Origin of the sequence: Streptomyces sp. NPDC021562 (genome assembly GCF_040640875.1) — a bacterium.
Classification (GTDB): Bacteria; Actinomycetota; Actinomycetes; order Streptomycetales; family Streptomycetaceae; genus Streptomyces.
The window spans coordinates 57,672-111,595 of the sequence record NZ_JBFACN010000019.1; the positions used below are offsets into that span (position 1 = coordinate 57,672).

58 protein-coding genes (2 of these 58 cut by a window edge) are annotated in these 53,924 nt (G+C 72.7%); 28 read left to right on the forward strand and 30 right to left on the reverse strand.

From position 1 onward, the window contains the following. Positions 1–516, forward strand: the 3' portion of a protein-coding gene (locus tag AB0G52_RS27550) for a TetR/AcrR family transcriptional regulator (RefSeq protein WP_361339648.1). The gene continues 174 nt to the left of window position 1, outside the view; 516 of the gene's 690 nt are visible here — the last part of the coding sequence; its start codon lies beyond the left edge, outside the window; its stop codon occupies positions 514–516. Positions 517–611: 95 nt separating this feature from the next. Here AB0G52_RS27550 and AB0G52_RS27555 read toward each other — a convergent pair whose 3' ends face one another. Together AB0G52_RS27555 and AB0G52_RS27560 are read right to left on the reverse strand one after the other, a co-directional pair. Then, positions 612–890 carry a GlsB/YeaQ/YmgE family stress response membrane protein gene (locus AB0G52_RS27555; protein WP_132891020.1) on the reverse strand — a complete coding sequence of 93 codons (279 nt, stop codon included), beginning with the start codon at positions 888–890 and terminating at the stop codon, positions 612–614. Positions 891–1,075: 185 nt separating this feature from the next. Continuing rightward, positions 1,076–1,507 carry an SsgA family sporulation/cell division regulator gene (locus tag AB0G52_RS27560; RefSeq protein WP_165939456.1) on the reverse strand — a complete coding sequence of 144 codons (432 nt, stop codon included), beginning with the start codon at positions 1,505–1,507 and terminating at the stop codon, positions 1,076–1,078. A 243-nt stretch (positions 1,508–1,750) separates the two neighbouring features. Between AB0G52_RS27560 and AB0G52_RS27565 the strand changes: the two genes are divergently transcribed. Further along, on the forward strand, positions 1,751–2,326 hold the full coding sequence (locus tag AB0G52_RS27565) for a DUF4383 domain-containing protein (protein WP_132891022.1): 576 nt from the start codon (positions 1,751–1,753) through the stop codon (positions 2,324–2,326). Positions 2,327–2,400: 74 nt separating this feature from the next. Here the strand turns inward: AB0G52_RS27565 and AB0G52_RS27570 are convergent, their stop codons facing one another. From AB0G52_RS27570 to AB0G52_RS27580, 3 genes are all read right to left on the reverse strand, one after another. Then, a complete protein-coding gene (locus AB0G52_RS27570) occupies positions 2,401–3,978 on the reverse strand; it encodes an FAD-dependent oxidoreductase (RefSeq protein ID WP_361339651.1) in 1,578 nt (525 codons plus the stop codon). Next, positions 3,975–4,709: a methyltransferase domain-containing protein gene (locus tag AB0G52_RS27575; protein WP_132891024.1), complete on the reverse strand. Its 735-nt coding sequence runs from the start codon at positions 4,707–4,709 to the stop codon at positions 3,975–3,977. Before AB0G52_RS27575 ends, AB0G52_RS27570 begins: the two co-directional genes overlap by 4 nt. 69 nt (positions 4,710–4,778) lie before the next feature. Beyond that, positions 4,779–6,008: a lycopene cyclase family protein gene (locus tag AB0G52_RS27580; RefSeq protein ID WP_361339655.1), complete on the reverse strand. Its 1,230-nt coding sequence runs from the start codon at positions 6,006–6,008 to the stop codon at positions 4,779–4,781. A 276-nt stretch (positions 6,009–6,284) separates the two neighbouring features. Here AB0G52_RS27580 and AB0G52_RS27585 point away from each other — a divergent pair, with 276 nt between their 5' ends. The 6 genes from AB0G52_RS27585 to AB0G52_RS27610 all read left to right on the forward strand — a co-directional run bounded on the left by AB0G52_RS27585 (position 6,285) and on the right by AB0G52_RS27610 (position 12,888). After that, a complete protein-coding gene (locus tag AB0G52_RS27585) occupies positions 6,285–7,556 on the forward strand; it encodes a polyprenyl synthetase family protein (protein ID WP_132891026.1) in 1,272 nt (423 codons plus the stop codon). Next, on the forward strand, positions 7,553–9,094 hold the full coding sequence (gene crtI / locus AB0G52_RS27590; RefSeq protein ID WP_132891027.1) for a phytoene desaturase family protein: 1,542 nt from the start codon (positions 7,553–7,555) through the stop codon (positions 9,092–9,094). Before AB0G52_RS27585 ends, crtI begins: the two co-directional genes overlap by 4 nt. Beyond that, the gene (locus tag AB0G52_RS27595; protein ID WP_361339659.1) at positions 9,091–10,101 is read left to right on the forward strand and encodes a phytoene/squalene synthase family protein; all 1,011 of its coding nucleotides are present in this window, start codon (positions 9,091–9,093) and stop codon (positions 10,099–10,101) included. Before crtI ends, AB0G52_RS27595 begins: the two co-directional genes overlap by 4 nt. Then, positions 10,098–11,111: a Rieske (2Fe-2S) protein gene (locus tag AB0G52_RS27600; protein WP_132891029.1), complete on the forward strand. Its 1,014-nt coding sequence runs from the start codon at positions 10,098–10,100 to the stop codon at positions 11,109–11,111. Before AB0G52_RS27595 ends, AB0G52_RS27600 begins: the two co-directional genes overlap by 4 nt. 92 nt (positions 11,112–11,203) lie before the next feature. Then, positions 11,204–11,872: a HEAT repeat domain-containing protein gene (locus AB0G52_RS27605; RefSeq protein WP_132891030.1), complete on the forward strand. Its 669-nt coding sequence runs from the start codon at positions 11,204–11,206 to the stop codon at positions 11,870–11,872. 8 nt (positions 11,873–11,880) lie between these two features. Then, positions 11,881–12,888 (forward strand): MerR family transcriptional regulator, encoded by a 1,008-nt coding sequence (locus AB0G52_RS27610; RefSeq protein ID WP_132891031.1) that lies wholly within the window; start codon positions 11,881–11,883, stop codon positions 12,886–12,888. 14 nt (positions 12,889–12,902) lie between these two features. Here the strand turns inward: AB0G52_RS27610 and AB0G52_RS27615 are convergent, their stop codons facing one another. After that, positions 12,903–15,839 (reverse strand): BTAD domain-containing putative transcriptional regulator, encoded by a 2,937-nt coding sequence (locus AB0G52_RS27615; RefSeq protein WP_361339663.1) that lies wholly within the window; start codon positions 15,837–15,839, stop codon positions 12,903–12,905. Positions 15,840–15,987: 148 nt separating this feature from the next. On the opposite strand from AB0G52_RS27615, the gene AB0G52_RS27620 reads away from it, so the two are divergent. Then, positions 15,988–16,389 carry a hypothetical protein gene (locus AB0G52_RS27620; protein ID WP_132891033.1) on the forward strand — a complete coding sequence of 134 codons (402 nt, stop codon included), beginning with the start codon at positions 15,988–15,990 and terminating at the stop codon, positions 16,387–16,389. Positions 16,390–16,482: 93 nt separating this feature from the next. Then, positions 16,483–17,325 (forward strand): hypothetical protein, encoded by an 843-nt coding sequence (locus tag AB0G52_RS27625; RefSeq protein WP_132891034.1) that lies wholly within the window; start codon positions 16,483–16,485, stop codon positions 17,323–17,325. Positions 17,326–17,334: 9 nt separating this feature from the next. Here the strand turns inward: AB0G52_RS27625 and AB0G52_RS27630 are convergent, their stop codons facing one another. Together AB0G52_RS27630 and AB0G52_RS27635 are read right to left on the reverse strand one after the other, a co-directional pair. Then, positions 17,335–18,000, reverse strand: a complete 666-nt coding sequence (locus AB0G52_RS27630) for a response regulator transcription factor (protein WP_132891035.1) — start codon at positions 17,998–18,000, stop codon at positions 17,335–17,337. Further along, positions 17,997–18,950: a HAMP domain-containing sensor histidine kinase gene (locus AB0G52_RS27635; RefSeq protein WP_132891036.1), complete on the reverse strand. Its 954-nt coding sequence runs from the start codon at positions 18,948–18,950 to the stop codon at positions 17,997–17,999. The genes AB0G52_RS27630 and AB0G52_RS27635 overlap by 4 nt, the downstream gene beginning before the upstream one ends. Positions 18,951–19,172: 222 nt before the next feature. Between AB0G52_RS27635 and AB0G52_RS27640 the strand changes: the two genes are divergently transcribed. Genes AB0G52_RS27640 through AB0G52_RS27650 form a run of 3 tightly spaced genes read left to right on the forward strand, consistent with a single transcriptional unit; the run spans position 19,173 to position 20,723 of the window. Then, positions 19,173–19,499, forward strand: a complete 327-nt coding sequence (locus tag AB0G52_RS27640) for a TraR/DksA C4-type zinc finger protein (protein WP_361339668.1) — start codon at positions 19,173–19,175, stop codon at positions 19,497–19,499. A gap of 52 nt (positions 19,500–19,551) precedes the next feature. After that, a complete protein-coding gene (locus AB0G52_RS27645) occupies positions 19,552–19,926 on the forward strand; it encodes a TraR/DksA C4-type zinc finger protein (protein WP_361339848.1) in 375 nt (124 codons plus the stop codon). Continuing rightward, on the forward strand, positions 19,923–20,723 hold the full coding sequence (locus AB0G52_RS27650; RefSeq protein ID WP_361339671.1) for a rod shape-determining protein: 801 nt from the start codon (positions 19,923–19,925) through the stop codon (positions 20,721–20,723). Before AB0G52_RS27645 ends, AB0G52_RS27650 begins: the two co-directional genes overlap by 4 nt. A 95-nt stretch (positions 20,724–20,818) precedes the next feature. Here the strand turns inward: AB0G52_RS27650 and AB0G52_RS27655 are convergent, their stop codons facing one another. Both AB0G52_RS27655 and AB0G52_RS27660 read right to left on the reverse strand, forming a co-directional pair. Next, complete coding sequence (locus AB0G52_RS27655) at positions 20,819–21,355, reverse strand: TerD family protein (RefSeq protein ID WP_361339674.1); 537 nt, start codon at positions 21,353–21,355, stop codon at positions 20,819–20,821. A gap of 125 nt (positions 21,356–21,480) precedes the next feature. After that, on the reverse strand, positions 21,481–22,704 hold the full coding sequence (locus AB0G52_RS27660; RefSeq protein ID WP_361339677.1) for a PP2C family protein-serine/threonine phosphatase: 1,224 nt from the start codon (positions 22,702–22,704) through the stop codon (positions 21,481–21,483). Positions 22,705–22,993: 289 nt separating this feature from the next. Between AB0G52_RS27660 and AB0G52_RS27665 the strand changes: the two genes are divergently transcribed. The 4 genes from AB0G52_RS27665 to AB0G52_RS27680 all read left to right on the forward strand — a co-directional run bounded on the left by AB0G52_RS27665 (position 22,994) and on the right by AB0G52_RS27680 (position 25,546). Further along, positions 22,994–23,239 (forward strand): DUF5133 domain-containing protein, encoded by a 246-nt coding sequence (locus AB0G52_RS27665; protein WP_132891041.1) that lies wholly within the window; start codon positions 22,994–22,996, stop codon positions 23,237–23,239. A 271-nt stretch (positions 23,240–23,510) separates the two neighbouring features. Further along, positions 23,511–24,407, forward strand: coding sequence for an NAD-dependent protein deacetylase (locus tag AB0G52_RS27670; protein WP_132891042.1), 897 nt, complete (start codon positions 23,511–23,513; stop codon positions 24,405–24,407). Between the two features lie 50 nt (positions 24,408–24,457). Beyond that, a complete protein-coding gene (locus AB0G52_RS27675) occupies positions 24,458–24,715 on the forward strand; it encodes a hypothetical protein (RefSeq protein ID WP_361339680.1) in 258 nt (85 codons plus the stop codon). 42 nt (positions 24,716–24,757) lie between these two features. Then, on the forward strand, positions 24,758–25,546 hold the full coding sequence (locus AB0G52_RS27680; protein WP_361339683.1) for an OBAP family protein: 789 nt from the start codon (positions 24,758–24,760) through the stop codon (positions 25,544–25,546). A gap of 8 nt (positions 25,547–25,554) precedes the next feature. Here AB0G52_RS27680 and AB0G52_RS27685 read toward each other — a convergent pair whose 3' ends face one another. The 3 genes from AB0G52_RS27685 to AB0G52_RS27695 all read right to left on the reverse strand — a co-directional run bounded on the left by AB0G52_RS27685 (position 25,555) and on the right by AB0G52_RS27695 (position 29,531). Beyond that, on the reverse strand, positions 25,555–25,923 hold the full coding sequence (locus AB0G52_RS27685) for an ANTAR domain-containing protein (RefSeq protein WP_132891045.1): 369 nt from the start codon (positions 25,921–25,923) through the stop codon (positions 25,555–25,557). A gap of 129 nt (positions 25,924–26,052) precedes the next feature. After that, positions 26,053–29,010 (reverse strand): aminotransferase, encoded by a 2,958-nt coding sequence (locus tag AB0G52_RS27690; RefSeq protein WP_361339686.1) that lies wholly within the window; start codon positions 29,008–29,010, stop codon positions 26,053–26,055. An 80-nt stretch (positions 29,011–29,090) separates the two neighbouring features. After that, positions 29,091–29,531: an Lrp/AsnC family transcriptional regulator gene (locus AB0G52_RS27695; protein WP_361339688.1), complete on the reverse strand. Its 441-nt coding sequence runs from the start codon at positions 29,529–29,531 to the stop codon at positions 29,091–29,093. A 229-nt stretch (positions 29,532–29,760) separates the two neighbouring features. On the opposite strand from AB0G52_RS27695, the gene AB0G52_RS27700 reads away from it, so the two are divergent. The 8 genes from AB0G52_RS27700 to AB0G52_RS27735 all read left to right on the forward strand — a co-directional run bounded on the left by AB0G52_RS27700 (position 29,761) and on the right by AB0G52_RS27735 (position 38,209). Beyond that, positions 29,761–30,738, forward strand: a complete 978-nt coding sequence (locus tag AB0G52_RS27700; protein WP_361339691.1) for a DUF4129 domain-containing protein — start codon at positions 29,761–29,763, stop codon at positions 30,736–30,738. Further along, the gene (locus tag AB0G52_RS27705) at positions 30,735–31,271 is read left to right on the forward strand and encodes a hypothetical protein (protein WP_132891049.1); all 537 of its coding nucleotides are present in this window, start codon (positions 30,735–30,737) and stop codon (positions 31,269–31,271) included. The genes AB0G52_RS27700 and AB0G52_RS27705 overlap by 4 nt, the downstream gene beginning before the upstream one ends. A 64-nt stretch (positions 31,272–31,335) precedes the next feature. Then, a complete protein-coding gene (locus AB0G52_RS27710) occupies positions 31,336–32,343 on the forward strand; it encodes a MoxR family ATPase (RefSeq protein WP_361339694.1) in 1,008 nt (335 codons plus the stop codon). Next, a complete protein-coding gene (locus AB0G52_RS27715) occupies positions 32,340–33,686 on the forward strand; it encodes a DUF58 domain-containing protein (protein WP_132891050.1) in 1,347 nt (448 codons plus the stop codon). Before AB0G52_RS27710 ends, AB0G52_RS27715 begins: the two co-directional genes overlap by 4 nt. Further along, positions 33,683–34,285: a hypothetical protein gene (locus AB0G52_RS27720; RefSeq protein ID WP_361339697.1), complete on the forward strand. Its 603-nt coding sequence runs from the start codon at positions 33,683–33,685 to the stop codon at positions 34,283–34,285. Before AB0G52_RS27715 ends, AB0G52_RS27720 begins: the two co-directional genes overlap by 4 nt. A 209-nt stretch (positions 34,286–34,494) precedes the next feature. Beyond that, positions 34,495–35,187, forward strand: a complete 693-nt coding sequence (locus AB0G52_RS27725; RefSeq protein ID WP_361339700.1) for a type III effector protein — start codon at positions 34,495–34,497, stop codon at positions 35,185–35,187. A 72-nt stretch (positions 35,188–35,259) separates the two neighbouring features. Next, positions 35,260–37,179, forward strand: coding sequence for a molecular chaperone HtpG (htpG, locus tag AB0G52_RS27730; RefSeq protein ID WP_132891053.1), 1,920 nt, complete (start codon positions 35,260–35,262; stop codon positions 37,177–37,179). 304 nt (positions 37,180–37,483) lie between these two features. After that, positions 37,484–38,209: a DUF4142 domain-containing protein gene (locus AB0G52_RS27735; protein WP_132891054.1), complete on the forward strand. Its 726-nt coding sequence runs from the start codon at positions 37,484–37,486 to the stop codon at positions 38,207–38,209. 44 nt (positions 38,210–38,253) lie between these two features. Here the strand turns inward: AB0G52_RS27735 and AB0G52_RS27740 are convergent, their stop codons facing one another. The 5 genes from AB0G52_RS27740 to AB0G52_RS27760 form a co-directional block, all read right to left on the reverse strand. Next, positions 38,254–38,619, reverse strand: a complete 366-nt coding sequence (locus AB0G52_RS27740) for a metalloregulator ArsR/SmtB family transcription factor (RefSeq protein WP_132891055.1) — start codon at positions 38,617–38,619, stop codon at positions 38,254–38,256. 206 nt (positions 38,620–38,825) lie between these two features. Next, the gene (locus AB0G52_RS27745; RefSeq protein WP_132891056.1) at positions 38,826–39,200 is read right to left on the reverse strand and encodes a hypothetical protein; all 375 of its coding nucleotides are present in this window, start codon (positions 39,198–39,200) and stop codon (positions 38,826–38,828) included. Between the two features lie 185 nt (positions 39,201–39,385). After that, complete coding sequence (locus AB0G52_RS27750; RefSeq protein WP_361339705.1) at positions 39,386–39,865, reverse strand: DinB family protein; 480 nt, start codon at positions 39,863–39,865, stop codon at positions 39,386–39,388. Between the two features lie 69 nt (positions 39,866–39,934). Beyond that, positions 39,935–40,855, reverse strand: a complete 921-nt coding sequence (locus AB0G52_RS27755) for a hypothetical protein (protein ID WP_132891058.1) — start codon at positions 40,853–40,855, stop codon at positions 39,935–39,937. Positions 40,856–40,859: 4 nt separating this feature from the next. After that, on the reverse strand, positions 40,860–41,954 hold the full coding sequence (locus AB0G52_RS27760; protein WP_132891059.1) for a C40 family peptidase: 1,095 nt from the start codon (positions 41,952–41,954) through the stop codon (positions 40,860–40,862). 113 nt (positions 41,955–42,067) lie between these two features. Here AB0G52_RS27760 and AB0G52_RS27765 point away from each other — a divergent pair, with 113 nt between their 5' ends. Then, positions 42,068–42,688: a hypothetical protein gene (locus AB0G52_RS27765; protein WP_361339709.1), complete on the forward strand. Its 621-nt coding sequence runs from the start codon at positions 42,068–42,070 to the stop codon at positions 42,686–42,688. Between the two features lie 59 nt (positions 42,689–42,747). Here AB0G52_RS27765 and AB0G52_RS27770 read toward each other — a convergent pair whose 3' ends face one another. From AB0G52_RS27770 to AB0G52_RS27785, 4 genes are all read right to left on the reverse strand, one after another. Further along, positions 42,748–42,903, reverse strand: a complete 156-nt coding sequence (locus AB0G52_RS27770) for a DUF6131 family protein (protein ID WP_165939457.1) — start codon at positions 42,901–42,903, stop codon at positions 42,748–42,750. 100 nt (positions 42,904–43,003) lie between these two features. Next, a complete protein-coding gene (locus AB0G52_RS27775; protein ID WP_361339712.1) occupies positions 43,004–43,561 on the reverse strand; it encodes a hypothetical protein in 558 nt (185 codons plus the stop codon). A 210-nt stretch (positions 43,562–43,771) separates the two neighbouring features. Further along, positions 43,772–44,167 (reverse strand): DUF2267 domain-containing protein, encoded by a 396-nt coding sequence (locus AB0G52_RS27780; protein WP_358981998.1) that lies wholly within the window; start codon positions 44,165–44,167, stop codon positions 43,772–43,774. A 130-nt stretch (positions 44,168–44,297) separates the two neighbouring features. Beyond that, the gene (locus AB0G52_RS27785; protein WP_132891062.1) at positions 44,298–44,735 is read right to left on the reverse strand and encodes an Hsp20/alpha crystallin family protein; all 438 of its coding nucleotides are present in this window, start codon (positions 44,733–44,735) and stop codon (positions 44,298–44,300) included. A 126-nt stretch (positions 44,736–44,861) separates the two neighbouring features. Between AB0G52_RS27785 and AB0G52_RS27790 the strand changes: the two genes are divergently transcribed. After that, complete coding sequence (locus AB0G52_RS27790; protein WP_132891063.1) at positions 44,862–45,560, forward strand: type III effector protein; 699 nt, start codon at positions 44,862–44,864, stop codon at positions 45,558–45,560. Positions 45,561–45,620: 60 nt separating this feature from the next. On the opposite strand, the gene AB0G52_RS27795 is transcribed toward AB0G52_RS27790, so the two are convergent. The 5 genes from AB0G52_RS27795 to AB0G52_RS27815 all read right to left on the reverse strand — a co-directional run bounded on the left by AB0G52_RS27795 (position 45,621) and on the right by AB0G52_RS27815 (position 51,044). Next, positions 45,621–47,243 (reverse strand): alpha/beta fold hydrolase, encoded by a 1,623-nt coding sequence (locus tag AB0G52_RS27795; RefSeq protein ID WP_361339716.1) that lies wholly within the window; start codon positions 47,241–47,243, stop codon positions 45,621–45,623. 26 nt (positions 47,244–47,269) lie between these two features. After that, a complete protein-coding gene (locus AB0G52_RS27800) occupies positions 47,270–48,163 on the reverse strand; it encodes an aminoglycoside phosphotransferase family protein (RefSeq protein ID WP_132891065.1) in 894 nt (297 codons plus the stop codon). Between the two features lie 36 nt (positions 48,164–48,199). Beyond that, entirely contained in the window at positions 48,200–49,129 is a 930-nt protein-coding gene (locus AB0G52_RS27805; protein WP_361339719.1) for a hypothetical protein, read from the reverse strand. A gap of 171 nt (positions 49,130–49,300) precedes the next feature. Then, positions 49,301–49,867: a dihydrofolate reductase family protein gene (locus AB0G52_RS27810; protein WP_132891067.1), complete on the reverse strand. Its 567-nt coding sequence runs from the start codon at positions 49,865–49,867 to the stop codon at positions 49,301–49,303. A 148-nt stretch (positions 49,868–50,015) separates the two neighbouring features. Continuing rightward, on the reverse strand, positions 50,016–51,044 hold the full coding sequence (locus AB0G52_RS27815) for a DUF5937 family protein (protein ID WP_361339722.1): 1,029 nt from the start codon (positions 51,042–51,044) through the stop codon (positions 50,016–50,018). A gap of 72 nt (positions 51,045–51,116) precedes the next feature. Here AB0G52_RS27815 and AB0G52_RS27820 point away from each other — a divergent pair, with 72 nt between their 5' ends. Continuing rightward, positions 51,117–51,953 (forward strand): alpha/beta hydrolase, encoded by an 837-nt coding sequence (locus AB0G52_RS27820; RefSeq protein ID WP_361339725.1) that lies wholly within the window; start codon positions 51,117–51,119, stop codon positions 51,951–51,953. Between the two features lie 22 nt (positions 51,954–51,975). Here AB0G52_RS27820 and AB0G52_RS27825 read toward each other — a convergent pair whose 3' ends face one another. The 3 genes from AB0G52_RS27825 to AB0G52_RS27835 form a co-directional block, all read right to left on the reverse strand. Continuing rightward, positions 51,976–52,887 (reverse strand): ADP-ribosylglycohydrolase family protein, encoded by a 912-nt coding sequence (locus tag AB0G52_RS27825; RefSeq protein WP_132891070.1) that lies wholly within the window; start codon positions 52,885–52,887, stop codon positions 51,976–51,978. A gap of 178 nt (positions 52,888–53,065) precedes the next feature. Then, positions 53,066–53,461: a hypothetical protein gene (locus tag AB0G52_RS27830; RefSeq protein ID WP_361339728.1), complete on the reverse strand. Its 396-nt coding sequence runs from the start codon at positions 53,459–53,461 to the stop codon at positions 53,066–53,068. 32 nt (positions 53,462–53,493) lie between these two features. Then, positions 53,494–53,924 carry the 3' portion of a DUF4291 domain-containing protein gene (locus tag AB0G52_RS27835; RefSeq protein WP_132891072.1) on the reverse strand. Its footprint extends 163 nt past the window's final position, so 431 of the gene's 594 nt are visible here — the last part of the coding sequence; its start codon lies off the right edge, out of view; the stop codon is at positions 53,494–53,496.

Below are 53,924 nucleotides of genomic sequence, written 5' to 3' on the forward strand. Positions count from 1 at the left end.
AGCAAAGAGGACCTTGCGGTCGCCTACATCGCAAGCGTCGACCACGCGGTCCGCGCCCAGATCGGTTCCTTGTCGGCCGCGGACCTGCCCGCCGAAGGCATCCTGCGGGGCATCGGTGCGTCACTGGTCGAGCAGATCGGCTCGCCGGGGTATCGCGGATGCGCCTTCCTCCACGCGGCGGCGGAATTCCCCGATCCCGGCCACCCGGTCCACCGTGCGGTCGTGGCGCACCGGGAGTGGTTCCTTCGGACGATCACCGGACTGTTCGCCGAGATCACGGTCGCTCAGGCCGAGCACGCCGGGCGGCACTTCGTCATGCTCCGTGACGGCGCGATGAGCGCCGGCTACCTCGGCGATCCCGTCCTCGCCGGTGAGACCCTGCTGCGCGGCATCGAAGGGCTGCTGCGGATCCACACCGCCCGCGGGCTCGACGAGGACGCCGCCTCCGGCTCCCACCGGGCGCCCGCGCCGGCCGCGACGGTCTCCGGCATCGAATGCTCCCCGTCCGGTTCCTAGCCGCGGGCCGGCTGCCGCCGTACACGCTGACAGCTCCCGCCCCGTGAACCAGGGAGGGAGCTGTTCAGGTCGCGTCGGCGTATGCCCTCGACGGGCTACGCGTGGCGGTGCGAGTGCCGGTTACCGGTGATGAGGCGGTAAAGGGCCAGCAGGATGAGGGAGCCGACGATGGCCGCTATCCAGGTGGACAGGTGGAAGAACCCGTCGATGGAGTCGACACCGAAGATCACCTTGCCGAGCCAGCCGCCGAGAAGGCCGCCGACGATGCCGATGAGCATGGTGACGATGATGCCGCCCGGGTCCTTGCCCGGCATCAAGGCCTTGGCGATGGCGCCGGCGAGCAGGCCGATGATGATCCACGCGATGATGCCCATGTTGCGTCTCGCTTCCTCGAATAAGGGCTGTGTCAGCTCATCGTGTGCACCGATTACGCCCGAACAAACGTCTCATCCGGATCACGGCCGTCCGTCGCCGGTGCCGCGTGGTGCGAAGACGTGACGCCGGGTCAATCCGGTGTCCTCTCCGGAGGGTTCACGACTCGCCCGCCCGGCCTCACCGGTCACCCGCGGCGCAGCAGTTCCGCCACGACGGCGTCCCAGTCCAGGTACGCGCCTTCCGTTCCCGCCGGTACCGCCCGGAACGTCTCGGCCAGCCAGTCTTCGAACGGGCCGGCCGGTATGTACAGCACGGCGGCCGTGCCCATGCCGCGCAGCAGGACGCGCACCGTGGTCGGTCCGTGGCAGGGGCACGGCGGCCAGACCCGCACGCTGCCCTCGCCGACCGGCGCGCCCAGGCCCGTGTACAGCAGGTCCCGGGAGAACAGCCAGGGCGCGGCGGCCCCGGGACCGCCGGGCAGGTCCAGGCGTACGGCGAACGGGTCCGCCGTGTCGTAGCTGAACCTGACGTCGAGCCGCACTGCTTCCGCGTCGCTGATGACCAGCTCGATGGTCAGGTCGGTGTGCAGACGCCTGCTCCGGCCGGTGGAGTGCATGGCGCCTCCCGGTTGGGGTGGGTCGTGGGCTTCGCCCTGCGTGAAGCCCCGCATACCCACTTCCGCGCGGGGGCGGCCGATGGATGCGGTCGGCCGGCGCGTGTCGCGGGCGCGGGAGAGGCCGCGGACCGGTGGGGTGCATCCGACGCGGGGGCGCCGCCGGAAGTGACGGTGAGACGGCCGGCGGGCGACTCGTGCCCGCGCGGCCCTGGGGGGCCTGGCACGCATCGGAAGGGATGTGTCATGAGGCTTCGCGACGAATGGCCGGTGGATCACAGGCTGGCCACGGTCTACCGGTACGGCGCCGGGCTGTGCGGCGCCGTTCTGCTGGTGTTCGGCTGTCTCGGCTTCGCCGACGAACTCAGCCCCTTCGGCACGGACGGCGCCCGTATCGCCGGCATGTCGACGAACGGGCTGCTCAGTCTGATCTCCGTCCTCTTCGGGCTGCTGCTGGTGGGCGGCGCCGTGGTGGGCGGGAACTTCGCGTCCACGTTGAACATGGCCGTCGGGACACTGTTCCTGCTGAGCGGCTTCGGCCACCTCCTCGTCCTGGACCGGAGCGCCAACATCCTCGACTTCGGCATGACCAACGTCCTCTTCACGTTCGTCATGGGGCTGCTCATCCTCACCTTCGGGATGTACGGCCGGGTCACGGGCGGGCTCACGCACGACAACCCGTACTGGCGCCGCCGCCACCCGCGGCAGGCGGCGCGGGAGTCCCTGGCCGCCCGGCGCCGGGAACGGGCCCGGGCGGCCCTGACCCCGGTGCGGGACGCTGCCGGCGGTCTCCCGGCCGGTGCTCCCCGGCCGGGCGGCTGAACCCGGGAGCCCGGCCGCGGAACCGTCGGGAAGATCCGCCGGAGCATTCCGGCGCATCTTCCCGCAACGGCGTCCTACGCCAGGGCCGCTGCCCGGCGCAGGACCCCGAGGCGGCCCCGGCCGGGGACGGTCCACAGCTCGTGGCCGCGCAGGCCCCAACGGCCCAGCAGTGCGTTGGCCGCGAGGAAGCCGCTCGTGGCGGCCCGTTCCATCAGGGCCACCGGCAGGCCGGTGCGGACCGTGTCGCCCGCGACGACCAGGCCGGGGGTGGGGGTGGTGACCGTGGGCCGGTCGGCGTGGCCGCCCACCGCGAACAGGGGGCAGTCGGCCCGCCACTCGTGACGGGCGTCCACCACCCGCGAACGGGCCGTCTCGGGGTAGATCCGGTGCAGCTGGCCGAGCAGCTCCTTCTGAGTGGCCTCCCGGCCGGGACCGACGTCCTCGGGCACGGCGTAGGCGTGCAGCTCGACGACCGAGCCGCCGGTGCGGGCCGCCCACCGGGCCGCCTCGCCCTCCCAGGCACTGAGCACGCTGACGTTGTCCAGCGCCCCGTAGCCGCTGGTGCCGAGGAAGCCCGGCCGGTCCGCGCGCACGGGCCGGTCCAGCCACAGGCGGGACACCAGGAAGGGCGGAGCGGTACGCAGCCGCGCCACGCGCTCGCGCCACTCGGCGTCCCCGAGGTCGCCGCACCGGCCCACCAGGGCCCGCAGCCCCGCCGGGTCGAGGGCGAGCACGACCCCGTCGTACGACTCCTCGCCGCTCGCGGTGGTCACGCCGTAGCCGCCGGACGGCAGGACGCTGACACCCTCCACCGGCGTGTTCGTGCGCACGCGCGCGCGGAGCCGTTCCAGACGTGCGGCGATCGGGTCCCACAGCGCCTGCGGGAACGGTTCCCTGGGCACGTCGAACAGCAGGCCCTCCGCCGAGCCCAGGAAGTAGATGTGGAACATGAGCGCCATCTCCGCCGCCGACAGCGTCCGGGGATCGGCGAAGAAGCTGCGGGAGAACACCTCGAAGGCCAGGTGCCGGGCTGCCGCCGGGAAGCGGATCTCCTCCAGGAAGTCGTAGGCGCTGACGTGGTCGAGCCGCTCGTACACCTCCGGCACCCGCACGTCGAGCAGCGGCAGCGCCGCACGCGGGTGCATCCGGACCAGGTCCCGCATGCCGAACGACTCGCTCAGCGCCACGAATCCGAGCGCGCTCAGCGGAGGGGTGCGCGGCACGTGCCGGAAGCTGTCCTGCCGGCCGCTGCCGTGCCGCAGCGGGTAGTCGGGCAGCCGGGTGAGGCGGTCCAGGACCGGATCGGTGCGGCGCAGCAGGGCCCGCAGGTTGTAGTACTGCCGGAAGAACGCGTGGAAGCCCCGGCTCATCGTCACCGTCGTGCCGTCGGCCAGCCGCGTGGACCATCCGGCCAGCCTGCCGCCGAGTTGCGCGTCGCGCTCCAGGACGGTGACCCGCACCCCGCGCTCGGCGAGCGCGGTGGCCGCCGTCAGCCCGGCGATGCCACCGCCGACGACCGCCACGCGTGGCGCGGTTGACTCCTGTGCGCGGGCGGCGCCGGGCGGTGCGGGGAGCAGCCGGGCCAGCCGGTCCCGGCCGGGGCGGGGGCCGTGGGCGGCGGCCGGGGAGGAGGGACGGCGCGGTCCGGTCATCGTGCCGCCTCCCCGTCGGCGGTGAACGGGCGGCGGGCGACGACGGTGTGGGTGATGCCGGCCTGCCAGCCGGGCAGCGGCAGCACCCGTACCCGTTCGAAGCCCGCCCGCTCCACCCGCCGGGCGAGCTGTCCGGCCGTGTCGAAGGAGAGGACGCTGTGCCGCAGGTGCCGGTAGAGCGTTCCGTCGCCGAGGAGCGTGGCGACCGGCAGGACGAACCCGCCGCACACCGCGTTCCACACCGCCCGGTGCGCCGCCCGCCCGCTCAGCGCGTACTCGTGCACCGCCAGCCGGCCGCCCGGCGCCAGCAGCCGGTGGGCCTGGGCGAGCACCGCGTCCGGATCGGCGGTGTTGCGCAGCAGGTAGGCGGCGAAGACCGCGTCGAACGGTCCGCGTACGCCGGCCGCGGCCAGCCGCTCCACCGGCGACTGCACGAAGCGCACCGGCGTCGTCCAGGGCCGCCGGGCCGCGCGTCGCAGCATGCCTGCCGACGCGTCGACGGCGGTGATGTCGGCGCCGGGCAGGACGGCGGCCAGGGCCGCCGTCGAGGCGCCGGTGCCGCAGCCGAGGTCGAGCACCCTGGGGGCCGGGCCGCGGCCGGCCAGGCCGAGGCGCCGCGCGGAGCGGCGCAGGTGGGCGTGGTAACCGGGATTCGCCGCCACGAGGGTGTCGTAGCTCCGGGCGGCGTGGTCGAACGCGGTCGCCAGCTCGGCGTCGCGCAACACGGGCATGCCATCTCCGTAAGAGGTCGTCGGGCAGGGAAGCGGGGGGAAACAGGGGAAGGGGGGAAGGGGGCGGGGTCAGGCCGTGGAGGGCGCGGGGGTGGCGGGAGCGCTGCGGCGCGAGGTGAACGGCAGGGCCAGCGCCGAGCCGAGCATCGCGGGGACCGGTACGTGCAGCCCGATGGACAGGTCCTCCGCCAGACCGGTGCGCCCGTCCAGGAAGCGCAGCAGGCGGGGTGTGGGCACACGGGTGAACAGCCGTGTGAAGAAGGCCGGGCCGTCCACCCGGCCGTGGTCGAGGGCGTGCAGCAGCACCGCGTCCATGTACCGCGAGCGGACCGAGTGGACGCGCGGCGGGACGGGGCGGCGGCCCGCGTGCAACGCGGCGGCCACCGCGCCGGTCTGTCGCTGCACGGCGCTGAAGGTGTAGCCGGTCGCCGGGCGGGTGGCCCCGGCCGCGGCCCCGATCCGGAACACCGACGCGGCGGTCCGCCGTGGGAAGACCGCGTCCGTCATCGGGATCACACCCTGTTCGCACTCCAGTACCTCGTGCTCGCCCGCGCCCAGGACCCCGCGCAGGTAGTGCCGCAGCGCGCGGTCGTAGGCGTCCCGGCCGAGCGGTCGGCGGGAGAACTCGGTGTACTCCACCAGTGCCTCGCGCGGGCCCGTGGGCAGGACGTAGCCGAAGGACAGCCCGTGCGCGGGCTGCGGGGTGCGGAAGTCCATCAGTTCCACGGCGCCGGGATCGAACACCGGGTGGCGGGTGCGTACGAACCAGCCGCGGAAGTGCTGCAGCAGCGTCGTGCGTGCCGGGGGCAACCGCTCGGGCGGCCGCGAGTCGAACACCCAGCGGGCGCGTACGGTCACCCGCCCGCCGTCGGCCCGGCGGGCGTGCACCACCGCCCCGCCGGGCGCGGACTCCACGCGTTCGGCGACGGCCTCCACGGTCGTCACCCACGGGCTGGCCGCGAGCACCTGGCCGGCCAGATCCTCCAGCGCGTCGGAGCGCAGCATCTTGTAGCGCAGCGGTTCGATCCCGGCGTCCACCGTCCGTCCGTCGCCGGAACGCACCCGCAGCCGCTGCCAGGAGGCCGTCAGGGCACTGTCGTACGGTCCCGCGTCCGCTTCCCAGAAGCACCAGGTGCGGCGTGGTGCGCGCAGCGGCCCCGGCGGAGCCGCCAGCAGCACCGCCGTCACCCTGCGCCCGGCCGCGGGCGGGCGGGCCAGCCGGAGCGCGAGCGACAGGCCTGCGGCCCCGGCGCCCACCACGGCGACGTCCGACTCCACCTGCACGGCGGCTCCTTCCACGACGGCTCCCTTGCCTGACCGACGGCACATGCGTCTCCCGGGGCGACGGCGATTCCCTCTCCCGGACCGGCGGCGGCACGAACAGTCTTCGTGCGCGGCGGCCGTGGCGGATGCACCGGGGAGCGTGTCGTGCGGGTGGGTACCCAGGGCGTCGGCATGTCCACCGAATGGTGCATCCGGCGGAGCGGTCCGTGCGGAATGTGTCTCAACGAACAGCGCGACCACTCCGGCCAGCCCACAGGCGGTCCGGATCACCGACCGGCGAGAGGATCCGCGATGCGTTCCACCCAGGCGATCGGCCGTCTCACGGCAGGTCCGCCGCGCAGGCCGCCCGCCGTGCCCGGCTCCCACGGCGCCGGGGAACCGGCCGCCTCCGGCGGCGTCTGCGCCGTGGACGAGGACGTGCCGGGCGCCGTCGGCCGGGAACTGCGCGACCTCCTCGCCGACCGCCTCGCCGACTGCCACGGCCTGGACCCGGTGTTCGCCCGGGACGTGGCCGAGCGGACCGCCGGCTTCACCCGGCGCGGCGGCCGCCGCATCCGGCCCCGGCTGCTGTGGTGGTCGCTGCGGGCCTGCGGCGGCGGGGACCCGGCCCAGGTGCGCGTGGCACTGCGGACGGCGGCGGCGCTGGAACTGCTCCAGACCTGCGCCCTCGTCCACGACGACCTGATGGACCAGGCGGCCACCCGCCGCGGCGCGCCGGCGCTGCACGCCGACGTGACCGAGCAGTACGCCGGCACCGCCCCCGGCCCCGCCGCGCGACGGCTCGGCGCGTCCACCGCGGTGCTCGCCGGCGACCTCGCCCTGGCCTGGGCGGACGACACCCTGGCCGGACTGCTGCTGGAGCCCGGGCTGTCACGCGACACCGCGTACCGGCTGCACGAGGTGTGGCGGGCGATGCGCACCGAGATGGTGGCGGGCCAGTATCTCGACGTGCGCGGCCAGGCCGTGTCCTCCGGCACCCCGGGCCGGTCGATCCGGGCCGCGTGCCTGAAGAGTGCCCTGTACACGGTGGAACGGCCCCTGCACCTGGGCGCGGTGCTCGCGGGGGCCGACGACGCCACCACCGGGACGCTGCGCCGCGCGGGACGCTGCGCGGGCCTCGCCTTCCAGCTCAGGGACGACCTCGACGACCTGTTCGCCGACCCTCGGGCCACCGGCAAGCCGTCCGGCGGCGATGTACGCGAGGGCACCCCGACCTATCCGCTGGTGGTGGCCCGGGCCTTCGCCACCGCCGCGGGCGACCACCACGCGCTCGGCGTGCTCGACCACGCGGTGGGCCGGTCCGACCTCACCGACGGCGAACTGGCCGACGTGCGGGAGGTGGTCGCCGGCACCGGGGCCCGCGACCACGTGGAGGCGCGGATCGCGCGGCTCGACCGGCGCTGCCTGCGCCACCTCGGCGAAGCCGCACTGGAGCCGGAGGCGGCCGGACGGCTGCGCGCCCTGCTGGCCGAGATCACCGGCACGGCCGGTCAGGTGCCCGAACCGGCCGCGGCTCCGCGGGCCGCCGCTCTCGCCGCCGCGGGATCGGAGGCGGGCCGGTGACCCGGACCATCGCGGGACCCACCGACCACGTGGTCGTGGTCGGCGCAGGACTGGCCGGTCTGTCCGCCGCCCTGCACCTGCTCGGCGCCGGCCGCCGTGTCACGGTCGTCGAACGGGACGCCCTGCCCGGCGGGCGGGCCGGGCGCATGGAGCTCGGCGGCTACCGGATCGACACCGGTCCCACCGTGCTCACCATGCCGGAGATCGCCGACGAGGCGTTCGCCGCGGTCGGCACCTCGCTGCGCGAACGCGTCGAGCTGATCGAGCTGCACCCCGCCTACCGGGCGCTCTTCGCCGACGGCAGCACCCTCGACGTGCACACCGACGGCGAGGCCATGGAGGCGGAGATCGAACGGTTCGCCGGGGGCGCCGAAGCGGCCGGCTACCGCAGGCTGCGGCACTGGCTCGGGCAGCTCTACCAGGCCGAGCGCGGCCGCTTCCTGGACGCCGACTTCGACTCGCCGCTGCAACTGCTCGGCCCGGACCTGGTCCGGCTCGCCGCGCTCGGCGGCTTCGGCCGCTGGGAGGCGCGGGTCGCCCGGCACCTGCGCGACGAGCGGCTGCGGCGCGTCTTCTCCTTCCAGGCCCTGTACGCCGGGGTGCCGCCCGAGCGGGCGATGGCCGCCTACGCGGTGATCGCCTACATGGACACCGTCGCCGGGGTGTACTTCCCGCGCGGCGGCATGCACGCCGTGCCTCGGGCCATGGCCGACGCCGCGGCCGAGGCGGGGGCGGTGTTCCACTACGGGCAGCGGGTGACCCGTCTGGAACGCGCCGGTGACCGCGTCACCGCGGTGGTGACCGACGACCTGCGCATCCCCTGCGACGCGGTCGTCCTGACCCCCGACCTGCCGGTCGCCTACGGGCTGCTGGGCCGGACCCCGCGCCGCCCGGCGCGGCTCAGGCACGCCCCGTCGGCGGTGGTCCTGCACGCCGGCTGCGACCGTACCTGGCCCGAACTGGCCCACCACACGCTGTCCTTCGGCGGGGCCTGGCGGCGCACCTTCCGTGAACTCACGCACACCGGCGAGCTGATGAGCGACCCCTCGCTGCTGATCACCCGGCCCACCGCCACCGACCCCGGCCTGGCCCCGCCGGGCCGCCACCTGCACTACGTCCTGGCCCCGTGCCCCAACACCGACATCGGGCCGGGCAGCGCCGACTGGACCGGGCTCGGCACCCGTTACCGCGACGGCCTGCTGCGCGAACTCGACCGCCGCGGTCTCGCGGGCATCGCGGCCGCCATCGAGGAGGAGTGCCTGGTGACCCCCGCCGACTGGAGCGCGCAGGGACATGCCGCGGGCACGCCCTTCTCCGCCGCGCACACCTTCGCCCAGACCGGTCCGTTCCGCCCGCGCAACCTGGTGCGCGGCACCGCCAACGCCGTCCTGGCCGGCTGTGGCACCACCCCCGGGGTGGGTGTACCGCCCGTCCTGCTGTCGGGGAAGCTGGCCGCGGCCCGCGTCACCGGCGGCACCCGCGCCCGCGCCACCGCCCGCCGGACAGCCCGGCCGACCGCCGAAGGAGTACGACCGTGACCGCTCGCGAGCTGGACGCCGCTCGCATCACCGACCCGACACTGCGCGCCGCCTACGCCCACTGCCGGGAGCTGAACGCCCGGCACGGCCGCACGTACTTCCTCGCCACCCGGTTGCTGCCCCCCGAACGGCGCCCCGCGGTGCACGCCCTGTACGGCTTCGCCCGCTGGGCCGACGACATCGTCGACTCGCTGGAGGACCGCCCCGGCGCCCCCACCGGCGAGGAGACGGCACGGCGGGCCGCAGCCCTCGACCGCCTGACCGACGACCTCACCCGGGGTCTGGCGGGCGGCCGGACGGGCGTACGGGATGCCGCGCCGGTGGTCACCGCGCTGGCCGACACCAGCAGCCGCTACGCGATCGAGCGGAGCCACTTCACCGATTTCCTCGCCTCCATGCGCAGCGACCTGACGGTCACCGAGTACGCCGACTACGCGGCGCTGCGCGGGTACATGCACGGCTCGGCGGCGGTGATCGGCCTGCAGATGCTGCCCGTCCTCGGCACGGTGGTGCCGCGCGAGGAGGCCGCCCCCTACGCGGCCGAACTGGGCGTCGCCTTCCAGCTCACGAACTTCCTGCGGGACGTCGGCGAGGACCTCGACCGCGGCCGTGTCTACCTTCCGCAGGACCTGCTCGCCGCGCACGGGGCCGACACCGCACTGCTGCGCCGCTGCCGGCAGGAGGGCCGCACCGACCGCAGGGTCACGGAGTCGCTGCGCGCCTTCGCCGAGCTCACCCGCGCCGCCTACCGGCGCGCCGCGCCCGGCGTGCCGATGCTCGACCCCGTCGCCCGGCCCTGCATCCGCACGGCGTTCGTGCTCTACGGCGGCATCCTGGACGCCGTCGCCGCCGACGGCTGGGCGGTGCTGACCCGCCGCGCCGTGGTCCCCCGCAGACGCCGCGCGCTGGTCGCCGCCGACGGCCTGCTCCGGGTCGCCGCGGCCCGGCTGGCCGCCGCCCGCCGCGCACCCGCCGCCGCGCCCACCCCCTGCGAGGAGGCCGCATGACGTCCGACCGTACGCCCCGGCGAGCCCGACTCCCCCTGCGGCTGCGCCGGGACCCGGTCGCCTGGGAACGCCAGCGCCCGACCTGGCGCGAGGCCCGGCCCGCGCTCATCGCCGACGCCCTCAAGCGGGCGCAGCAGCGGCCCGGCGGCAACTGGTACGTCGTCGGGGCCGCCCGCGACCTGCCCGGGGACCGCCCGCTGGCCCGCACCGTCGCGGGCCAGGAGGTGGTGCTGTGGCGCGACGCCGAAGGCCGTCTCGTCGCCGGACCCGGTGTCTGCCCGCACCTGGGGGCGCCGCTCCGGGACAGCCCGGTGCGGTGCGGCACACTCGTCTGCCACTGGCACGGACTCGCCCTGGACGGCGGACCGTTCGCCGGCTGGGAGCCCTGGCCCGCGTACGACGACGGGGTGCTGCTGTGGGTCCGGCTGGACGGCGCCGGGGGCGAGGAGCCCACGCCTCGGCCGCCGGTGCCCGAACGGCCCGCCGCGGCGGGCGCGTTGACCGCGGTGTACACCGGGCAGGGCGTGTGCGAACCGGCGGACGTGGTCGCGAACCGCCTCGACCCCTGGCACGGGGCCTGGTTCCACCCGTACTCCTTTGTCGACCTCACCGTCGTGGACGCTCCTGGACGGGACGACGGCGAGGACGCGTTCACGGTCGACGTCTCCTTCAAGCTCGCCGGCCGGCTCGTCGTCCCGGTCCGCGCCGTGTTCACCGCTCCGGGCCCGCGCACGGTCGTCATGAGGATCACCGAGGGCGAGGGCGAGGGCTCCGTCGTGGAGACCCACGCCAGCCCGCTGGGCCCGGACAGCCTGGGCAGGCCGCGTACCGCGGTGGTGGAGGCGGTGATCGCCACGTCCGAGCGCCGGGGCTTCGCCGTGGCCCGCCGGACCGCCCCGCTGCTGCGTCCCGTCATGCGCTACGCGGCGGGCCGGCTGTGGCGCGACGACCTGGCCTACGCCGAACGGCGCTGGGAGCTGCGTTCCACGGGGCGCTTCCCCGGTGAGTGAGGTGAGTGCGCCAGGTGGCTCCCCCGTTCGGCCCCCTGTTTGACCCTGACACGGTGACAAGGTCTTCACTGCCTCCCCAGGAGGTGGTCCCGATGGCCATGACGAGACAGGACACGGATGCGATACGAGTGCTCCGGGCACTGGAGGACGGTCGCTCGTCCGTGCGGTTGCAGGCCGCTCTGGCGGTCGGTTCGGCGCCCGATCCGTGCTTCGTCCGCCCGCTGGTCGAGCGCTGCGCGATCGAGTCCGACTTCTTCGTCCGTGACATGCTGACCTGGGCGCTGACTCGTCACCCGGTGTCCCTGACGCTCCCCGAGCTGCTCCGCGAGGTCCGCTCGGAGCATGCCCAGGCACGCAGCCAGGCGTTGCACACGCTGTCCAAGATCGGGGACCGTCAGGTGTGGCCGGCGATCACGCGGGCGTTGTTGTCGGACGCCGACGACGAGGTGGCGAGGAGCGCCTGGCGGGCGGCCGTCGTCCTCGTGCCGGACGGCGAGGAACCCGGCCTGGCCACGGTGCTGGCGGCGCAGCTCGGGCGCGGCGGGCCGGAGACGCAGCTGAGTCTCAGTCAGGCGCTGGTCGCCCTGGGCGACGTGATCGCGCCGGCTCTGCGGGACGCGACGGCGAGCTCCGACCCGCGTGTGCGGGCGCACGCCCTCGCCACGCAACGGCTGCTGCGTGACCCGGACACCGGCTTCGCGGCGGCGATCGAGGAGGCCAAGCGGATCGTGGCTCTCACCGGGGCGCCCCAGGGCGGATGATGTCACCTGTGTTGATCGGTGAGGTGTCGCGACGGTCCGGGGTCAGCGCCCGGATGCTCCGGCACTACGAATCGCTGGGTCTGGTGCGGCCGTCGGGCCGTACGGGCTCCGGTTACCGGGAGTACTCCGGCGACGACATCCGGCGGATCTTCCACATCGAGAGTCTGCGGTCGCTGGGCATGTCACTGCGCGAGATCGGGCGGGCGCTCGACGATCCCGGGTTCACGCCTTCGGCGCTCGTCGCGGACCTCATCCGGCAGGCGCGCGACCGCATCGCGGCCGAGACCGAGCTGCTCACGCGACTCCGCCGCATCGACGCCGCGGAGCCCGCGGGCTGGGAGGACGTCCTCCAGACCGTGGCGCTCCTCCAGGCGCTCGGGGCGCAGAGCGCGGGGGCGCGCCAGCGCGCGGCACTGTCCTGCGCCGACGAGGTCCCGGCGCCGGTGGAGGCCCTGGTCGAGGCGGTGCTCAGTGAGACGGAGCCCAACGTCGCCGGCGCCCTTCGCTGGGCGCTGGCGCGATCCGGCGAGGCCGCCGGCCCGGCACTGCTCGCGAGGGGCCTCGGCTCACCGGTGAGCGCGGTACGGGAACGCGCGGTACGGTCGCTCGCCGAGATCCCCGGTGCCGAGGCGACCGCGCGGCTGCGCGACGCGCTGGCGGACCCCGACGTGACGGTCCGCGGACAAGCGGCTCTGGCGCTCGGGTCACGCGGCGTGATCGACGCGGTCCCCACGCTCATCGACATGATCGTGGCGGGGCGCAACGACACGGACGCGGCCGACGCGCTGGGCATGCTGGCGATCGACGCGGCGACAACGGACCGGATCGCGGCCGGCCTGGTGGACCGCCTCGCCCACGGAACCACCGACGCGCCCGCGCGCGGCCGGCTGACCCAGGCGCTGGCGGACATCCCCGGGAGCACGGCGACGGGTGCCTTGGTGGAGCTGTCGCGGGACGAGGACCGTGCCGTGGCGCTGACCGCGGCGTACCTGCTGCGGCTTCGCGACGTGCGATGAGCGGGCGGCTCCCCTCACGGCGACGACGGTCGTGCCGGCGTCTTCGTCCGGTTGAGGTCGCCGATCGTGTTCCACAGCCGCTGCGCCCGCTCCTGGTGCTGGTGCGCGAGGTGGTGTGCGCCCGCGGCGGCGTCGAGGTCGCCGATCAGCTGCCAGCAGGTGGCCTCGTCCTGGCGGTCGCCGTGCCGGTGGAACAGGGCCGCCGCGCGCTCCAGTGCCGGGCTCGCCCGGTCCCGGTCGTGTCGCCCCGCGTACACACGGCCGACTTCCAGCAGCGTGTACGCGGCACACCGCTCGTCGGCCAGTTCCTCGAAGGTGGCCAGCGCCTGCCCCAGGCAGCGCAGCGCCTCGTCGGGATCATCACGCCGGTCGTGCAGTCGGCTGTACCGCCGCAGCACCACGGCCACGCGGTGGTCGTCGCCCAGCGCCCGAGCCTGGCTCAGGGCCCCGTCGAACCATGACTGCGCCTCGTCGAGTTTGCCCTGCATGAGCTTCATGACGCCCATGGAGCAGGACAGTTGCGCTTCGACGACCCGGTCGCCCGCACCGATCGCGATGGCCAGCGCGTGCTCGACGCGTTCGAGGGCTTCGTCGTCCCGGCCCTGCACCCGGCTGACCGTGGCGAGCATGGCGACCGACAGCGCCTCGCCGCGTTTGTCCCCACCGTCCTGGCACAGCCCGAGGGACGACTCCAGGGCCCGGGTGGCCCGATCGAACTCGTCCTGGTAGATGGACAACTGGCCGAGACCGCGCAGCAGCACCGACGCGCCGTGCCCGTTGCCCGCGGCCTCGACCGCTTCGAGCGCGAGCCGGTGCCCGTGCTGCCAGTCCTGGTACAGACACCGGTGGTCGTAGTAGGTCGCCGCGCCGGCCGCCAGCTCCCAGGCCAGCTCGTCCTGGCCCCAGTCCACGGCCAGTCTCACCGCGCCGAGGAGGTTGTCGCGTTCCGCGTCGAACCAGCCGAGCGGGTCGGCCGTGAACCGGCCGGCGACCGCGTCGGGCAGCGACCGGCGCGGTGCCCTACCGGGCGCGGCCGCCAGCAGGCCGGCCGGCGGCAGCCGGTCGGTGACGCGCCCGACCAACCCGAGCCAGACGGACAGCACCCGGATGACGGCGTCCCGCTTGTCCTCCGCGGGCAGCGAGGCGGCGATCTCGACGGCACAGGTCCTGATCAGGTCGTGCAGCCGGTAGCGCGGCTCACCGAGGGCATCGGTGGCGGTCAGCCGCACCAGGCTGGCGTCGACGAGCGTGTCCAGCACCTCGTCGCCGTCCGGGCGGTCCAACAGCGGGCCGACCACCCAGCCGGGCAGGGTGTAGGGGCCGAGGAGACCGAGGAGGCTCAGCGCGCGCACCGCGTCGGCCGGCAGCAGCCGTAGGCTCAGCTCGACGCTGGCGCGTACGCTGAGGTCCCCGATCCTCAGTTCGGCCAGCCGGCGTGACTCGTCCTCGATGCGTTCCCGCAGGACCCGCAGCGACCAGGCGGGGCGGCCGGTGAGCTTGCCGCTGGCGATCCGGATGGCCAGCGGCAGGTTGCCGCAGCAGTCGAGGATCGCGTCGGCCTCCTCCGGTTCCCGCTCGACCCGCCGCCGGCCGACGATTCCGGTGAACAACTCCCGTGCCTCCGCCCGGCTCAGCACGTCCAGGTCGATGTGGCGGGCACCGGGAAGCTGGGTCAGCAGGGTGCGGCTGGTGATCAGCACGGCGCAGCCCTCGGCGCCGGGCAGCAACGGCAGCACCTGATCGGCGTGCCCGGCGTCGTCCAGCACCACCAGCATGCGGCGGTCCACCAGCAGCGACCGGTAGAGCGCGGCTCGCTCGGCGAGTCCGTTCGGGATCGCGCTGCCGGTGACCGAGAGCGCGCGCAGTGCTTCGGCCAGCATCAGGCCCGGGTCCCGCGGCTGGTCCGATGTGGCCGCGAGGTCGAGGTAGAGCTGGCCGTCCGGGAAGCCGGCGCCGGCCAGCCGCGCGGCATGCGTCACCAGGCAGGACTTGCCGACACCGGGACCGCCCACGACGACGACCACCGGGGCGCGGTTCGGCGCCGGTCCGCCGAGCAGCCCGGCGATCTCCGCCAGCGCTTCCGTACGGCCCACGAAGTCTGGTACGTCGTGGGGCAGTTGCCGCACCGGCAGCGCCATCGTCGGCTCGGTGACCGTCGGGGCGGGACTGTGCGGTGCGGTGGGCGACGGGGCCTTCGCCGGGCTCGTGGCCGTCAGGTCGGGATCGGCGGTCAGGATGCGCTGGTGCAGCTCCCGCAGCGGGGCGGCCGGGTCGACGCCGAGCTCGTCGGCCAGGGTACGGCGCAGCCGCTCGTACACCTGCAGTGCCTCGCCCTGTCGTCGGCAGCGGTAGAGGGCGACCATCAGGTGTTCGGCGGCCTGCTCGTCGTAGGGGTGCTCCCGCAGCAGAGCGGCCAGTTCGTCGATGACCTCCCGGTGACGCCCCAGGTCGAGTTCGATGGCCAGGCACTGGCGTTGCGTGGCGGCGCGTCTCTCGTTCAGCCGTGCCGCGTCGATCTCCAGGGCTTGGCTCGGCGTGTCGACCAGGGCGTTCCCGCGCCAGCAGGCGAGCGCCCGCCGCAGCGCGGCTGCCTTCTCGACCGGGGCCGTGTGCTGTTCGCAGACGTGACGTTCGTGCTCGAACTCCAGCAGGTCCAGCTGGTCCTGGTCCAGGTGGATCTCGTAGCCGCCGCGCCGGGTGCTGATCAGGGTGGCGGGCGCGCCGCAGGCCCCGAGGTTGCGGCGCAGTCCGGAGACGGCGTCCTGGACCTGACGGACGGCGGTGGCGGGCGCGTTCCTGTCCCACATCACGGCGACGAGCCGTTCCATGGGCACGGTGTCGTTGGCGTCGATCAGGAGTGCTGCCAGCATCTTGGCCTGACGCGGCCCGTTCAGCGGGACCGCGCGTCCGGCGATCTGGGCGTGCAACGGCCCCAGTAAGCCGAATTTCATGCTCCCCCTGCTACGTGACGATGAGCGCCGCTCCCCCTGGCTGACCTCGCACTAGGACGAATCTAGGACGGCCGACGCATCGGTGTCCATAGCGTCTGTGCCGCACGGCTCGATACGCGCAAGACGACAGAAGGGGCACTCATCCACCATGCTTCGCAACTGGAAGACCTTCGGCGCACTGGCGGTCGCAGGTTGCTGCGCCACGATCGGCCTCGCCGCGGGCAGCGCTGAGGCGCAGACGACGATCAAGACGGGCAACGTGACGCAGACGGGCCCGTACAACGACTCCGGCAGGACCGGCAACTACCAGTTCGTGGCGAACAACTGGGACAGCCGTTACCAGCGCTACCAGCAGTCGCTCGTCTGGGTGTCCGGCGCGGACGGCGGCAAGGACATGGCGCACTGCCTGCGGGGCAACGGCGGAGCGAACTGGTACGAGTCCTCGATCGTCGCGCGCAACGGCACGAACTCCTCGCACTACGACTGCACCAACAACGGCACCTACAACCAGGGGTTCGACCAGGTCGGCGTCGACCTGAGCAACTGGTGACGGGTGATGGGTGACTGAGCGGACGACAAGGACCCCGGTGCGTCCCGTTCGGGGCGCACCGGGGCCGGCCGGTGGGAGGAGGAGGCCCGGACGATGCTGAGCAGACACAAGCACCTTGCGGTCGCGCTGGCCGTGTTGATCGCCGCCGTGGTCGCGGCGGGATTCGTGTACTTCCCGTCCGACGACGGCCCGACGGCCCGGGCGGCGGCCAACACCCGCCGTTTCGTGCTGATCCTGGCCGGCGCTTCCGGGCAGTCGGAGTCGGCGGCGTTCGATCTGGAGGTCGCCGCCCGCACGGAGGCCCTGACCTCCACCTGCATGAGGTCGCACGGCTCCCGGTACCTGCCGAGGAACCCGCGCAGCGTGGTGGACGTCGAAGACGCGTCGGACTTCTCGAGTCTCGGGTACGCGCGCGAGCACGGGTTCGGAATCTCGGTGTTCCCGCACTTCGCTCCCGATTCCACGGCGGCCAGGAGCTACCAGAGGAACCTTTCCGCTGCTTCCCGCAGGGCCTATGACGCGGCCCTTCCGGGGTGCGTCGACAGCTCCCAGCGCACGGCCGAGAAGGAGTACGGCATCCCGGAGGCCAACGCCGAGTGGGCTCGGGTGGACGGTGAGGTGCAACGCGACGGACGCTACCGGTCGGCACTTGAGGCGTGGAGGTCCTGTGCGGCGGCGGCCGGCCATCCGGCGCGTTCCCGTCTCGCGCTCATCACGGCCCTGCGCAAGCGGTACACGTCCGTGATGGCCGGCATTCAGGGCGGCGGCCGGGAGCTGCCCCAGGACCGGTTGGCGGCGCTGGCCGCCCGGAATCCGGTGTGGCGGAAGTTCCATCAGTCGGAACTCGCCGCCGCGGTGGCGACGTTCCCCTGCTCACGCGCCACTGACCGGATCTATGTGTCGGTGTTCCTCCAGTACCTGGACCGGAACGGTTGAGGGCCGGCATCAGGGCTCGACGAGGCCGGCACGGATCGCGTAGCGGGTGAGTTGCAGCCGGTCGCGCAGGCCGAGCTTGCGCAGCACGTTCTCCCGGTGCCGGTGGACGGTCTTGATGCTGATGAAGAGCATCTCCGCGATCTCCTTGGAGGTGTGGCCCTCGGCGACGAGTTTGAGGACCTCCTCCTCGCGCGCGGTCAGCACCTGCTCGGGCGGCTCCTCGCCGTTGCGGACCCGGTCCAGGTAGGTGCGGACGAGCGCCGTGACCGCGCCCGGGTACAGGAAGGGCTCGTCGCGCATGGCGGCCCGGCACGCGGCCACCAGATCGAGATCCGCGACGGACTTGAGCACGTAACCGCCGGCGCCGGCCTTGAGCGCCTGGAAGAAGTACTGCTCGTTGTCGTGCATCGTCAGCATCAGCACGCGCAGGCCGGGCTTGAGCGCGAGGAGTTCCCGGGTGGCCTGCAGACCGGTCATCCGGGGCATGGCGATGTCCAGCACGGCCAGGTCGACCTCATGGGTACGGGCCAGTTCGACGGCCTCCGCGCCGTCCCCGGCCTCGGCGACGACCTCGAGGTCCGGCTCCCGGTCCAGAATGAGCCGCACCCCTCGGCGTACGAGAGCGTGGTCGTCGGCGAGGAGGATGCGGATCACGGGAGTGCGGGGCGCGGTCATGGCTGCTTCCTGAGGTGGGGCACGGTCAGTCGGACCGTCGTACCGGCCTGCGGCCGGCTGGTGACATCCAGCGTGGCCCCGATCAGCAGGGCCCGCTCGCGCATGCCGCGGATCCCTGCCCCTTCGCGGGTGACGCCCATTCCTCGGCCGTCGTCGGTGACGGCCAGCACCACCGCTTCTCCGGTGTGCCGCAGGCCGACTTCGACCCGGTCGGCTTCGGCGTGGCGGGCGGCGTTGGTCAGGGCCTCCTGGGCGACGCGGTAGAGCACGAGTTCCGTCTGCTGGTCGAACAGGGGCAGGCCGGTGTCGAAGCGGCGCACGATGCGCAGTCCGGTGTGCGTCGCGAACTCGCTGGTCAGCGAGGTCAGGGCGCTGACCAGACCGAGGTCCTCCAGCGCGCCCGGCCGTAGTCGACGTACCAGACGGCGCACCTCGTCCAGGCTTCCCCTGGTGATCTCCTGGGCCTGCCGGAGTTCACCCCGCAGCGGCTCGTCCGCCTCGCCCGCGGCCCGCCCGAGCGCCAGCAGGATCGCGGTCATGCTCTGGCCGACCTCGTCGTGCAGTTCCTGGGCGATGCGGCGCCGCTCGGCTTCCTGGGCCAGCAGGGCGCGGGCACTGCTGGTGGCCCGTTCGTGCTCGAGACGCTCGAGCATGGCGTTGAAGGTGCGGATCAGCTCGGCCATCTCGCCGCGGCCCCCTTCCGGCAGCCGCTGACCGGGGCGCAGCAGGTCCACGGTGCCCATCAGCCGGGTGAGCCGGTCGAGCGGGGTCAGGCCGATCCGCAGCAGGGCCGCGTTGGCGACCAGCATGACGACGAGACCGCCCACGAGGACGACCGCCTCGGTCAGCACCACCGGTACGGAGACGGTCACCGGCGCCCACAGCAGCAGCGCTGTGGCGCTTCCCAGTACCAGCGCGTTGAGCGCGAAGATCCGCCAGAACAGGGACACCGGGATGACGCCTCTCCTCGGGTGACACGGTTTCGTCTCCACTGTCGGTCACCGCACACCCCGAGCGTGAACCGCGGCGCCTCATTCTTGACCGGCCCGGTGTCCAGACTGCCCGCTGCCTGCCCGGCCGTCGATGGGCTCCGATGCCCATTTCCGGGGGCGGCCCGCAGATGGGTATCGCGCCCGATGGTTTTCACGGGGCGCCGCGGCCACGGTGGGGGCATGACACCTGATGCACCCCGGGCCGGTACCCGCCGGGAACGGCTGACGCCCGACGTCGCCCTGGAGCGCCTCGCACACGAACGCGCCTCCCGCCTCACCCAGCTGCAGGCCCTCCACGAAGCCGGGCCCGGTCCGGCGGAACCGGTGCTGTCCACGCAGCGGGACACTCTCCGGCGAGTCCTCACCGAGGTCGAGGCCGCTTGCGCCCGCGTCCAGGACGGTACCTACGGCGTCTGCCTGAAGTGCGCCAGGCCCATCCCCGTCGAACGGCTGGAGATCCTGCCCCACACCCCGTTCTGTGTCCCCTGCCAGCGCGGCAGCGCCTGATCCGCCCCGCGTCCGCCCTCTCCCCCGCTCCCCGCCGTGTTCAGGAGGTGGCCTGGTGGACCGCCAGATCATCGACGTCCGCACCACGACCCTGTCGGTCGAGGACCTCGCCGCACTGCGTGCGAACCTGCGCGAGCAGCGCCTGTTCCGCCAGGAGCAGCTGCAGCAGCTGTCGTCCGCCGCCCCGACCCGCGCCGACGCGTTCCTCGACCGGCGGGCCGCCGCCCAGACCGAGGTCCGCGTCAAACTCGCCGCCTCCGCCCGCATGGTCCTGGCCGATGTCGAAGCCGCCCTCACGCGCATGGACCAGGGTTGCTACGGGAACTGCGACCTGTGCCGGAAGCCCATCACCCGTGAGCGCCTGATGATCGTGCCGCAGGCCCGCTACTGCACCCGCTGCCAGCAGGTCAGGGAGGCCGGCCGATGACCACCACGTCCGGCTCCCGTCCCGCGGGCGCCGGCCACCGTTCGTGGCCCTGGTGCCGGCAGTGCACCGGCATCGCCCTCGATCTGGGCAGCGCCCGCACCCGGGCCTGGACGTCCGGACGGCGCTCGATCCTCGACGTGCCCACGGCCACCGCCCCGGGTGGCCGCGCCACCCACCCCGTCCAGCGCGGCACCATCGTGGACACCCCCGCCACCGCCCGGATGCTCGACCGGCTGCTCGGCCACCGCCTGCCCCGTCACGGCCGCCCGCTGATCATCCTGACCACGCCCGTGCTGGGCGGCATCGCCTACCGTTCCGAAGCCCGCACCGCGGTCGAGATCCTGCGCCCGCGCACCGTGCTGACCGTCCCCGCCGCGCGCGCCGTGGCTCTGGGCGCGGACGCCGACCTGAGCCGTCCCCTGCTCGTCGTGGACATCGGTGCCCATCTGACCGAGGTCACGCTCCTCACCGACGGCGCGGTGACCGACGCCCGCCACACCGCACTGGGCACCGGCGACCTGGGCGGGCACACCCGGCCCGCCCGGATCACCGAAGCGGTCGTCGCCATGGTGAGCGCCATGCTCGACCTCGACCGGACCTCCATGGCCCGTCAGGCCCTCGGGCGGGGCGCCCTTCTCGCCGGCGGGGGCGCACTGCGGGCCGACATCACCGGCCCCCTCGCCGAGCGGCTCCACGCTCCCGTGCGGACCGTCCCCAGCCCGCACACCGCCGCGGTCCGCGGCGCCGCGAAACTCCTCCAGGCCGCCCACACCCACCCCTCCACCACCGCGGGGTGACGCTCCCCAGCGGCGCTGCCGAGGCGCAGACCCTCACCACCGGCGCCGAGGCCAATCCGCGGAAACCGGCCGAACCGCGCGGCCCCGGGCCCGGGTCAGGGCTGCGGCGCAGCGCCCATCTCCTCGGTGAAGGTCACCGGGTCGCTGTCGAACCCCCGGATCATGCGGTGGAACTCCCACGCTCCCGAAGCGTCCCTGACGAACTCCGCGACGGTGCCGGCCGTGGACCCGGCGAGCTGCGCGAAGTCGTCCTTCAGCAGTTCCACGTACCCGTGCACGACCAGGACTCCGGTGTTCGTCAGGTCACCGAAGGTCTTGGGGCCGCTGTCCTGGTGAATCACGACTCCCACGACGACCCGTGCGAACGAGGGCGCGAGACGGTCGAGTTCGAGGGTCATCGCCTCGACGTAGCCGAGGCCCAGGCCGGTTCGGCTGTGCCGGCTCATGTTGATGGTCCCGTCCGGGGAGCGGCTGTCGTAGTGGACGACGTACACGGGACGCCCGTGGGGCGCGTCCGCCGAGTACGTCGTGGCGACGATGTCGAGGTGGTGAGGGGGCTGACCCAAGGGACTCGGGTCCCACTTGAGCCGCACCTCGACCTTCTTGATCCCATCGCTGCTGCCGCCGCTCACCGAAAGCTCCCTCTCCCGCCGACGCGTACCGTCACGGGATGGTCCCCGCAGGTCAAGTATGGCTCGACAAGATCGTGTTGAAGCCTGCGCCCGACGCGTACCGGCTGTCCGGCCGCGACCGCGTGTCAACGCGACACCGCTTTGCCGCCCTGCGGGCGCCATTCGAAGAGCAGGATCGTCGCGTCGTCCCGGAACTGGTTGCGCTGGTAGTCGAGGATGGCGTGGATGAGCAGCCGCAGCACCTCGGCCGGACGCTGACCGGCGGCGTTGGAGCGGATGATGAAGTCGGTGAACCGGTCGAGGCCGAACTCGGCGCCGTCGGCGTCCCGTGCCTCCACGACACCGTCGGTGTAGAGCAGGACGCAGTCGCCCGGTTCCAGTTTCGTCTCGTGGACCCGCCGGGCCGCCGGGGCGAGTGGGCCGGCGAGGCCGATCGGCGGCTGCGGGGAGCTGTCCAGCGCTCCGCTGAGCACGCGCTCGTCACGGATCAGCAGCGGTGGGGGGTGGCCGCAGTTCACCCAGTGCAGCAACCCCGTCTTCGTGTCGAGCCGGCACAGCACACCCGTGCAGAAATGGTCGGGCAGCCACTGGGCGACCGCCTGGTCGACGGAGCCGACGACGTCGGCCAGGCCTCCTCCGCCGCGGCGCGTGTTGCGGGCCGCGGCCATGGCGACCGACGTGGTGAGGCCGGCGGTCAGATCGTGGCCCATGCCGTCGAGGATCATCGTGTGCAGCACGTGCTTGACCACCGAGTGGTCGAAGGCGTCGCCCGCGATGTCGTACGCCGGTTCGAGGACCGCGGTCGAGACGCACCTCGTGGTCCCGATGGTGCGCGGCGGCAGGAAGGCCCGCAGCATCTCGGTGGGCAACCGCATGGGTGCGGTACGGGTGCGGGCGGCGAGCCAGTCGCTGTAGGCACGCTTGGAGGTGATCAGCATGGCCAGCAGGTGGGCCAGCATCCGGCCGCGACGCATCAGCAGTCCGTCCAGCGAGGCGGTGCGCACTCCCAGCACGCCCAGCCGCTCCGCGCCGTCGACCAGGGGTATCCAGACGACCAGGCCGTCACCCGCGTCGGCCACCCGTGTGGAGATCGTCCGGTACGCCCAGCCGGCGGTGGAGCCCTCCACCGGGAGCGACACCAGGGCCTCGTCGAGTGGGATGAGGAGTCGTTGTTGCAGGTCGGCGAGGTAGATGAGTGCGCTGCCCAGGCCGAGAGCCGCCGCGCACCTGTCGGCCAGGGCGGGCAGTTCGACCGGCAGGGCCGTCTGGGCCTCGGTGATCAGCCGTTCCAGCCGGCTCTCGTCCGGGGCGGGGTCGGGATCGGCCCCGGCGTGCGATGGGTCGGGCACGGAGATCACCCCTTCCCTGCCAGTCTCACACCGACCGTCCTCTTCCACATCTGAGAAGCGGGTACGACCACCGGCGCCCGCGGCGCTGAACTGGTCCCGGAGGAACGGCGCGTCGGCGGGGCACCGCGGCCGGTCGGCGGGGGCCTGTGTAGATCCCGTGGGGCGGGGCACTTGATCACTTGCTCCACGTCCTCCGGTGCCGCGGGCAGCGGAAGGCCGTCGATCGAACCCGTTCCTCGCGGTGGCACCCCGGTGCCTTGCGAGCTGTGCCTGTGTGAAAGGAACCACCATGATCCTTCCGGCGGAGAAGGAACTGCGCGCCGTACTGGCCAAGTTCGCCCAGGCCCGTATCGAGCACGATGTCCGTCCGACCGGCCGCACCAGCAGGGCACTCGAGGACGTCACCCACACCTTGTGCGCGCTGACCGGAGCCCGCACCGTCGAACAGGCGCTGCCCGCCGCGGACGCGCTCCTGCAGCGCTACCGCGCGGACCGCGAGGCCACCAGGCGGAAGACCTCGACCCTGGCGGCATGAGACGGCCGCCGGGAAAGGCCACGAGCGTCGGGTGTCCCGTGCTACGCGGCCGGCGCCGCCAGGCGGAAGCCCACGCCGATCGCCAGGCGCGTGGGCGTGCCGACGGGCGCAGATCTGCGCGGCTCGCAGGGACCGACCGCATGGTCACCCCCGTGGACCGGGAGCGCGTGGGCCGGCGGGCCGGGGGCAACGGCGGCCTCGGGGACGAGACGGTTCCGCGGCGGTCGGGCGGGCCCGCCGCGGAGTGCCGCCGATTCCTTACCCTGGCGGCATGCGCATGCGCCCCACCCTGAGCTGGACCCCCGCCGCGGACCTGCCGCCGGGCACCACCGATCTGCGGCCCGTCGTGGACGCGCTGAGCGCCGGCGGGGTGCTGGTGCTGAGCGGGGCGGGCATCTCCACGGAGTCGGGGATCCCCGACTACCGGGGCGAGGGCGGGAGCCTGAGCCGGCACACCCCGATGACCTACCAGGACTTCACCGGGAGCGCCCAGGCGCGCCGCCGGTACTGGGCGCGCAGCCACCTGGGGTGGCGCACCTTCGGGCGGGCCCGCCCGAACGCGGGGCACCTGGCGGTGGCCGCCTTCGCCCGGGACGCCCGTCTCTCGGGCGTGATCACCCAGAACGTCGACGGTCTGCACCAGGCCGCCGGCAGCGAGGACGTCGTGGAGCTGCACGGCAGCCTGGACCGGGTCGTCTGCCTCTCCTGCCGTACCTTCAGCCCGCGCCGCGAGCTCGCCCGGCGGCTGGAGACCGAGAACCCGGGCTTCGACCCGGTGGCCGCGGGGGTCAACCCGGACGGTGACGCCGACCTCACCGACGCTCAGGTCGGGGACTTCCGCGTCGTGCCGTGCGCCGACTGCGGAGGCGTCCTCAAACCGGACGTGGTGTTCTTCGGGGAGGCGGTGCCGGCGCAGCGCGTCGAGCGCTGCCGGCGCCTGGTCCGTGAGGCGACCTCACTGCTGGTCCTCGGCTCGTCGCTGACGGTGATGTCGGGGCTGCGGTTCGTCCGGCAGGCGGCGCAGGAGGGCAAGCCGGTGCTGATCGTCAACCGGGACCCCACCCGGGGCGACCCGCACGCCCTCACCCGGGTCGCCCTTCCGCTGGGATCGGCCCTGACCACCGCGGCCGACCGGCTCGGCATCCCGGTCGGCGGGCGGGCCGACTGAGCCCTCGTCCGGCGGGTATCCGCAGCCGTGAGGGAAGGGAGAGCTGGCACATGGCAGCGGACGCGAACTCCGCCAGGATCACGGGGAAGGTCCAGGGCCGGGACATCGTCCTGTCCGGGCGCCCGTCGAAGGACGAGATCCGGGACACGGTCTGGTGGTGGCAGGGCGACGGCCACGAGTACGACGACTCGTGCACCGATGTGATCGCCACTCTCGGCGGCTACTACCAGGTCCCCCGGGACTCCCGGGCCCCCGAGGCCGTCGACCTGGTGAATCTGGTGCACACCGAGCTGAGCCCGTCGGACTGACGCACTCCGTTACGGCCACGGGGTGCAGGGCACTCGTCGGCCATGGAACACGGACACGGCACGCACGGCTCGCGCGGGTCCGGCCGGGGAACGGCCGCGACCATCGGCATCGGTGTCGCGGCAGGCTTGACGGCCACGGCCGGTCTCCTGTTCGGCCGCAAGGCGGCCACCGTCAGCAAGGTCGGCAAGGGGCACCCGCTCAAGCACCGGGCGCTCGACCTGGCGGCCGGCGCCGTACAGCGGAAGTATCCGCTGGAAGCGATGAGCACGTATCTCAACGGCTTCCACATGTACGCCGACGACATGGGCCGTCAGGTGGAGGCCACGCACTTCTGCATCCATCTCCGGCACGACCTGCACCAGTGCGTGATCTTCGATCGCAACGCGCCCGACGCCCGGCTGATCGGCATCGAGTACATCATCAGCGAGGAGCGCTTCCGCGGCTTGCCGGAGGACGAGAAACGGTTGTGGCACAGCCACCACTACGAGGTGAAGTCCGGCATCCTCACCGCCCCCGGCATCCCCGACATGGCCGAACACGCCTATTTCGAGGACCTGGTGACCACGTACGGGAAGACGTTCCACACGTGGCAGTACGACCGCGACGACTTCCCCTACGGCATTCCGCAGCTGATGATGGGCTTCACCGAGGACGGACAGGCAGCGGACGAGCTGATCCAGGCCCGGGACGACGAACTCGGCGTCTCGACGGCTCGCAAGCGGCAGAAGCGGGCGGACATTCCCACGCCGGAAGTGGCGCCGGGCGCCAACGTCTGGGAAAGCGGCCGGACGGTGCAGACGCGCGTCGAGGAACGGGATTTCAAGCGCTGAGATTCGCTTCACCCCCGGCCCGAGGGCCGGAGAACTGCGGCTGAACCCCGGTAGCGACTGAGGGCCCGGCGCAGTTCGCTCCGTTCGGCTGGGGGGAGGTCGCCGCCTTGGGCGAAGGCGAGGATGTGCTGGGCGACGGTGGCGAGTTTGGTGTTGGTGCGCTGGGAGACGTCCTGCAGGACCCGCCAGGCCTCCTCCGGGGGGAGCCGGCCCAGGACCACGACGACGCCGATGGCCTGGTCGATGGTGGCGTGCGAGGTGACGGCCCGCTGGAGCTGTCCGCACTCGGCTTCCAGCCGCTCGTTCTCGACCGCGAGGTCGGTGGCGGACAGGAGCGTGAGCGGGCGCGTCCGGGAGAGCGTGAAGAAGGCTGCCATCAGTCGCCAATGCGTGTGGGGGGAGCGTCGTACGGGTGCTGCGGGCTCTCCTTCGTCTTCCCGGAGGTCCGTTCCGTATGCCCCTGAACGCTCCCTGTGCTCCCTGTGCTCCCTGAAGGACCGACTGCGTCAGCGGGCGTGCGCGAGATCGGCGAAGGCGTGGTCCAGCATGTCGACGAAGAAGTCGGCCGCGGCGATGTCGATGCAGAGCGGCGGCTTGATCTTGAGGATGTTGAGATGGTCTCCCGTGGGCTGGACGACCACCCCGAGGTCGAGCATGCGGTCGCACAGTTCGGCGGTCTCCTCCGTGGCGGGCTCCAGGGCGACGCGGTCCCGGACGAGTTCGAGGCCGAGGTAGAGACCCGAGCCGTGCACGGCGCCGATGACGTCGTAGCGGTCGGCCAGTGCTTCCAGGCGGCGCTTCAGATGACCGCCCACGCGCACGGCGTTCCCCTGGAGGTCCTCGTCCCGCATGACGTCGAGGACGGTGAGGCCCACGACACTGGAGACCGGGCTGCCCCCGGTCGACGAGAAGAAGTAGCCCTGGTCCCGGTACCGGTCCGCGACCTCCTTCGACGTGACGACGGCGCCGAGGGGATGGCCGTTGCCCATCGCCTTGGCCACGCAGACGACGTCGGGGACGACCCGCTGCTGCTCGAAGCCCCAGAACCAGTGGCCCAGGCGGCCGTACCCGACCTGGACCTCGTCCGCGACGGCCAGGCCACCGTGACGGCGGACCGCCGCGTACACCTGGGCGAGATAGCCGTCGGGCAGGGCCACTCCCCCGGCGTTGCCGTAGAAGGTCTCCCCGACGAACGCTCCTGCCGGGCGGCCGGAGGCGGCCAGTGCGTCGATCACCGCGACGGCCTCGGGCCCGTACCGCACGGCGTCCGCCCCCCGGTGCCGACCGCGGTAGGAATTGGGCGAGTCCACGGTGTGCACCCAACTCGGGCGGGTGGTGAGGGCGTTCGGGTTGTCCTGGAGCGAGGTGGAGACCGCGTCGGATGCGTAGGTCCAGCCGTGGTACGCCTCGCGCAACGCGACGACGTCGTGCTGCCCCGAGGCGCCGATGGCCAGCCGCAGACCCAGATCCACCGCCTCGGAGCCGGAGTTGACCAGGAACACCGTGTCCAGTGGTGCCGGCAGCAGGGCGGCGAGGCGTTCGGTGAACTCCACCACCGAGGCGTAGTGGAAGCGCGAGTTGGTGTTGAGGCGCCGCAGTTGCCGGGAGACCGCGCGCTCGACGCGGGGGTGGGCGTGGCCCAGCGGGGTGACGTTGTTGACGATGTCGAGGTACGAACGGCCCTCGGTGGACAGCAGATGATGCCGCCAGCCCCGCTCGATGCGGGGCGGGTCGGCGTAGTAGTGCCCCTGTACGGTCGCGAACACGGCGTCGCGCCGGTCGAGCAGGTCCCCGTCCTGCGGACGGCTGGTGGCCGGGAGCCCGAGGAGCGGGGCGGGATCGGTGGTCAGCGGGAGCCACCCGGCTGCGTACTCGGGGCGGACCAGGTCGGGGACGGTGGGACTGCCGGCCGTGCGCAGCGCGATGTGCAGCGCGGATCCGGAGGGGAGACGGGCGACCTCCTCCCCCGCCTCGACCACCGCGCCGGGGGCGACGGCGGGCAGGACCGCGCGGGGAAGGGACAGCGTCAGCAGGTACGAGCCCTGGGTGAGCTCCACCCGGCCGGGCCCGGCGGCGAGGACCTGCCCCGCGAGGGGGGCCTGCACCACGGCGTCCCGGCCGAGCCACAGGTCGATGCCGGTGGGCACCGTGGCGCGGGAGACGGCCGAGAGGGCCGGGGTCCGGGTGAGCCGTGCCTCGGCGTACCGGGTGGTCACCGCGACCGCGCCGTCCGCGAGCGCGCGGGCCGCCAGCCGGTCCTCGACGCCGGCTTCGAGCCAGGCCCCGTGGTCCATGGAGTCGGCGCCGGTGGACAGGTCGAGGGTGGTGAGGTCCGCGGTCGCGAGACCGCGCAGCAGGCAGTGCGCGGGTGCCTCGGCCCCGGCCTGTGCGCCGCCGAGGCCGACCGCGTCCTTGACGAGGTGGGTCATCACCGGCAGGGGCGCACGCGTGGCCTGTTCGAATATGCGCCATTCGCGCTCGATCGCCGCCTCGGCGTACGCGTTGTCCTCGTCGACAGCGGTCTGGTGGCGTCCGCTGACGACCAGGACGGCGGCGCGCAGGACGACCAGCGGCCACAGCGCCTCCGCCTCCTGCGGGGAGAGCGGCCGGACCGCGTGGAAGGCACGGACGGCGGGCAGCACGGCATGGGGTTCCATGCCGTCGTGGTGGAGCATCGAGGAGAGGGACACGGCGAGTTCGCCGACCGCCCAGCTCGTGGTCAGGTCACCGAAGTCGATGATGCCGTCGGGCACGGGCGGGCGGCTGCCGGGGCGGCGGATCACATTGTCGTCGGTGAGGTCCAGGTGCACGGCCTGCAACGGCAGCTCGGCAGCCAGCTCCTGCACTCGGGCCCAGGCCTGGGCGGTCGCGGTGAGGACGGCGGCGCGCCGGTCGGGTTCGCCGACGTACCCGGCGAGCAGGGCGACGACCCGGTCGGCGTACCGCGGGTCCCACTGGAGAACGCGCTCCAGACCCGGGTGCCGGAAGTCGCGCAGGACGGTGCCGGCCTTCCCGGCGATCGTGCCCATGGCCGCCACCGTGCCCGGGGACAGGTACCGGCGTCCCGACAGCGGACCACCGGGCAGGTAACGCAGCAGCCGGGCGACCGCCGGGCCGTTGTCGGTGTCCACCACCGCACACCGCGGGGAGCCGTCCTGGCGGCGCAGCACGGTCGCGACGCGCAGTTCCGGATGGGCCGCGGCGATCAGGTCGGCCGCCATGTCCTGGGCCTCGATCTCCACGGCGCCGAAGGCCGGGTTGGCGATCTTCAGGATCGCCAGGGTCGCCCCGTCCTCCGCACGCAGCAGGAAGTTGGCGTCCTGCTGGCTGCCCAGTTCCTCCGCGGCCGCGGTGATGCCGAGGTACCGGGCGGCGATGTGCTCCGCCTCGGCGGGCGTCGTCCGGGGTGCGGGCAGGGCGCCTTCGGTGAAGAAGTCGGTCGTGCGGTGGTCGGCGTGCGGCATGCGGGGTCCTCGGCTTGGCGTCGGAGCGTGGGGTGGGGCAGGCGGTCGACGGGGCGGGCGGAGCGGGACGCTCGGGTGCCTCAGTCGGCGTTCCACAGGAACCGGTGGGTGTGGATGGAGAAGTAGGGGAAGTTCTCCACGGCTGCGACACCCTCGACGGTCTTGACGACGTCGTTGATGAAGTCCAGGAGGTCGCGCGGCCCGCTGCAGACGACCTCGGTGAAGAGATCGAAGCTCCCGGCGGTCAGGACCGTGTACACGACTTCGTCGCGCCCGGCCAGCTCGTCGGCCACCGCCCGGGGGTCGCCGTCGACGCGCAGGCCGAGGAGCGCCATCGCCTGCCGGCCCTGCGTCATGGGGTCGGTCACGCCGACGACCTGGACCGTCTTGGCGTCGATCAGCCGTTGCAGCCGGAGCCGCGCGGCCGAAGGGGACAGCCCCACCTTGGGTCCCAGGTCGGCGTAGGGAATACGACCGTCGACCTGCAGCTCCCGCAGGATGGCCCGGTCGATCTCGTCCATGAAGCACCTCTCCCTTACGGGAACCACACGCCGGTACAGCGGATACAAGCACGATGCCGGATCAGTACGATCGATTCAAGCGTCAGGACGATCGAATCAATCACCTCGTGCTGCGCTGGAGGGGCTGTACGCCGTCGGGGCGAGCAGGCCCAGGGCCAGCGGACGCAACCCTCTGCTGACACACCGTCGAACCGTGTGCGAAGCTGCGATCACGAGGGAGGGCGGGCCGGTGGGGCGGGAGCGAACGGCGGGCGGGCCACGGCGGCACGGCACGATCGGCGCCGCACAGGCGGCGTCGGCAGTGCTGGTGGTGGGCGGAGCGGCCCTCGGAGCGCTGCTGCTGCGCCCCGACCCGGACCTGCTGGCCAAGGGCCGCGGGCCGCTCGGCGGCAACCCCGTCCTCGTGATCGGCCTCGCCCTGCTGTCGCTCCTGGGCGGCCTGGCGCTGCGCGCGAAGTACCGGGACCAGGTCGGCGCCGCCCGGGAACCGAACCCGGTGGAACAACGGCTGGCCGACGCCGTGAGCCGCGTCCTGATGGCCGCGTCGCTGGTCGTCCCGCTGCTCGTCCTGGTCCTGCACCGGTTCGGCTCGTCGGGCAGCGGCCACGGCGGCGGCCCCGGGCCGTCACCGCTGCCGGACTCGCGGCAGGAACCGTCGCCCACCGCGCCCACCGGACTGCGTTCCGGGCACGCGGGGCACGGCATGCACGTCGGGCTGACGCGCATCCTGCTGGGCCTCGGCATCGCCCTGCTCGTCGTGGTCGTCCTGATCGCCGGGCTGCGGCTGTGGCGGCATCTGACCCGCCCGCCGGCGCCCGAGCTCCGGGCGACGTACGCGACGCTCGGCGACGAGCGGGAACGCCTGGCCCAGGCCGTGGACTCCGGGCGCCGTGCCCTGCTGGACGGAACCGACGCCCGTGCGGCCGTCATCGCCTGCTACGCCGCCATGGAGGAGTCGCTCGCCTACTCCGGCGTGACGCGGCACGCCTCGGACAGCCCGCAGGACCTGCTGGAGCGGGCCGTCGCCGGGGGCCTGCCCGGCAGGGCGGCCGCCGCGGCGCTCACCGCGCTGTTCCGTGAGGCCCGTTACTCCACACACCCGATGGACGGCGGCCACCGCGACCGGGCCGCGGCGGCACTCGCCGAGATCGCCGACGGCCTGCGCTCGCGGACCTCCGGGTCCGGAGCCGTCGCGGGTGCCTCGTGAAGGCGCTCGCCCGGATCCGGGCCCTCGTCAACTCCCTGCCGGTGACACCCGGTTCCGTACGCCACTCGCTGGTCTTCCTCTGTACCGCCGCGGTCGCGGCCGTCGTGTTGCTCGCCCTGGCCGACGGTGCCGCGGCGGCCGCCACCGGCCTCGCCCTCGTCACCGCGGTCGCACTGGCCCTGGGGCGGTATGCCGCGGGCGGCGGCGCCGAGGACAGCGGCTACCGCAGGCCGGTGCGCCTGCTGGCGAGCCGGACCCCGGCGCTCGGCGGGTGGCGGCACCTCGTGTCCAAGACCCTCGCGGCCGACGGGGAGGCACACTTCCCCACGGTCATGCGTCCGCAGTTGCAGCGGCTGTTCGCCGCCCGGCTGGCCGAACGGCACGGCGTGGCGATGTACCGGAACCCCGAGCGGGCCCGGGCGCTGGTCGGACCCGAGCTGTGGCCGTGGATCGATCCCGCGGCGACCGCTCCCGGGCCCATCCTCCCCGAGCCCGTCCTGCGCTTGCTGCTCGACCGTCTGGAATCCCTGTGACCGGCGCTGCCGCGGTCGTCGCCGCGGCCTGCGCATCCCGACCCCGTCTGGTGAGGAACCGACCGTGACCAGCCCGCAGCCCATCCCGGACCACGACACCCTGACTCCCCGACAGGCGGGTGAGAGGGCGGCGGCCGTGCTCGACGAGATCGGCAGGGCCGTGGTCGGCAAGGCCGAGCCGCTGGCGCTGGTGATGCTCGGCATCCTCGCCGGCGGCCATGTCCTCATCGAGGACCTGCCGGGACTCGGCAAGACGCTGCTGGCCCGCTCCTTCGCCACCACGCTCGGCCTGGACTTCCGCCGCATCCAGTTCACCCCGGACCTGCTGCCCTCGGACGTCACCGGAGCTCCGTTCTACGACCAGCGCACCGCCGACATGGTGTTCCGGCCCGGACCGGTCTTCACCCACCTGCTGCTCGCCGACGAGATCAACCGCACCCCGCCCAAGACCCAGGCGGCACTGCTGGAGGCGATGGCCGAGTCCCAGGTCTCCATCGACGGCAGCACCCGGCCGCTGCCGGAGCCCTTCATGGTCGTCGCCACCGCCAACCCCATCGAGTACGAGGGCACGTACACCCTGCCCGAGGCCCAGCTCGACCGGTTCCTGCTGCGGGTCCGCATGGGCTATCTGACGGCGTCCGAGGAGACGCTCATGCTGCGCGCGCGTGTCGACCGGGCGGCATCCGCGGCCGTGCTGCGCACGCTCAGCGGTCCGGGCGAGGTGCTGGCCATGCGGGCCGCCGTCGAACGCGTCGAAGTGGCCGACGACCTGCTGGAGTACGTCGTGTCGCTGGTCCGCGCCACCCGCGCCCACCCGCACGTCCAGGTCGGCGCCTCCCCGCGCGGCGGTCTGGCCCTGGTGCAGCTCGCCCGCGCCCGTGCCGTCCTGGACCTGCGCGACTACGTGACACCGGAGGACGTCAAGTCGGTGGCGGTGCCGGCCCTCGCCCATCGCGTCACCCTCAAGCCGGAGCTGTGGGTCCGGCAGATCGACGGCGACGACGTGCTGCGCGAGATCGTGCAGTCCGTGACCGCACCGCAGACCTTGCCGCGGGCACCGGTCGCGTCATGACGGAGCACCTGCCGGCCCGGCGAGCGGCCGCCGCGGTCCGACGGGCCCTGGTCGGCCGTCACGACGTGACCGCCGAACCCCCGCCACCGCCCCCGCCCGGCCGGCGCGCCGGTGAACGCGCCCTGCGGCTGGGCACGTTGGCCGCTGTCGCGCTGGCCGCCGCACTGGTCACCGGGCGCGCGTGGGTGGTCGCGCTGGCCGCCGCGCCCCTGGTGCTGCTCGCCCTCGCCCTGCCGAGCGGGCCGTACCCCGAGGCGGTGACGGCCGTGCCCGAGGTGGAGCCGCGGCGGTGCTTCGAGGGCGAGCAGGTGAGGGTGCGGATCACCGTGTCCTACGACGGTGGGACCGGCCGTCTGGACCCCGGCGTCACCCTCGGCCACGGGGTTCGGCTCGACCACCTGGCGGTCGGCCCGTACCAGGTGGATCTGCTTATGACCGCGCAGCGTTGGGGTCGCTGGACGCTCGGCACGGTCGACGTCGACGTCTACGACCGCGGCGGGCTGGCCCGGCGCACCGTCCGGGTCGACCTCGGTGAGATCGCCGTCTTCCCACGGCCCGGACCCGCCGGGCTGACGCCCGTACCGGTCCGGCTGCCGCAACGGCTCGGGGAGCACACCGCCGTGCAGCGCGGCGAGGGCGTCGAGGTCACCGGCGTACACCCGTACGTGCGCGGGGAGCGGCAGCGGCGGATCCACTGGCCGGCCACCACCCGTCGCGGCACCCTTCAGGTCCACCAGTTCGCCGCGGAGCGCACCGCCGACACCGTGGTACTGCTGGACGTGCTCACCGACGTGGTCGACCCGGGCACCGGCGCGTCCTCGCTCGACGAGACCTTCCGGACCGCTGCCGGGCTGGTCCGCGCCTACCTGCGCACCCACGACCGGGTCGGCGTGGTGTCGGTCGGTGGAGTGACCCGCTGGCTCCAACCGGGCGGCGGCCAGGGGTACTTCTACCGCATCGTCGACAGTGTGCTGGAGGTCCGCAAGGACCGCGCGTACCGCACGGAGGGACTGAGCCTCCTTCCACCGCCCGCGTTGCCCGAAGGAGCGCTGGTGTACGTCATCACGCCGCTGACCGACCAGCGGATCCTCGGCATCCTGCACCAGGTGCGCGGACGGGCCAACCCGATGGTCGTGATCGAGGTCCCCACCGGCGAGCCGGTCCTGGAACCCGGCGACAGCGAAGGGGAACTCGCGCTTCGGCTGTGGCGGGCGGACCGCGACGCGATGCGCTTCGCCCTCATGGAACGCGGCATCGCGGTCGTCGCCCACCGGCCGGGCGAGACCCTCGACCTCGCCCTCGCGCCGCTGCTGCGCACCCGCATCCACGGGGGGACCCGATGACCACGCCCGCTGCCCGGGCGGCCCGGCCGGGCCCGCGTCCGGGCGACAGCCGAGCCGCCCTGCTCTTCGCACGTCTCACCTCCCGTGTCACCGACCGCCTGCTCGGAACGGCCCTTGCCGTCGCCGCCTGCGACCCGCCGGCCGTCCTGCACGCATCGGTGCTGGTCAGGGTGTTGGTCCTGGGGGCGGCGACGGCGGCGTGGTGGGCCGCTCCGATGGTCGACGCCCGCCCCGTCCTGACCTCCGCGCGCTGGCGGACCCTGGCGGCCCGCCGCAGGACGACCCTGTTGCCGGCGGCGGCGATCGCGGTCGCCGCGGTCAGCGGTCCCCCGGTCTGGCTGGTCGTCTGCATCGCCGCCCTGCTGCCCGCCTACCTGCTCGTCACGGACCCGTGGACAGCCGGTGTCACCGCCCCGCCCGACCACCCGAAGGCGACCCCCGCGCTGGCGTCCGCCGCCGCGACCACGGTGGTCCTGCTCGCCGCCCAGGCACCGGTCGCGGGCACCCCATGGGCACGCCTGCCCGCCTCACTCGCCATCACCACCACCACGATCTGCCTGGTACTGGCGCTGCGGTGGCGCCGCGGTCCGTCCGGCTGACCGCAGACCTCGTGTCCGGGGACGGCCCGCATACCTCCCGGCCCCGGTCCACCCCGACCACCGCGACCGCCTCGCGTGGCGTCTAAGCGCCTGAGGCCGGTACGGGGTGTCGTCGGGCTGATGACGAGTACGGGCGTTGGGTGCGGTTGCCGGGTTGGATGTGTCGTCGTTACGATGACAGTCTCAGCACGAGTGAAGGGGTTCAGGCTGTGCACGAAGATGACCGTGCGCGCTCGGCGGCCGTCGGCCCTGCGTCGTTTCTCGCCGCGTCCGCAGCGTTGGGCATGATGGACGCCGCCGTCCGCACCGCCCGCCACACGCCACCGGACGACACCGGCCAGAGCGACCCCGGGCAAGCACTCGCGGCTCTGATCTTGCTGCGCCACCTGCGCGAAGAGCTCGCGACCTGGGAGAGCGGTCTGATCGAGACCGCACGCGGCGCCGGGGCCACCTGGGCCGATCTGGCGGAGCCGCTCGGCGTGGCGAGCCGGCAGGCGGCCGAGCGTCGTTATCTGCGGCTGCGCCCGGACGCATCGGACGGCACGGCCACCGGGAGCACCAAGGAGGAGCGGGTGCGGGCGACGCGCGACCAACGCGCCGCCGACCGTGCCGTCGTCACCTGGGCCCGCCGGCACGCCACCGATCTGCGCCGCCTCGCCGGACAGATCACCGCCATGGACGATCTCGGCAGCGGCGCCGCCCCGGCCGTCGAGCGCCTGCTGGACGCTCTCGGCGAGGACGACCCGGCCCGGCTCCTTGAACCACTCGGGAAAGTCCGTCCGCACCTTGAGGCCGATCACCCGGGCATCGCCGACCGGATCGGGCAGATCGGTGCTCGCGCCGATCAGTTGCGCGCGGACAGCGGCCGCCGTCGCCGTAGCGGCCGCAGCCGGGAGAGCTGAGCGACGGCGCGACCGGATCACACCCACCACCCTGTGTCCCCCTCGTCGGATTCCCCGAAGGAGAAACCCCCAGTGAGCAGCGGTACCGAGACGCTCGAATTCCAGGCGGAGACCCGCCAGTTGCTACAGCTGGTGATCCATTCGATCTACTCGAACAAGGACATCTTCCTGCGTGAACTGATTTCGAACGCCTCTGACGCACTCGACAAGCTCCGACTGGAATCGCTCACGGACTCCACGCTCGACGTCGACACCTCCGACCTGCACATCACCCTGGAGACCGACCAGGAGCAGCGCACGCTGACCGTGCGCGACAACGGCATCGGCATGACCCGCGACGAGGTCGTGGAGCTGATCGGCACGGTCGCCAAGTCCGGTACGGCCGGACTGCTGGAGAAGATCAAGGAATCCAAGGACGCGGCCGCGGCGCAGAGCCTGATCGGCCAGTTCGGCGTCGGCTTCTACTCGGCGTTCATGGTGGCCGACCGGGTCACCCTGCGCACCCGCCGCGCCGGCACCGACGAAGGCACCCTGTGGGAGTCGCAGGGAGAGGGTACCTACACGGTGCGGTCGATCGAGGGTCTGCCGGTGGGCACCTCGGTCACCCTGCACCTGCGGCCGGCCGACAGCGAGGACGGCCTCGCCGACTACCTGGCAGGGTGGAAGATCCGCCAGATCGTCAAGCAGTACTCGGACTTCATCCGCTGGCCCATCCGCATGGAGAGGGAGCAGGCCGCCGGGGACGGCGAGGACACGGCCGGCGATCCGGAGACGCTGAACTCGATGAAGGCACTGTGGGCACGGCCCCGCAACGAGGTGTCGAAGGACGAGTACAGCGAGTTCTACCAGCAGATCAGCCACGACTGGCAGGCGCCGGCCGAGACCATCCACATGCGCGCCGAGGGTACGTTCGAGTACGAGGCGCTGCTGTTCCTCCCCGCCCAGGCGCCGCTCGACCTGTACTCCCCCGGCGCCAAACCCGGCGTGCAGCTCTACGTGAAGCGCGTGTTCATCATGGACGACTGCGACGCGCTGATGCCGAACTACCTGCGTTTCGTCAAGGGGGTCGTCGACGCCCATGACCTCTCGCTGAACATCTCCCGCGAGATCCTGCAGCACGACCGTCAGATCCAGGGTGTGCGCCGGCACCTGGTCAAGAAGGTACTGCGTGCCGTCAAGGACATGCAGACGAACAACTCCGAGGGCTACGAGGCGTTCTGGGGCCAGTTCGGCAGGGTGCTGAAGGAAGGGCTGATCGAGGACCGCGACAACACCGACGCCCTGCTGGAGCTGGTCTCGGCGGCTTCCACCCACGACCCGGAGAAGACCACCACACTGCGCGAGTACGTCGCGCGGATGAAGGACGGCCAGGAGGCGATCTACTACCTGACGGGCGAGAACCGCGCCGTGGTGGAGAACTCCCCCCACATGGAGGCCTTCCTCGCCAAGGGATACGAGGTCCTCATCCTCACCGACCCGGTGGACGAGATCTGGGCCGCCCAGGTCCCCGCCTTCGACGGTCACCGGTTCCAGTCCATCGCCAAGGGCCAGGTCGACCTCGACCCGACGGACGACGGCGACGCGCAGGCCCAGGCCGACAAGGCGCAGCGCGAGAAGGACTTCGCCGACCTGCTTCCGTGGCTCGAAACGACCCTGTCCGAACACGTCAAGCAGGTCCGTCTCTCCACCAGGCTGACCACCTCGGCCGCGTGCATCGTCGGCGACACCCACGACATCACACCGACCCTGGAGAAGATGTACCGGGCGATGGGCCAGGAACTGCCCCCGTTCAAAAGGATCCTGGAGCTCAATCCCACGCACCCGCTCATCGCCAACCTGCGCCAGGCGCACGCCGCGAACGCCGACGACCCGGCACTCGTCCAGACCGCGGAGCTCATCTACGGCAGCGCGCTGCTCGCCGAAGGCGGCGACCTGCCCGACCCCGCCCGCTTCACCCGCCTCCTGACCGACCGGCTCACGCACAGTCTCTGACGTACAGGGCCGGGAAGGACCAGAAGTGTGCGGGATGGGACCTGGCCCTTCCCGGCCGCCGGTACATGGTCGGCCACCGGGCACCCGGCCCCGATAGGGCCGAACGGCCCCATCCCGCGCCGCGAACAGGGCCGAACGGCCCTTCTTCGCGCCACTGACGGAATGGAAGCGAACTGACGGGGCGTCAAGCACCGTCGACCACCGATTGCTTTACCGTTCCATGACGAGCGCAAAAGGTTCTGCGGACCTTTCACATCCGTAGGTCTCTGCGTGCGGGATCCGATGAACCGGATCAGGAGACGCGGTGCTCGTTTCACAGAAGGCGGCGGGAACTCTCTTTCTTGGCGGTGCGATCAGCATCACCCTCGGCTCTCTCCTCTACCCCTCCCTGCTGGGAGTGCAGAAGGTCGGCAGCGCACCCGCACGGATCATCGCCCACCCGGCGACCGGCCCGCTGACGGAAGCCGACCGGGATTTCGTGGTCAAGGTGCGCTCGGCGGGGCTGTGGGAGTACCCCGTCGGCGAGAAGGCGTTGCGGAAGGGGTCGACGGCGGCGGTCCGCAGCGCCGGGGAGCACCTGGTCGGCGGGGACGCCGCGTTGGACTCCGCCTGTCGCACCGCGGCCGGGCAGTTGGGCATCGCACTGCCCGACCAGCCGTCACCTCAACAGCAGGGCTTCGTGGACCGGCTGAAGGCGGAGAGCGGCAAGCAGTTCGACACGGACCTGGCCACCACGGTGCGCGCGACGAACGGCCAGTTCCTCACCACGATCGCCGGTGTCCGCACCACTACCAGGAACTCGCTGGTCCGCGCTCTGGCCGACCAGGCCAACGACACCGTGCTCGACCACATCACAGCGGTCGAGAAGACCGGTCTCGTCGACTTCGGCCAGGTTCTCGCCCGGCAAACCACCTCGCCCGATCTCGCCGCCCAGGACCTGACCCCTCCGCCCGCGACCCCGGGACTGCCGCAGGTCGTTCTCACGCCGCCGGCGAACAGCACGGTGTCGCCGAGTCCTACGGTGGGGTGAGTTCGGCGTGATCCGTCGTCCGTCGGCGTCGCGCGCGCCCTCGGTCAGCCGCGATCGTGCGCCGGGACGGGCTCGGTGGAGGCCTCGGCCTCCCGGAGTTCGGCGAGGAGGACGTTCTGCCCGTCGAGGAGTTCGGTGAGGATGCGGCGGGCCGCACGCAGCAGGTCGGCGACGTCGCCGCCGGCCAACGCGTAGCGGACGGTGGAGCCCTCCCGGATGGACACCACGATGCCGGACCGGCGCAGGACGGCCAACTGCTGCGAGAGGCTGGACGGCTCGATCTCGATGTCGGCGAGCAAGTCCCGTACCGGAACCGGCCCGTGCTGGAGCAGTTCCAGGACCCTGATCCGGACGGGATGCCCGAGCATACGGAAGAACTCCGCTTTGGCCTGATAGAGGGGGACTTTCATGACCATTCGCTCTCTGCCGGTCGGGTGACGTGGAGTGGGGTCGCCGGGCAGTGCGGCGGTGCCGTGCGGCACCGCCGCGTTGACCTTGTACGGCCGATCCTCGCCGCTCAGGGCCCTGAGCAGGCACGAATTGGGATCATGCTGATGTGGTCACTTGAAGAAGTCTTCACATCATGGGCGCACGAAATCCCGGGCCTGTGGGGCGCCTAGACCTCGAGTTGTTCCTCGACCCGCCTGAGCTGGTGACGGGCCATGGCCAGGTTCGAGCGCTCCTTGTCGAGAACCAGGTACAGGAACAGGCCGTTGCCGCTGCGGCCGGTGATGAGGCGGATGAGGTGATACTGGCTCTCCAGCGTGATCAGGATGTCCTCGATCCGGCTCTTCAGACCCAGCTCCCCCATCGTGCGCACCTTGGCGCGGATCACATCCGTGTTCCCCGCCGCGGCGATGGTCAGATCGAGGTCCTTGCTCCCCCCGAGCGTCCCCAGAGCCATGCCGCTGGTGTAGTCGACTACGGCCGCTCCCAGCGCCCCCTCGGTCCCGGTCATCATTTCCTTCAGTGACACTTCCACACTCGCCATGGCGGCGCCTCCCCTTTGGGTGTCGGTTCGGGAAGGGACCGTAGGCCCGGAGATGCGCCGCCGGTGCACCGTTTCCGAGTCCGACGCGTATTGACCGGGGAATCGCGTGTCCAGTTCGTTTGCGAGGCGGCGACTGAACGGACAGGGAAGCATGCCGACCACCTTGCCGGGCCTGCTGCCAGGGCTCACCCCGCGCGTACCTGCTCGCGCAGGATGTCAGCGTGCCCGCAGTGGTGGGCCAGCTCGCGCAGGACCTGCAGGTAGACCCAGCGCAGCGTCCGCGGGCCGGTCCGGTGGCCGGTCACGACGGCGTCCAGCGGCAGCTCGGCGACCACCGTGCGCGCCGTCGCGCAGGCCTCCCGATGGGCTGCCGTGACGGAGGCGACGGTGTCCTCGTCGGCGAGCCGGAAGGACTCGTCCGGGGTCTGCACCAGGCCGAGCTCCCGGCGGGGCGTGCCGCCGACGCACTCCTCGAACCAGATGCGCTGCATCCAGGTGACGTGTTTGAGCAGCCCGAGCAAGGTCGTCGCCGAGGGGACGAGCCGACGGCGCGCCTGCTCCTCGGTGAGACCGTCGAGGGTCGCCTCGACAGCGCTCCGGTACTCCTCGACGAACGCGTCGAGCTGCGCGCGTTCGCCGTCCAGCGGCACCTCGAACGTGCCCATGGCGATCTCTCCTCGCTGCTGACCTTCGGTTCCCCGGCGGGCTCCCCGGCCTCCGGCTTCTGCTGCACGCTAGGGCGACGACTCCGTGGACGGGCCGGGACGCCGGGTGAAACGCCGCAGGCCCCGGCGCGTGGGCTTGAGGGGCTTGTCCTCGGGAGCCACCGGCCCGTCGCCCGGGGGCAGGGCGGGTTCCGTGGCTGTGACCGCGGCCGGCAAGGAGCCCGTGCCCCGTTCGAGTCGGGCCCGGACGGCCTGGGCCATGGCCTGATGGGACGGTTCCAGCAGCAGGCCGGCCGCGGACAGGTGCTCCCACATGTGCAGCAGTTCCTGCCCTCGGGTGGCGATCTGGCTCTCGTCCCACAGCCGTTGCCAGGCGGCGGTGGCGCGGGCCACCTCGGGTGCCGCCCGGCTGAGGTCGGTACGGCAACGGATGCGCGCCACGGTCAGCGCGAGCATGGTGGAGAGCAGGTAGTCGCCGCGCAGAAAGGCGAGGTACGCCTCGATCGCCCGTGCCTCCAGGGCGAGTTCGTCCTCGGCGCCCCTGCGCAGGGTGAGGTGCTCCCGCAGTGCGCTGGCGAGGACGAACGCGGCGTGCAGTTCCTCGCGTTGCGCGTGCTGGATGATGCGCTCGACGCGTGCGAGCGGAGGAAACGCCGCCTCCTCGGCGGCGGTGCGTTCGGGCCCGGGTGGGAGGTCCTCCTCGTCGCCGATGGTGCGGCTGGAGCCGTCGGGGTACACGCGCAGGCGGGCCACCTGCATCACCGTGCGGTCGATGACGGTGGCCGCGACCGGGGCCCCCAGGGTGCGGGCGAACATGGCGACGGCGTCGAGGATCGCCTCGTTGGGCCGTCGTATGCCGCCCATCTCCAGGAGATGGCCGTTGACCACCGTCGACCCGTCCTCGGCCACATAGGCGTCGAGCCGGATCAGCGGCGGTGCGCTGAGCGCGGGCAGATTTCCCCGGTCGCGAGGTGTCAGTGAGGAGGTCATCCGCTCAGCCTCCGGGTCGGACCACACCGACGATCGGCATGGAGGCGGCCGGGGCGGTGGTGACCGTGCGTCCGGGCCGGGGGGCGTGGACGATCATCCCGTCCCCGATGTACATGCCCACGTGGGTGGCGTCGTAGTAGATGATCAGGTCTCCCGGGCGCGCGGAGGTCAGGCCGACCCGGGGCAGCCCCTGCCACTGCGCCTGCGAGGTACGGGGTATGGGGTGTCCGGCCGCCGCCCAGGCCGTGGAGGTGAGTCCCGAGCAGTCGTACGACGAGGGTCCCACGGCGCCCCACACGTACGGTTTGCCTATCTGCGCCATCGCGAAGGCGACGGCCTTGGCGGCTGCCCCGCTCGGCTTCGTCCCGGCGCCGCCCGAGCCCGTTCCGGTCCCGGCGCCGCCGTCGGAACCGGAGCCGTGCCATCTGGACCTGGCCTGCCGGGCCTGTTCCTGCTCCAACTGGGCGAGTTCGCGGGTCTGTTCCTTCCTGAGTCCGGCCTCGATCTGCTCGGCCTCGGCGATCTTCGCCTCGATCTTCCGCTTCGACTCGGCCTTGTCCGCCCGGCTGTTCCTCAGCTCCCGCAGCTTGTCCGCCGCGTCGTCGGTCTGCCGGGTCAGCTCGGCGCGGGCGGTTTGCTGCGCCTCGGAGACGTTGACCAGATTCCGCATCGCCTGGCGGGCCTGGGCCGCCTCGTTCAGGGCGTCGTCGGGGTGGTCCCCGAGCAGCAACTGGATCCCGGTGGAGTCGAGACTGCCCCCGCGGTACTGCGTGCGGGCCGCCGCACCCGCGAGGTCGTGCAGGTCGGACAGCCGGTCCTCGGTACGGGCCAGGCTCCGGTGCAGCGACGCCAGCCTGCTCTCCTGCCCTGCGGCCTTCTCGTTCGCCGTGTTGTACGCCTCGGTGGCCACCTCGGCCGCGCGGTAGAGGTCGTTCAGTTCGTCGTGGATCTGCTCTATCGACCTGCCGTCTCGGGGGCCGGGTGCGCGAGGGGTCGCGTAACTCGGGCCGGGTAACAGGGCGATCGTGCAGAGGAGGGCTGTCAAGGTGGCTCGGCTCCACAGCCGTCCGCCGCCGGTCGACACGTTGATCAGCTCCATTTTCACAGGTCGCGTGCAGACGGCTCGGACGGACGGCCTGCCCGTCGCCGTGACCAACACGGGCCGTGCGGAGGGTCGTTCGAGCCTCCCTCACATTACCTCCCCATCACCGGATGCCCCTCGTACCCCACCGGTGTTCACCGACCCGACCACGTCTCGTTCACCACAATGAAGAGGTCGCTACCGAGAACGACGTCTCGGTGGGAGACGTCTGGGACTACCTGGCCCACGACGAATGGCAGATCGCTGTGAGCCTGCTGGAGGAGCTCGGGGACGGGCGGCCGTTGCCTCTGGCGTTCTGGGAGCAGCTTGCCGAGGCGGCTGATCGCCTTGGTCTTGAGCGGAGCGCGGCCTGGTGTCACTGGCGGTGCACCGAGGTCCGCAACGGCGTGATCCGGGCGGACCTGACGCTCGCCGCAGAGGCGCGGCGCAGGACGCCGATCCCCGGTCACGGGGTTCTGCGGCCCATGTGGGACATCGGGAACCTGTCACCCACCGGGGACGCCTCCGTGAGTATCGCGGGGCTCTGGGTGGAGGACATGCCCACCCTGGAGCCCGGCGGCCGGGCCACGGTCCGCCTCGTCCCCTTCACGCCCGCTCACTGGACGCACGTCGAAGCCGGCCGGCGGATCACCATGCACGAGGACCGAACGGTGGCCGGCACCGCGGTCGTGCTGGAGGTTCGACCTCCTCGGTGGCGTGCGGATGCCCGGCCGCGTCGCACAGCGTGCTGACGGTGTGGCCGGGCATGGCGCGGTCCCTGTTCCTCCCCTCGTGCACCTACGTGTCGGGGCTACCAGTAGTGGCGTCGGCCGCCGACGGCGTGCCCGACGGACCCGAGGAGGAACAGGATGAGCCCGATGACGAGCAGGATGATCCCGATCGTCCAGAGGAATCCGAGGTGCAGGAGGAATCCGACGATGAGCAGGATGATGCCGAGAGCGATCACGGTGACCTCTTCTCTCCTCGGTCGGCGTACCGGCCGCTGATGGCGGCGCCCGGGTGGGCGTCGATGGTTTCGGATGGTGCGTGTGCGAGCCGGCGCGGGTTCAGGCCGGAGCGTGACGGGTCTGGCCGCCGTCGGAGAGCAGCTCGTCGAACAGGGCGCGGTAGTGCACCATGGCGCTGCGCAGCTGCTCGGTGGTGGCCTGGTGACCCATGCTGAGGGTGTCGATCTCGTGTGCGGCCCGGTAGTGCTCCAGGTTGCGCCCGTGCTCCACCGAGAGGTCCTTCATCTGCTGGTCGAAGCCCTCGGTCGGGTAGCCGCGCGCCTGCATCAACGACGTCACCAGCCGGTCCGCGTCGTGCACCGCGTCTTCCGGACGGTCCACGAACTCCTGCTGCACACCGTCCCAGTCCCGGCTGAAGCGGTCCCGGGCACTGTCCGGCAGCGGCTTGATGTCCAGGTCCGCATGACGCTTCGAGCGCTCACTGAGTTCACGCTCGGCGGCGAGCCTGCTGTCGGCCCCTTCGACCGTCCGCTCGTACTCCGGGCCGAACCGCTCACGGAGCCGCCGGCGCCGCATGAGGAGAGCGACGGCGACCGCGATCAGGGCCAGGACCACGACGACGGGGATGACGATCGCCAGAAGAGTTCCGGTAGACATCGGACAGCCTCCGCCCGACTGAAATGAATCTTCCATAAGCCGTGTACCTGGATAATCCGAAATCATGCCTGGCGGTGCCGATCCCGGATCCTGAGCTGCGGCAGACCGACAGGGATGCGCTGCCGGCGTGGCACTCTCGGGGTGGGGAAACGCCAGGGCACCGGACCTCGCACGGTTGGCGTCGAGGTCCGGTGCCGCTTGGTTTCGGTGTCAGGCCGCCTGGGTCAGTTCGGCCTTGCCGAACAGCAGGGCGAAGCCGGAGGGGAGCTGGGCGATGACACGGGTGATGAGGTCGGGGCCGGCGAGCTGGTTGACGACGGCGAGGACGGTGCCTGCGTCCCAGCGCGCGGTGGCCTGGGTGCCACCCGTGTGGGTGGCCAGGTCCTTCACGAAGCCCCAGCCGGTGAGCCGCTGCGCGGCGGGGATCTGAGCGGTGAAGATCCGGGCCGCTTCGAAGGGCAGCCGAGCGGCCAGTTCGACGCGTTCGTCGCCGGTGAGCTGTCGGCCCAGCGCGGCCAGCACGTGGCGGACGGCCTCCTCGGCCCGTTCACGGGTGGGGTACGCGCCTTCGTAGCGCACCCTCTCCAGCATCTGCTGGTACGTCATGGCCGGAACGGGCCGGGTCGGTCGGGACTCGGGGAACATCGGGGGCCGGATTGCCTTTCCTGAGGGGATGCTGATCGTGTTCCGAGGGAGCTGCGCAGGACGCGGCATCTGAGTGTGCCGGCGACGTCGGTCAGCCGCTGATCTCCGTGCGCCCGGTGTCGGCCGAGCCGATCTCGATCTTGCGGGGCTTGGCACGCTCGGCGATGGGGATCCGCAGGGTCAGGACACCCGCGTCGTAGTCGGCCTTGATGTGGTCGACGTCGAGCGTGTCGGCCAGGACGACCTGGCGGGAGAAGACGCCCAGCGGCCGCTCGGACAGCTCCAGCTGCACGGTGTCGGCCTTCGCGACCGGGCGGCGCTCCGCCTTCACGGTCAGCATGTTCCGTTCGACGTCGATGTCGATCGCGTCCGGCGAGACACCGGGCAGGTCCAGGGCGATCACGTACTCGTCGCCCTCCCGGTAGGCGTCCATGGGCATCATGGCGGGCCGCGACCAGGTGCCGGACGTGCCGAAGAGCTGCTGGGTGAGACGGTCCAGCTCACGGAACGGATCGGTGCGCATCAACATGGTTGAACACCTCCAAAGTGCTTGGGCGGAACTGCCAATGCGCTCTGACTCCGTTGTAACATGTCATCGAAACGATGACAAGCAAGGTGTCGTCGAAAGGGTGACACGTCCGACGAAGGAGATCGCATGTCCGCTGCTGCCGCTCAGCCCCCTCGACCCGACCAGAGCGGCCCGGGCGGGGGCCACCGGCCTGGCCCCGCCTCCTTTCTCGCCGCGGCCGCCGCCCTGCGCTCCATCGACCGGGCCCTGCACGTCGCCCACACCGCGCCGGACGACGAGCCCCCCGGCACCGGCCCTGCTCCCGAGCAGGTCCTGGCCTCCCTCCTGCTGCTGCGCGAGGTACGCGAACAACTCGCGGGGTGGGAGACGGACCTGATCGAATCGGCCCGGGAAGCCGGCGCCAGCTGGGCCGACCTCGCGGCCCCTCTGGGCGTCGCCAGCCGTCAGGCAGCGGAGCGCCGCTACCTGCGGCTGCGTCCCGGAGCCGCGGGCACCACCGGCGAGGAGCGCGTACGGGCCACGCGCGACCGTCGCGCCGGAGACCGCTCCGTCACCGCGTGGGCCCGCGACAACGCCGCCGACCTGCGGCGGCTCGCCGGCCAGATCACGACGCTCACCGACCTTCCCGCCGCGGCCCGTCCCTTCGTCCGCCGCATCGACGCCGCTCTCGCCGCCGACGACGCCGCCCGCCTCATCCCTCCCCTCACCGAGGCCGAACCCCACCTGCGTGCCGCCCGCCCGGACCTCGCCGCCCGCATCGACAGCATCACCGGCCACACCGAACGACTGCGCGAGGACAGCACCAGACGACGCCAGAATTCCTGACCTGCGACCACACGCCGTCCGCTGCGACGTGCCCGGACCGGAGCCAAGGTTCGGCGCTCGTCAGCCGTACCGCCGCAGCAGTCCGGCCACGTACGCCTCCAGCCGTTCCCGCAGCACGTCGGACGTCAGATCGTCCCGCCCCAGGCCACGCCAGGGACCGGCCAGCTTCGCCGCGTCGGGGCAGTAGTGCAGGGCGTCGAGCAGCCGCCAGTACAGGTGGTCGGGGTCGGCGGCGAGGCCGCGGCCGCCTTGTGCCTCGTAACGCTCGCGGAAGGCCAGCCCGTGCTCCGGCCCGTGCAGCAGCGCGAGCGCGGTCGAGCAGTGCGCCACGTCCAGGTCGGCAGGTCCCCACGAGGTCTCGACCCAGTCCACGACGCCGGTGATCCGCAGCTCGGGGCCGGCCCCGGCGAAGAGCACGTTCCCCGGGTGGAAGTCGCGGTGCAGAAAGCAGCCTTCGTACGGCGGCGGGTCCCGGCGGATCGCGTTCACGGCCCGCTCCCACAGGGGGCCGTCCGGGGTGCGGACGTGTTCCGGGGGCGTCCATGCCTGGTACGTACGTGGCCTTTCGGCCGGTACGACGCCGTGGACGCGGACCAGTTGGGCCGCGAGCAGATCCAGGCGCCGGTCGAGGTCGTCTCCGTCCACGCGGACCCGGCCCGGCAGAGCGGACATCAACAGGGTGGGGTGATCGCAGTGTTCGGCCGTGGCGTCCACGGCGACGAGACCGGGCGCGGGAATGCCTTCCTGCCCGGCGAGCAGGGTCAGGACGGATGCCTCGCGGGCCAGCAGCCCTGGTGCTGCCCGCCGGAAGAACGGCTTCACGAAGGTCCGTTGCACCAGCTCCGTGCCGTCGTCGAGGGTGAGCCGGCGCATCTGGGAGCTCCAGCCACCGGCCAGGGGGCGGGAGTCGGTGACCGAACGGCCCTGGCCGAGCTGCTTGGCCACCCAGGCGCGCGTGGCCGTCCAGCCACGGTCGCCGAGGCCGGTGAGCATCGCCGTCACGAACTCCCGCCGGTCCTCGGCGTGCTCGCGGAGCCACTTGCCCACCTGGTGCTGTGCGCCCGGAAGGTCGAGGCGCGTGTACTGGGCGCGTGCGGCCAGCGCGTCCTGTACGGCCTCGGTCACCGCGGGCGGGATCACCGCGTCCGTGCCGGGAACGGCGAGCACCGCCCGCCCCTCGTACGCCCGTAGGACCTCGAGCGCGGGCGCCGTGCGCCAGCTGTCCGGCTGCCGGATGATGGCGCTGAACCGGCCGTTCCCGTCCCCGAAGGGCACGTCCCACGCCTCGGCGGTGTACACGGCGGGCGCGCACAGGCCGAGCGCGGCCACCCGGTCCCCGTAGTGCCGGACGAGATCCGCCACGGTCTGCCCGCTCATGCTGAATCCCACCAGCGCCAGCGGTCCGTCCGCCCCCGCGTACGCGTCGATCACCGCCACGGCCTGCTCGAACCGCCGCCGGAGGCTCAACTCGCCGAGCGAGCCCGTGCTGTGCCCGTGGCCGGAGAAGTCGAAGGCGATACCCCGGCAGCCGTGGGCCACGAACTCCCGTACCAGCGGCAGCAGTCGTTCCCTGCTGCTGGTGCCGGCGCCGTGCATCACCACGGCGGTGACTGCGGACGGTGCACCCCCGTAGGCACCGCTGAGCCGTTCGCCGTCGTGGTCGTGCGTGAAGTCGAGGAGCATGCCGACAGTATCCGGCCCGGCGCGCGTCACACGCCCTGGAGAACCCGGTCGAGTGCCGCCCGGCCGGCAGGTCCCCAGTGCGGCTTGCCGCCGGGCAGGCCCCGGTCTCCGGCCTGCCCCATGAGCATCAGGAAGAGGCTCTTCATCGCCGCGAGTCCGCGGGCTCGCCGGATGGCCGCCTCGTCCGCCCGCGCGTACCGGGCGAAGAACCGTGCGGCCGTGCCCGCCGGCAGCAGCACCCACGCGGCGGCGAGGTCCCATGCCGGGTCGCCGGCGAACAAGTCACCGAAGTCGACGATCCCCGAGAGCGTCCCGTCCGAGACGACCACGTTCGCGGGGTGGAGGTCGCCGTGCACCCACATCCGCGGGCCCGCCCACGCCTCGGCCGCCACGGCGTCGTCCCAGACGGCGCGGACGTCGGCCGCGTCGTCGGGGGCAACGGCCCTGAGCATGTTCTCGAAGCCGTCGGTGCGGTCCCCGGGATGGCCGCCCCGGTCCGTGGCGACCGGTGCCTCGGTGGGCGCCTCCACATGGAGCGCCCGCAGGAAGCCCGCCAGTGTGTCGGCCGCGTGGGGGCCGCGGCTGATCGAGCCGTGGTCCAGCGGCTCGCCGGGGACCCACGTCATCACGGTCCAGTGTTTGGGGAAACGCTCGGACGGTGCGCCGAACCGCACCGGAGTCGGCACCGGGAGCGGAAGGCGCGGAGCGAGCACGGGCAGCCACCGCCGCTCCTTGAGCTGGGCGTCCGGGGAGGGGTCCATGCGCTGCATGCGCACGGCCAACTCGTCCCCGAGCCGCCACATCTGGTTGCCCCAGCCGCCCACCACTTCACGGATGGCCAGCCCGGCCAGATCCGGATGTTGCTCCCGCAGCAGGTCGCGTACCAGGTCCCCGGTGATCTCGGTCTCGGTGTCGGTCATGCGAAGGCACAGTACTTCGGTTCGGGGCGGTCGGGGCTAGGGATCGTTCGTCTGCTGTTCGGAGAGCTTGGAGAGCTTGCGTACCCGTGCGGTGGCGTCCTTGGCCCGGCGCCGGGCTTCGCGCACCGCCCGCTCCGCGTCCCCTGCGCGGTCGCGGGCCTCCCGGGCGGCGTCCTGGGCCCGTCGCTGTTCCCGTCGAGCGTCCTGAAGCCGCCGGGTGAGCTCACCGACGCGCTGCTCGGCCTGCTGCTCCCCCGCCTCCGCCCGTCGTCCCTCCTCTTCGACGGCGGCCAGCTCGCCCTCCCGCGCGTGGAGTTCCCGCTCGGCGTCCGCGGCCTGCTGCCGGGCCCGGTCGAGGCGCGCTTGCTGCTCCTGGCGACGGGCGCGCGCGGCGTCCAGATCGGCCACCTCCTTGGCCGGCCGGGTGCGGCGGCGGGGAGTCGGCGCCGGTTCGGGCCCGTGCAAGGGCGTCGGGGAGGGCGCGTGCAAGGGCGTGGGGAAGCCGGCGGGGAGGCTCAGCGGTCTCGTCAGCTGTCCCATGGCCCACTGTGCGGCTGTCTCGGGGTCGGCGAGCACCGCCAGCAGGGTGTTTTGGACCTCCTGGCGGACATCGTCGCTGATGCGCTGCCCGGCCTCGGCCGCCAGCCGGCCGGCCTGCCGGGCCAGGGCGAAGGTCAGCTGGTGCTGCTGCGCCGACAGCTCCCGAAGCTGTCCGCCGTCCAGATCCCGGTGGGCCTGCCGCAGCGCCTCACCGAGCCGGAGCAGCCGCTCGGCCTCCTCCGGCTGCTCCCGCACGAGCAGATTGCTCGCCCACGCCGCCAGGGTCGGGCGGCGCAGCCGGCGGATCCGTTCGGCCAGCTGCCGGTCGCCGTCCGCCCGCGCGGTCCTCGCCCGCTCGTCCCGGACGGCTGTGAAGTCACCCGGGGCCAGGCGGTACAGCTCGTCGACGACAGCGTCCAGATCCACCCGCGCCTCCCGCGCCTCCCAGCACCGCCGCCCCTCCCACCGGGGATCTTGTCACCGTTCGTACTCCCGGGTACGGACGCCGCGCCGCACGGGTCAGGTCGCTGCCCGGCGGCGCAGGCGGGCTCTGCCGGCGTGCGGTCGAACGGGGTCCGTCGAGCCGTCCCATGCCGCTCAGCGCTGGCTGGCAGGCTTGCCGGGAAGTGCGGCGCGGCTGCCCCGGCAGGAGTAGACGATCTCCACGGAACCACCGGGGAGGGCCCGCTCGTGCCGGAAGGTCAGTGCGGTGTCGGGGCTGAGCATGGGTGTCAGGTGCATACCGCCGCCGAACAGCATCGGCAGGACGACCAGTTCGAGGGTGTCGAGTGCGCCGAGGGCGTGGAACGTCCCGATCGTCCGCGGGCCACCGATGAGGTGGACGTCGCCACCCCGGTTGGCCGAGCGGAGCTTCTCCAGGAGCCGCACCGGGTCGCTGTCGGTCGTGACGTGGCCGGGGGTGCCGTCAGGACGGTGTGAGCCGAGGACGAACACGTCGAGGTCCGGCCACGGCCAGCGGTTGTTGGTCAGCGCGGGCTCGAAGGTGGTGCGGCCCATCAGCGCCGCCTCGCAACCGTCGAGGAACTCCCGGATGCCGTGGCTCTCGCCGGAGACGAACGAGGGGTCGGCGGTCAGGGCGGGCCACCCGCTCGGTGTGGTCACGTACCCATCGGCACTCATGCTCATACGGGCGCGGATCTGCATGGTTTCTCCCTCGGGCGGCCGGCGGACGACGGCCGGCTTCGTGGTCGGCAACCCGTACCGCCTGCTTCGGGGTCGGGCCTCTACTCAGTCGTCGAACGAGAACCCCGCCGATCGACACGCTCCCGAGAAATCCTCTCCCGTGACGGGATCAGGTGCCGACAGCCTCGGCACCCGGCCGCGTGTCCCACCCGGCGGCGGAAGACGGCACGACAGCGGGGCCCGGGACGCCCAACAGGTGGTTCGCACGCTCCGTGCGCAGGTGGAGCGCCGTACGGCCGGTGCGCTGCGTCGACACCAGGTCCGCCCCGCGCAGCGCGCCCAGGTGCTGGGAGACCGCGCTCGGTGTGATGCCCAGCCGGCCGGCGAGGGCTGTCGTCGTCATGGGTTCCGCCAGAGCGGCGAGGATCGCCGCCCTGGTGTGGCCGAGCACCGGGGCCAGACCCGTGAGCGTCTGAGGCGGAGGCTCCCAGAGCGAGCCGACACCCACCGCGGGATACCGGATCGACGCGGCGGTGACGGGCGACTTGTCGACACCCACGTTCGGCCAGTTGAAGACGCTGGGCAGCAGGACCAGACCATGTCCGCCGGCATCCACGACATGGGCCGTGTGCGGGCCGCGTCGGCCGTGCACCACCAACTGGCCCCCCTCCCACGCGACATCCCCGTGCAGCTCGGCGAAGAGCGCCTGGACTCCGCCGTCGACCAGGGTGAGCGCCCGCCTGCCGAGGTCGGCTTCCAGAACCGCGCGCATCCGGCCCCACTGCGGAGCGATCAGCACCTCGTGGCAGCGGTGCAGCGCCTCGGCGAGCCGCGGCAGCACCCGTGCCGGCGCGGGAACCTCCTCGGCCGGTACGCCCACGACGGCGCCGTACTCCCGCCGGAAGAACCCCTCCTCCGTGCCCCGGAGCAGGTCCAGCTCCGCCGCCATGGAAGGCAGCCGCTCCTGGGGCGCCGGGAACAGGAACGACGGCAGCGGCCCGGCGATCAGCGTCCGCAGCAACGGCATCTCACGCTCGCCTGCCAGAAGCGGCCGCGCCCTGCGCGCCCACGGCCGAAGCACCGCATGCCCGCCCGAACCCAACAGGACCCGCAGCGCCAGCACCGTCTCCCCCAGCGGCGAGACGGCGAACCGCACCTTCGCGACCGACGCCGCGGTGAACCTGATCTCGACCGCCATCCGAGCCGCCCCATCATGTAGCCGTGGCTGAACGATAGGCCGCCACCCGTCGTCACCCCCACGCTGTCCGGCATGGAGACCTTCACCTCGTACGACGGAACCGAGCTCGCCTACCGGGTGGTCGGGGACGGCCTGCCCCTGGTCTGCCTACCGGGCGGCCCGCAGGAGTCGGCCTACCTGGGCGAGCTCGGCGGCCTGTCCGCGCACCGGCAGTTGATCATGCTGGACCTTCGTGGCACCGGGCGCTCCGCGACGCCTGCGGACCTCACCTCCTGTCGCTGCGACCGGCTCGTCGCCGACGTGGAGGCGTTCCGTGAGCACCTGGGCCTGGACCGGATGGACCTGCTCGCCCATTCCGCGGGCGCGAACCTGGCCGTGCAGTACGCCGGCCGCTCTCCGGAACGCGTGGGCAGGATCGCGCTGATCACACCCAGCGTCCGCGCCGTCGGGATCGTGATCACCGGGGAACTGCGGCGCGAGACCGTCCGGCTGCGCCGGGACGAGTCGTGGTTCCCGGAGGCGTTCGCGGCCCTGGAAGCGATCGGCGCGGGCCGGACCACCGCCGACATGTGGCGGGCCGTCGCGCCGTTCTCATACGGCCGGTGGGACGAGGCCGCCCGGGCCCACAAGGCCGCCGAGGACGAGCAGATGAAGCCGGAGGTCATGGCCGCCTTCAACGCCGAGGGCGCGTACGACCCCGACGCCACTCGCCCGGCGCTCGCCCATGTCGAGTCACCGGTGCTCGTGCTCGCCGGGCAGGTCGACCCGGGCGCCCCTCCGCCCGCGGCGGCCGAACTCGCGCGGCTGTTCCCGAACGCCGAGTGCGTCGTCCAACCCGGAGCCGGGCACTTCCCGTGGCTCGACGACGCGGACCGTTTCGTGGCGGCGACCGCGGCATTCCTGAGGTGAGAGCCGACGCCACCAGGCGGAGTCACACCGGCACGACTGGGGGCAGCGGTTCCCGGGCTGCGTGCCAGGCAGCGGGAAGCGCGGCGACGCCCGTGCGGGCGGCGATCACCCCGCCCGCGATGGCGCAGGTGGTGTCGATGTCACCGCGCCCGGCGACGGTGAACCACAGGCCCTCGTGCAGGTCGTCGAGGTGCCCCGCCGCGCACCACAGAGCGTAGGGGACGGTGTCGGGGCCGGACATCGTGTAGCCCGAACCCAGGACCTCCGCGGCGTGCCGAACCGAGGTGCGCTCCGGCATCCGGGCCGCGACCCGCACCCCTGACCGGACGTCGCTGTCGGAGAGTCGTTCGGCGACTGCGTGGAGGAAGTCCCCCCGTGCCGGCGCGCATTCGCCCCTGCTGCGCGTTGCCAGCGCCGCGGCGAGGGCGACCGCCACCGCCGCGGCGACCGCCTCCGGGTGGTGGTGCGAGACCACGCTCTGGCGGGCGGCCTCCTCGGCGACCGCGTCGAGGTCGGCGGCGTGCCAGGCGCCGAGCGGGGCGACGCGCATGGCTGCGCCGTTGCCCCAGGAACCCTGGCCGCCGAACTGTCCGGCGACCACCTCCCGCCAGGGCTCGCCCGCGCCGATCCGGCGCAGCACGTCATGCATCGAGGCTCCGTACCCACGGTGCGTGTCGTCGGTGTAGGCGGCCGCGAAGCGCAGGGCGAGGCGGTCCTGGTCGACGACGCCGCCGCCCTCGACGAGTTCGCGGACGAGAGCGAGCGCCTGGGCGGTGTCGTCACTCCACCGCCACAGCGGCTCTGGGGGCAGCATCCGCGCTTCAAGGAATGCCGGACCCTCCCGGCGCAGGATGCCGAACCAGCAGTCACCGAAGGCGTCACCGAAGGCAAGCCCGTTCAGCGAGTCCAGTGCAGCGGTAGGCGCGTTGATCATCGGAGCAGTATCACAGGGCGACGATGCTCCGGCACTGCGGTTTTAGCGCGGACGTCCTTCTGGAGCGGGGTGCCCTCGCCCCGTACTGGTTTCGTAGGGTCCTAGGGAGGGGCCACGGACGGGAGCAGACGAATGCGGTCCCGTCCCGATCTGCTCCAGCGTCCTGCCGGGGCCTTCGTCACGGCGAAGGCGTGTGGCCCGGGATCAAGTGTGGGCCGCGGGCGCCGAGGACACCGAGGACCTCGTTGCGGGCTGCGCGGTGGAGCTCCGAGAAGAAGTGCTGGTCGATCCTGCCCTGATGAGCCCAGATACCGGCGAGCGACTCCGCGCAGAGCTGGGCCAGTACGCTGCTGAAGTCCTCGCTGCGAATGGTCCGGATCAGAGCCGACTCGACGAACGGGCCTGGGAAGTCCTCCAAGTACATCGCCGCGTCGTATTTCTCGTCCTCGCGCGCCGCGGGATCGTCGAGGATTCCGACGAGCAGGACCGCCTGTTCCTCGGGGGAGATCTCAGCCTCGCTCTCTGGCGGTGCCTCATCCGCGGTGCGAGGCCGCCTCTTCCCAAAGTGCCGCATAGGGATGCCGGTCGTTGTTCCCAAACTGGCGGTCAGGGACGCAGGTGGGCCAGTAGCTCTTCACCGGCTGGATATCCCCGCTCCTGGGGGAGCAGTCGAGTGGCTGCGTCCAGTTCACCGTCCCTGACAAGGGTGTGGATCTCGTGGGCGAGCGGAGTCACGTCGTTGATGGACACGATCCAGTCGTCCGCGTAACGCGATGACGCGTCACCCGAGAGCCCCAGTTGCAGCGAGCGGTACGGCAGTGGACGCAGGTGCAGGTCGCGTTCGGGATCCCACTGGACACGGGCCGGCGCGCCCTTGAGGTCACGCTGCCAGGCGCTGCGATCAGGATGCAGTCCGCTGACGTGACTCGACAGGCAGGCATGGCGCAGCGCCCAGTCGAAGCCGTCGCGAGTGATCTCTATGGCGAGGACGGTCTCCTGACCCTCCTTCGTGCCCCAGCCGGAGCGATACATCATCC

Bases quoted from the DNA above. Each gene is read 5' to 3' on its own strand.
- AB0G52_RS27555 (WP_132891020.1), bottom strand. From the start codon at position 890: ATGGGCATCATCGCGTGGATCATCATCGGCCTGCTCGCCGGCGCCATC.
- AB0G52_RS27560 (WP_165939456.1), bottom strand. From the start codon at position 1,507: ATGCACTCCACCGGCCGGAGCAGGCGTCTGCACACCGACCTGACCATC.
- AB0G52_RS27565 (WP_132891022.1), top strand. From the start codon at position 1,751: ATGAGGCTTCGCGACGAATGGCCGGTGGATCACAGGCTGGCCACGGTC.
- AB0G52_RS27570 (WP_361339651.1), bottom strand. From the start codon at position 3,978: ATGACCGGACCGCGCCGTCCCTCCTCCCCGGCCGCCGCCCACGGCCCC.
- AB0G52_RS27575 (WP_132891024.1), bottom strand. From the start codon at position 4,709: ATGCCCGTGTTGCGCGACGCCGAGCTGGCGACCGCGTTCGACCACGCC.
- AB0G52_RS27585 (WP_132891026.1), top strand. From the start codon at position 6,285: ATGCGTTCCACCCAGGCGATCGGCCGTCTCACGGCAGGTCCGCCGCGC.
- AB0G52_RS27600 (WP_132891029.1), top strand. From the start codon at position 10,098: ATGACGTCCGACCGTACGCCCCGGCGAGCCCGACTCCCCCTGCGGCTG.
- AB0G52_RS27605 (WP_132891030.1), top strand. From the start codon at position 11,204: ATGGCCATGACGAGACAGGACACGGATGCGATACGAGTGCTCCGGGCA.
- AB0G52_RS27615 (WP_361339663.1), bottom strand. From the start codon at position 15,839: ATGAAATTCGGCTTACTGGGGCCGTTGCACGCCCAGATCGCCGGACGC.
- AB0G52_RS27620 (WP_132891033.1), top strand. From the start codon at position 15,988: ATGCTTCGCAACTGGAAGACCTTCGGCGCACTGGCGGTCGCAGGTTGC.
- AB0G52_RS27625 (WP_132891034.1), top strand. From the start codon at position 16,483: ATGCTGAGCAGACACAAGCACCTTGCGGTCGCGCTGGCCGTGTTGATC.
- AB0G52_RS27630 (WP_132891035.1), bottom strand. From the start codon at position 18,000: ATGACCGCGCCCCGCACTCCCGTGATCCGCATCCTCCTCGCCGACGAC.
- AB0G52_RS27640 (WP_361339668.1), top strand. From the start codon at position 19,173: ATGACACCTGATGCACCCCGGGCCGGTACCCGCCGGGAACGGCTGACG.
- AB0G52_RS27650 (WP_361339671.1), top strand. From the start codon at position 19,923: ATGACCACCACGTCCGGCTCCCGTCCCGCGGGCGCCGGCCACCGTTCG.
- AB0G52_RS27665 (WP_132891041.1), top strand. From the start codon at position 22,994: ATGATCCTTCCGGCGGAGAAGGAACTGCGCGCCGTACTGGCCAAGTTC.
- AB0G52_RS27670 (WP_132891042.1), top strand. From the start codon at position 23,511: ATGCGCATGCGCCCCACCCTGAGCTGGACCCCCGCCGCGGACCTGCCG.
- AB0G52_RS27675 (WP_361339680.1), top strand. From the start codon at position 24,458: ATGGCAGCGGACGCGAACTCCGCCAGGATCACGGGGAAGGTCCAGGGC.
- AB0G52_RS27680 (WP_361339683.1), top strand. From the start codon at position 24,758: ATGGAACACGGACACGGCACGCACGGCTCGCGCGGGTCCGGCCGGGGA.
- AB0G52_RS27685 (WP_132891045.1), bottom strand. From the start codon at position 25,923: ATGGCAGCCTTCTTCACGCTCTCCCGGACGCGCCCGCTCACGCTCCTG.
- AB0G52_RS27690 (WP_361339686.1), bottom strand. From the start codon at position 29,010: ATGCCGCACGCCGACCACCGCACGACCGACTTCTTCACCGAAGGCGCC.
- AB0G52_RS27695 (WP_361339688.1), bottom strand. From the start codon at position 29,531: ATGGACGAGATCGACCGGGCCATCCTGCGGGAGCTGCAGGTCGACGGT.
- AB0G52_RS27715 (WP_132891050.1), top strand. From the start codon at position 32,340: ATGACGGAGCACCTGCCGGCCCGGCGAGCGGCCGCCGCGGTCCGACGG.
- AB0G52_RS27720 (WP_361339697.1), top strand. From the start codon at position 33,683: ATGACCACGCCCGCTGCCCGGGCGGCCCGGCCGGGCCCGCGTCCGGGC.
- AB0G52_RS27740 (WP_132891055.1), bottom strand. From the start codon at position 38,619: ATGAAAGTCCCCCTCTATCAGGCCAAAGCGGAGTTCTTCCGTATGCTC.
- AB0G52_RS27745 (WP_132891056.1), bottom strand. From the start codon at position 39,200: ATGGCGAGTGTGGAAGTGTCACTGAAGGAAATGATGACCGGGACCGAG.
- AB0G52_RS27750 (WP_361339705.1), bottom strand. From the start codon at position 39,865: ATGGGCACGTTCGAGGTGCCGCTGGACGGCGAACGCGCGCAGCTCGAC.
- AB0G52_RS27755 (WP_132891058.1), bottom strand. From the start codon at position 40,855: ATGACCTCCTCACTGACACCTCGCGACCGGGGAAATCTGCCCGCGCTC.
- AB0G52_RS27760 (WP_132891059.1), bottom strand. From the start codon at position 41,954: ATGGAGCTGATCAACGTGTCGACCGGCGGCGGACGGCTGTGGAGCCGA.
- AB0G52_RS27765 (WP_361339709.1), top strand. From the start codon at position 42,068: ATGCCCCTCGTACCCCACCGGTGTTCACCGACCCGACCACGTCTCGTT.
- AB0G52_RS27775 (WP_361339712.1), bottom strand. From the start codon at position 43,561: ATGTCTACCGGAACTCTTCTGGCGATCGTCATCCCCGTCGTCGTGGTC.
- AB0G52_RS27780 (WP_358981998.1), bottom strand. From the start codon at position 44,167: ATGACGTACCAGCAGATGCTGGAGAGGGTGCGCTACGAAGGCGCGTAC.
- AB0G52_RS27785 (WP_132891062.1), bottom strand. From the start codon at position 44,735: ATGTTGATGCGCACCGATCCGTTCCGTGAGCTGGACCGTCTCACCCAG.
- AB0G52_RS27790 (WP_132891063.1), top strand. From the start codon at position 44,862: ATGTCCGCTGCTGCCGCTCAGCCCCCTCGACCCGACCAGAGCGGCCCG.
- AB0G52_RS27795 (WP_361339716.1), bottom strand. From the start codon at position 47,243: ATGCTCCTCGACTTCACGCACGACCACGACGGCGAACGGCTCAGCGGT.
- AB0G52_RS27800 (WP_132891065.1), bottom strand. From the start codon at position 48,163: ATGACCGACACCGAGACCGAGATCACCGGGGACCTGGTACGCGACCTG.
- AB0G52_RS27810 (WP_132891067.1), bottom strand. From the start codon at position 49,867: ATGCAGATCCGCGCCCGTATGAGCATGAGTGCCGATGGGTACGTGACC.
- AB0G52_RS27815 (WP_361339722.1), bottom strand. From the start codon at position 51,044: ATGGCGGTCGAGATCAGGTTCACCGCGGCGTCGGTCGCGAAGGTGCGG.
- AB0G52_RS27820 (WP_361339725.1), top strand. From the start codon at position 51,117: ATGGAGACCTTCACCTCGTACGACGGAACCGAGCTCGCCTACCGGGTG.
- AB0G52_RS27825 (WP_132891070.1), bottom strand. From the start codon at position 52,887: ATGATCAACGCGCCTACCGCTGCACTGGACTCGCTGAACGGGCTTGCC.
- AB0G52_RS27830 (WP_361339728.1), bottom strand. From the start codon at position 53,461: ATGCGGCACTTTGGGAAGAGGCGGCCTCGCACCGCGGATGAGGCACCG.